The sequence below is a fragment of the Erythrobacter sp. 'gip.4 top 5' genome, from assembly GCF_056495765.1.
This window is the reverse complement of the sequence record NZ_CP200270.1, coordinates 816,161-873,831: the sequence shown is the minus strand read 5'-3', so window position 1 is coordinate 873,831 and position 57,671 is coordinate 816,161. Positions and strand designations below refer to the sequence as shown.

Genomic DNA, 57,671 nt, shown 5'->3' with positions numbered 1-57,671 from the left:
TGCCAGCGGCACTTCAGCGCCCAGATTGACCCCGACGAAATCGAACGAGAGGTGATCACCTGCTTGGCGCCGGGTTTCCTCGGTACCGCCATTGATGTTCGCGGCGAAAAATTTGCCAACGAAACCCGCCCCCACCGAAAAGCGATCCGCATCGCGCAGCGGATCGCCGTTGAAATCGAGCCGGTTCCACTGGCCCGAAACCGTCAGGGCCTTTCCGCCCGCCAGCGGCTTGGTGTACTGCGTCGTGACCCCGTAGGACGTCCGGAAGCCCGTATCATCGAGCCAGAATTGCTGCACCAGTCCCGACAGCGAGATCACGTCATCATTGGCGAAACTGTGAGCGTACCCCGTCGTCCCGGTCAGCGCGGCCTGATCGAACATCGACGTATCGAGATTGTCGCGCCAATTGCCTAGCACCGAAGCGAACAGGCGATCCTGCCGCCCAATCGCTGTCACGCCGGAGATGCCGGCGGTAATGTCGTAGAATTCGTCGGACTGCGCCACCGCTGCGCCGCCAAGCTGGCCGGGCCCGAGGAAGCTGAACAGCGGAATGACAATTGCATCCAGCTCGGTCGCGGTGTTGATGTTGCTATCATACCCAATCCGCGCATCGGCAAAGCCGCTGACATCCGAACCACCGCCTGCGATCTGCCGGTCGAACTGGCGCACGAAGCCCGTAAACCGCTGTCGCACCGGATCGGGCAGGCTGGGATCGTCGACCACGGTGGCGAATTGTTTGCGCGCGGTATCGATATCGCCCGCCAGCGCAAAGGCCCGGGCCAACTCCGCCCGCGCGGCGGCGTTGTCCGGCTGAACAGCAAGCACGCGCTGGAAGGCGATGATCGCATCGCCAAATCTACCTGAATCCAGCGCCGCAATGCCCAGTGCAAAATCGAAATCCGGCTCGCCGGCACGTTGGGGCACCTGGACGGAAAGCCTGCGGAAGTCCGCATCGGCCGCAGCCCTGGCGGCTGCGCTGTCCGGCTGAACCTCGCTCTGAGCGAGCACAGGCGTCGCTATGGCAGTTGCCGCGAGCACCAATGATGCCCCCAGCATCGCTGCACGCAGGCAGTATGCAGATGTCCGTTTCACTGTATGCCAGCCCCCAAGTCCGTTCCCATCAGACTTGCGGCATGGCGCAGAGTGTCAGGCGGGCACACTGACAAGCATTGTCAGCGCCATGACAAATGCCGTTATGTGTCTCGGACGCCGCCCATACCGCGGCGCGAACAGGGTCAGGCCCGGCGCTTGAGGATCAGATAGAGCGCGCCTTCGCCCCCATGCCGATTATGGGCGCGGCGCACGGCCGTGATTGTATCGGAATGGCGGCTGGCTGCGAGCCAATCGAGCAGTTTGGCCCGGATTGCGCCGCGTTTGACCATGCGGTCCGCCGGATCGACGGGCCGCTCGCGCCCTGCGACCACCAGCACAACCCGCGCGCCCATCATCCGCGCCTGATCGAGCCCGGCCATGATCCGGTCGTAGGCGGTGTCGAGCGTGTGGCCGTGAAGATCGAGCGTCAGATCAGGATCGAGCCGCCCCGCCTTGACCCGCCGATCCCAATGGGAATCAAGGCCCGGCGCTGGTGGAGGAGCTGGTGGCGGCGTCGGGACGGGCTTGTGTGGCCGGGCAACAGGGGCGGGTTTGAGGATTGGCGCCTTGCGCACGGCCGCCAGTTGGGCTGGCACCGCAATCACGGGAAGCGCAGGCGATTTGGGCCGGGTCTTTCCCGGCAGCGGCTTCACGCTTGAAGCCAGATGTGCCCAGGCCGCCTGTTCTCCGGTCGACAGCCCGCGCGGCGTTCTCATCGCACGCCTGCGCCCAACCGCGCGGCGGCGGCGCGGGGCAGCAGGACATAGGCGCGCCCGCGCCCGCTCATCCCGCCTGCGATCAGCCGGGCCTCGTCGCCCGCACCCCAAAAGGTGTCAAAGCGGTTGGCGCCCTTGATCGCGCCGCCAGTGTCCTGCGCGATCCACAGGCCATTGGCTTCGGGCCGATCAAGCTCCAGCCAGACCGGCGCGCCCAGCGGTACATAGGCTGGGTCCGCCGCCACCGAAGCCTCACGCCGCACCGGCACGCCTAGAGCGCCCAGTGGGCCATCGCCGTTCAATTCATTGAAGAAAATCCAGCTCTTGTTGAGCCGCATCAGATCGCGACCCTCACGCGGGTTTTGCCGAATATAGGCCATGATCCCCTGCATCGAGCCCGAATATTTGCCCGGCCCATCGCCCAGCAAACCGCGCTCCCGCATCACGCTGCCGATACCAATATATTCACGCCCGTTCTGCCCAGCATAGCCGATGCGAATCACGTCGCCTTCGGGCGAACGCAGGCGCCCTGACCCCTGAATTTGAAGGAAGAAGAACTCAACCGGATCGGCAGCCCAGGCAATGATTGAGGCCTTGCCGTTCAATGCGCCCTCCTCGATCGCGGCGCGATCATGATAGAGCACAAAGCGGCCAGCCTCGTCGTAGCGGCCCAGCGGGGGCCGGCCTGTGCGTTCGGACGCAGGAACATCATCGGGCCAGGCGCGGATTAGATCGGGCGGCATGGCATAGACCGGCACGTCAAAGCCGGGGCGACGGGTGCGGCTTCCGGCGATCTCGGGCTCGAAATATCCGGTTGCAAAAGCGCGACCGTCGCCGATCTGTACGGGAGTGAATTGCTCGGCGAAGAACGCACGGGCACGGGTTTGCGGGTAGCTGCGTGCGGCATCACAGACACTGCGCCAATCTTCACGACGGGTCAGCCCACTCGCATCATCGCGCGCCAACAGCCGCGGACAGGACTCGATGAAGCTAGCCAAAGCGCCGCGTGCATCTTCATCAATGACCGATAGCGCGGCAAAGGCCGGGCCCAGCGCCACGCCGGCAAGCACCGCATTGGCAGCGACTGGGGTTGAGATACCGGAATTAGAGATTGGTGGCGTGGTCGCGACGGGTTGCGGGATGCTGGTCTGGGGGACAACTCGCCCACAGGCACTCAACGTCAAAAGGATCGCAAGGCCAACCAGCAGCCGCATCATAGGTTCCTTGGCTAGAATCACGCGGGCAGCGGGGACGCGGCCCCGTACATCAGCCTTCGTCGGTCTCGTCGAGCAGCCAGTTGGGATCGCGCGCTGCCGTGTTGCGCGAGAATGTCCACACGTCGCGGCTTTCAATCGCATCATCAAGCGATCCAGCAATCAGCGTGCCATCCTTATCGCGGGTCACAGCAGCAACATCGGCAACGAACAAAAGCGCAATGCGCGCTGTACGCCCATCAAGCGAGGCCGAGTGGATGCGGGTTTCTTCGATCCGGATCAGTTTGTTTTCGACCATTTCGCCAGCTGCCTCGCGGGCGTCGATGGCCGATTCAAACCCGGCGTAAACATCATCGTCGCACAATTCGCGTAAAGTCTCGCGGTCGCCCTTCCAGAAGGCTTCGAGGATCATGCGGTAAGCGCCGCGTGCACCGTCGAGGAATTGGCCAAGATTAAAGCTGCTGTCCGCTGACGTGATTTCTTTAAGTCCGCGCTCAACCGCGGGCATCATGTTTTCAAATTCGGCCGGGCGCGCCTGGGCGGCCGGGGCCGACATCACTGCCGGACGAACGCCAGCGGGCTTATCCTCCGAATCGAAGCGCTGCGGCACAGATTCTTCCTCCTGCTCCGCACGGCGTCCCAGCACCGAATAGAGGCGCAGGCCGAGAAATGCGGCCACCATGGCAAGGAGAACAATTTCTAGCACAGCAAAAATTCCGATCTTCAAACAGGGACTGACGCCCAGTTACGGCGTAACATCACCCACAGACGCTCATCCTGCCTTAAGTGGGCATCAATTACAATTCGCCAACGGCCAATAGGTTGCTGTGCGGGTCGAAACTTTGCAACATTTGCGACTAGGCCGTGTTGACAGAAGGCATTCCCAAATCCGCTTTGTTCTGATTGTGCTTTGCACAGCTTCGCTTCCAAGACTGCTTTTTGAGGAGCAGTCATGGGTCGCGGAGACTTGTCGGATGCGGAGTGGGAACTGATCGGGCCGCTGCTGCCGCCTGAGCGGGGACGCTGGGCGCGTCCCGCCGGGGATAATCGGCGCTTTCTCAATGGTATGCTCCACGTGCTGCGGGTCGGCTGCCCTTGGCGCGACATGCACGAGCGCTACCGCAAGTGGAACTCGGTCTATGTCCGGTTTCGGCGCTGGGCCGAACAAGGCGTCTGGGATGCGCTGCTGCAAACGCTGGTTGATCTTGGTCTGACCGACGACTGGCAGCACATGATCGACAGCACCAGCGTTCGCGGCCACGTCTCGGCAGCGGGCGGAAAAGGGGGGCTTGTGCGAATGCACTTGGTCGATCACGCGGCGGCTTTACAAACAAAATCCACGCCCGCTGCGGAGCCGTAGGCGTGCGAAGCACACTATCAGGGATTGCCTCTCGGCTTCATCCTGACCGGCGGCGAGGCCTCCGATCACACCGCAGCCGAACCGCTGATGGAGATCCCGGTCGCTGCACCCAAAGCGCTGCTGGCGGACAAGGGATACGACGGTGATCGCTTCCGGGAGACCTTGCTGGTCCGGGGCATCCTGCCGATCATCCCGCCCCGTTCGAACCGCAAGGTGCCCGAGCATCCCGACTATCGACGCTACCGGGACCGCAACCGCGTCGAGCGCATGTTCGGAAAGCTCAAGCAGCAGCGCCGGATCGCCACCCGCTACGACAAGACCGTCCTATCGTTCGCAAGCTTCCTCAACATTGCCGCCATTCCCCTATGCTGAAGTCTTTTGTCAACACGGCCTAGGTGAGACTAATGAAATCACTAAGAAACAGCTTCCCCCTGAGATTTATTTAATCTCTCAGCCGTCATTTTCGCTTTGATTCGTCGGCATGCCTCGACAGTATCGGTTTGCTTCAAATTTACTGTGGTTGGTCTGATCGGGTAGGGAGATTTTTTCGGTTGGCCCAGCAAAGACGGCTAAAAGTCTACTTCGACGGCGGTTGTCGACCCAACCCCGGTGTTATGGAGGCGGCGGTTGTGGCGGGCGGCGCCACGCATTTTTTCGACAACCTGGGATCTGGCACAAACAGCGATGCCGAGTGGATCGCTCTTCGGCTAGCACTCCGGCTTGCGCAATCTTTAGGCGAGCCTGATTTTGATTTGATCGGTGATTCGTTGGAAGTGATTCAGCAAGCCAGTGGATCATCCCGCTGCCGTTCGAGTTCGGCTGCGGATCACCGCGCCAAATACGAGGAATGCGCGGCTTCAGGACGACCTAGGCGTCTGATTTGGACGCCTCGACAGCAAAATCTGGCGGGGATTGCCCTTGCCAGACGCAACGCCTGTCGATGAACCAATACGTCACATAAACCAGTTGCCGACAAGGCAGTGGCCGAGCGTGTGGATGGCGGATCGTGTCTCGCGTATCTCCGGCCGGCCGGGTGCGATTATGCGAAAGTGTATTATGTCGGAAAGCCAATGCCTGACAGCGAACTTGCAGACGCTGGTGCGCAAAAGCCCGCACGCACGAGATAGAGAACAGGGTTATATTACGGGTTCCGGCAGATGATCCTTTCGGTCTGCAAGGCCGACTCCTACTGTTGATCGCGCAGGAATGCCAGATCGTCAGCTTCAAGGATCAATCTCACCCCGAGTGTACCGGTACCGTCCAGAACAGGGCTTTTTCTGAGGCAAATCTCCACGGCAAGGATCGCGTTATATGCCGCGCAAGCCTGCGTGATCAGCGTCATCAGGTACTCTTGCGTTTCGAACGTCTGGCTGCGGGCGATCACCGCAATCTGCGCAACCAACGGATCGTAATCGAACACATGAGCCATGCCGTCGGACGCGACCTGTACCAGATCAGGAGCGATGGTGAGATCAAGGTCAAGAACATGGGCATCGGGGACGACGTCGTCCGGCCCGTAAGTCCCGATTGAAGCCGGAATACAAAGATCGCGCAATTCGATCCGGGCTTGGCGTGTCATGTGTCTTTCTTTCGATGTGAGCCGGCCCGCAACTTGCCGCGCCATGCGAGCGATTGCTGGTTCAGTTCTGCAAGATTGGCACGGCCCGCTATGATATCCTCGCACAGTTGCACCGCCTGCAGCGCCTGCGTAACGGTCAGATGCCTGTAAGCTGGCTTTGCAATATGCTGATACCAGACACCATTGCAGATGGCATCCAGGATAATCCTTTGGAAACAGTGATCATTGCGCACCGGCCATGCGGTTTTATTGGACTTTGCCAGCGCTGGCATGATCGTTCCGGTCAAATACTGGTAGCGCCGGACCGCGTCTGTCAACGTAGCATTCTGCATGGGACGGCCCTTTTGCAGGGGTTAGCGCCGAAATCCATCGGGAAGTCGCCGGCAAAGAGACAAAGATCCTGCATGCCAGTGCACGGCTTTTGCATTGCACAGATCGTGGGCCAACGGGGGTCGATCCGAGCACGGCGAACGGCGCGGCACCACGCTCGCCACCTGCGCAATTGGCGGTCAATTTCGATTGTCCTTCGCCTGTTCTCAAGTTTCGCCAGTGCGATGATCCGATCGTAACCAAATCTTTGCATCATCGCCAACAGCGCATCAAATCTGAGCGATAACGCGAGGAAACTCTTGCCGCCTATGTCCAAACGGTTTGACCCTGATGCGGTCTGTCGGCATTAACCTGTCGCTTCAAAACGCAAATGCCAGGAAGCTTCCCTTTTTCCAAGACGGAGCGATCGGGCGTATTGGGGAGTTCTCACGTGGAAAGACGCGATTTTCTGGCGCTCAGCACCTTCTTCACAGGTGTCGCGCTGACCCCAGCGCTTTTCGGCAAGGCGATTGCGGCTGACCAGCTGCAAAATGGCATCGAACTCGCGGTCAAAAAGCGTCTTGCCGATGCCGCGCTGGCCGCGGCGACAGCGGCGGGCGCAAGTTATTGCGATGTGCGCGTGGGCCGCTATCTGCGCCAGTTCGTCATTACCCGCGAACGTAATGTTGAGAACATCGTCAACACCGAAAGCACCGGTACCGGAGTGCGGGTCATCGCCGATGGGTCGTGGGGCTTTGCTGCGACCAACGAGATGACCGAGGACGCGGTCGCTGCGGCAGCACGGCAGGCAACTGCGATTGCCAAAGCCAATGCCCGCATCCAGACCGCGCCCGTCCAACTGGCGCCGACGCCGGGTGTCGGCGAGGTCAGCTGGCGCACTCCGATCAAGAAGAACGCGATGGACGTGCCGATCGCAGACAAGGTCGATCTGCTGATGTCGGTCAACGATGCGGCGTTGAACGCAGGTGCCAGTTTCGTGAATTCGCTGCTGTTCCTCGTCAACGAACAGAAATATTTCGCCTCGACCGACGGCTCCTACATCGATCAGGACGTGCACCGCATCTGGGCCCCGCTGACCGTGACCGCGGTGGACCAATCGACGGGCAAGTTCCGGTCGCGCGAAGGGCTGTCTGCGCCCATGGGATTGGGCTGGGAATACATGGACGGCGCGGCCCAAGACAAGTTCGTGCTGTCAAACGGACTGACCACCTACGGCAAGTCCTACGACATGAAGGAAGACGCAATCGCGGCGGCGAAGGATGCGCAGGCCAAACTGAAGGCACCCTCGGTCAAACCGGGCAAATACGACCTTGTGCTCGATCCCAACCACCTTGGCCTAACCATCCATGAATCGGTTGGCCACCCGCTCGAACTTGACCGTGTTCTCGGGTACGAGGCCAATTACGCCGGCACCAGCTTCGCCACGCTCGACAAGCGCGACGCGAACTTCAAATACGGCAGCGAGATCGTGAACCTGTTCGCGGACAAGACCCAAACCGGATCGCTCGGCGCGGTCGGCTATGACGATGAAGGCGTGAAGACCAAGCGCTGGGATCTGGTCAAGGATGGCACGCTGGTCGATTACCAGACAATCCGCGATCAGGCGCATATCGTCGGCAAGGATGCGTCAGACGGTTGCTGCTATGCTGACAGTTGGTCCAGCGTGCAGTTCCAGCGCATGGCGAACGTCAGCCTTGCGCCGGGCAAGACCACGATGAGCCCGACCGACATGATCGCAGGAGTCGAAAATGGCATTTATATCGCCGGCCGCGGCTCCTTCTCGATCGACCAGCAGCGTTACAACGCACAGTTCGGCGGGACGGTGTTCTACGAGATCAAGAACGGCAAGCTGGGCCCGATGATCGAGGATGTCGCCTACCAGATGCGCACGCCCGAGTTCTGGGGAGCGTGCTCGGCCATCTGCGACGAAAGCGATTATCGCATGTTCGGCTCGTTCTTCGATGGCAAGGGCCAGCCGAGCCAGGTTTCAGCCGTGAGCCACGGTTCGTCGACCACCCGCTTCGACGGGATCAACGTTATCAACACCGCCCGGTCGCTGGGCTAAGCGGCGCGCAGGAGAAGCAATAATGAGCATTCTTTCAGAAGCGCAGGCCAAGGCGATTCTCGACAAGGTGATCGCCTTATCGACGGCGGACGAGACCATCGCGCAATTGGGCGGCGGGCTCACCGGCAACGTCCGATTCGCACGCAATGACATCTCAACTTCGGGGATTGTCGATGACATCGAATTGGGCGTGCAGGTAGCCTTTGGCAAACGGGTCGGCACGGCCACCATCAACCAGTTTGACGATGCCTCGCTGGAACGGGTCGTGCGACGGGCAGAGGATCTGGCTAAGCTGGCGCCGGAAAACCCGGAATTCACGCCGGCCGTTGGCAAGCAGACCTACCGGCCGACCGACACCTTCAGCGAAGCGACAGCCGCACTGACCGCAGAAGCCCGCGCCAAGATTGCCGAAGCTTCGATCCTGCCATGCCGCGAACGCAAACTGATTGCGGCGGGCTTTCTCGAAGATGGGCAGACCTTCTTTGCCCACGCCAATTCCAACGGCAATTTCGGCTATCAGCGTTCGACCGTTGCAGATTACACCTGCACTGTCCGGACAGAGGATGGGCGCGGTTCGGGTTGGGTTGCCAGCAACGTCAAGGACGTGGCGCAGTTTGACGCGCAAACTGATATCCAGATAGCGATGCGAAAGGCCGCCGCATCGGCCGATGCTAGAGCGCTCGAACCTGGAAAATACACTGTCATTCTGGAGCCTGCGGCTGCGTCCGGCCTCATCAGCTTCATGATGAACTTCTTCGATGCGCGTTCGGCCGACGAAGGCCGCAGCTTCCTCAGCAAGCAAGGCGGTGGCAACAAGATCGGCGAGCAGATCATGGATCCGCGCGTCAACATCTACACCGATCCCTGGGATCCGACCGTGCCGACCCTACCATGGGACGGCGACGGCCTACCGCGTGAGCGGACCAAAATCATCGATGCAGGTAAAGTCGCCAACCTTCAGTACTCGCGTTATTGGGCAAACAAGCAAGGCAAGCCCGAAACGGCAGGCTGGGGCAACACCATCATGGAGGGCGGCACCAAGTCGACCGCCGAGCTGATTGCCGGGACCGAACGCGGCATCCTGGTGACCCGCACCTGGTACATTCGCATGGTTGATCCGCAGACCGTGTTGCTGACGGGCCTTACCCGCGACGGGACGTTCTATATCGAGAACGGGCAGCTGATGTATCCGATCAAGAACTTTCGCTTCAACGAAAGCCCCGTCATCATGCTCAACAACATTGAAGAGTTGGGCCGCTCCGTTCGGGTCGAGGATGGCTCGATCATGGTGCCACCGATGAAGGTGCGCGATTTCACCTTCACCTCGCTATCGGACGCGGTCTGACGCATCACCACAGCAGGAGCGGGTTCAGGGACAGATGATGGCCATGACCCGCGCCGAGTTTTTGCGATTATTGGGCGTCGGCCTTGCCGGAGCGATGGCGCCCGGTGGACTGTCCGCCGCGCAGCGAGCTGGCCACGCAGCGGGTGGCTACGACTTCTGGTTCACCCGGCTCAAATACAATTCAGGTGATTGGGATGTTGACCAACGGATGCCGGCAAACCTGCTCACATCCCTGATCGATTACACCACCTTGCGGGTCGATCCCGAGGAACGGATCGTGGACCTCGGCGACCCAAAGATGCTTTCCGCACCATTCTGCTACCTTGCGGGACACAAGGCGGTAGAATTTTCGGACGCTGAACGGCGCAACTTTGAACGCTATGTCCGCAATGGCGGTTTTGTGTTCGTCGATGATTGTAACCACGACATCGATGGGCTGTTTGCCAAATCTTTCGAAGCGCAGATGACGCGCATCTTCGGGGCCGACGCGCTTCGCAAACTGCCCAATAGCCACGCGCTCTACACCAGCTTTTTCAAGTTTGACGGCCCTCCCGCCACCAGTTTCGAGCTTAACGGCTGGGGCGACGACATTGTGCACGATTATCTGAAGGGCATCACCATCAACGACCGCCTCGGCCTGTTGTACAGCAACAAGGATTACGGGTGCGAATGGGACTACGACTGGCGCAACAAACGCTTCCTTGCGGAGGACAACACCCGGTTCGGGGTCAACATCGTGATGTACGCGCTCACCAATTGAGAGGTTCAACTTCGTGTCACAACAGGCTCCCCTAAGCGCAGATGGCGTTGAGCAGCAAACGGCCAGGCTCGGTGATCTGAAGCGCGCGATTGCGACCGCAATCGTGGGCCAGACCGAGGTCGTCGATCAATTGCTGATCGGGCTGCTGGCCGGCGGTCATTGCCTGCTTGAGGGCGTGCCGGGCCTTGGCAAGACATTGCTGGTCCGCACGCTGGGCGAAGCACTGGCGCTCGACTTCCGGCGGGTGCAGTTCACGCCTGACCTCATGCCAAGCGATATTCTCGGCACGGAATTGCTGGAGGAAGACCACGGCACTGGCCACCGGTCCTTCCGTTTCCAGAAGGGACCGGTGTTCACCAACCTGCTGCTGGCTGACGAACTCAACCGCACGCCGCCCAAGACGCAGGCCGCCCTGCTTGAAGCCATGCAGGAAAAGACGGTCAGCTATGGCGGCCAAACCTACCAGCTGCCCAAGCCGTTCTTCGTTCTGGCAACACAGAACCCGCTGGAACAGGCGGGCACCTATCCCCTGCCCGAGGCGCAGCTTGACCGCTTCTTGCTGCTGGTGCGGGTCGGCTATCCGACTGCAAGCGAGGAACGCGACATTCTTTCGCTCACCACCGGCAGCGCCGCGGGCGTGGTGCCACGCGTGATGGGAGCCGAGGACGTCCTCGCCCTGCAGCGCCATGTGCGCGAGGTCTATCTCAGCGACGATCTGCTCGGCTGGATTACAACGCTGGTGCGCGCTACCCGTCCCGGCGACGCTGCTGCCCCGTCCGAGGTCGAGTCCTATGTGCGCTGGGGCGCTGGGCCGCGCGCTGGTCAGGCACTGGTTCTTTGCGCCAAGGCCCGCGCCTTGCTCCACGGACGCTTCGCCGCGACGCGCGACGATATTTCCGCGCTGGCTGCGCCGGTGATGCGTCACCGCCTGCTGCTGTCCTTCGCGGCCGAAGCCGAAGGCAAAAGCGCGGATGACGTGGTCGCCGCGCTGCTCGCCCACATCCCTCCCCCGACTGCCTGATCGCCTGATGCGCGCGCCGCTAAGCATCCCGCCCGAAATCAGGGGCCGGTTGAAGCGGCTTTCGCTCACCCCCCGGCGCCGATCGGGCACCAGCGGCTTTGGAATGCACGCCAGCCGCAGCAAGGGCGCGGGCCTCGAATTCGCGCAGTACCGCGCCTACGAGCCCGGTGACGAACTGCGCCGTATCGACTGGAAGCTGTTCGCCCGTTCTGACAAATTCTTTGTGCGAGAGGCCGAGGAAGACAGCCCGGTCGCGGTGTGGATGTTGCTGGATGCCAGCGCCTCGATGGCGCAGGCCGACCGTGCAACGCCCAATTGGTCGCGCTTCGATGCTGCGAGACTGCTCTGCCTGTGCATGGCTGAACTTGCGATGGCACAAGGCGACCGGTTCGGCTGGATGGTGCTGCAAGAAACCGCGCTCGGCTTGGCCGACCCACACGCAGGCCGGGCGCAGGCTGGCCGGATGCAAGTTGAACTCAGCCGTCTGGAGGCGGTGGGCACCTTTCCGGACGATGCCACCCTTGCTCCGCTGTGGGAGCGGATCGGGCGGCATGATCTTGTGCTGTTTGTCAGCGATGGCTTCGACGAAGGCGGCATTGCGCTGATAGAGCGGCTGGCGAAGGCAGGGCGCGAAGTTCTGGCGATCCAGCTATTGACCGTCGAAGAGCGCGATTTCCCGTTCAATGGCGGCTTCCGGTTTCGCGATCAGGAAAGCGGCGCTGAACTGGTCAGCGACGGCGCGGCCTTGCGCGCGACCTTCCTCAGCCGGTTTGCCGCAGCGCGGGCTGCGCTTGACGAGCGGCTGGACAAGGCGGGCATCCGTCATGCAGCTTATGTCCTCGACGAACCGATCGACCGCCCACTGCACGCCTTGTTCGGGCGCGGGGCAGAGCCCACGTGACACCCTTGCTGTTAGCCCCGCTCGGACTTGCCGCACTTGCTGCGTTGATCGTTCCGCTGCTGATCCACCTTCGGAGGCGCACAGAAGAAGTCCCCGTCGATTTTGCCGCGCTGCGCTGGCTCGATGCCTTGCCCCGGCCACGCAGCAAGCTGCGCTGGGACGAGCTGTTGTTGCTCGCACTCAGGCTGCTGCTGATCGCACTGCTGGCGCTGCTGCTGGCGCAGCCGGCCGTTCTGGGGTGGCATGACGAGGACGCTGTTGTGCTAGTGGCCCCCGATGTCGATCCCGCCGCCGCCCGCGCCGCCACAGAGCCGGACGCCGATCTGCGCTGGATCGCCCTGGGTTTCCCTACGCTAGAAACGCCGCCGCCCCAGCCCACGCAATTGTCTAGCCTGATCCGCCAGTTCGACGCCGAGCTCGCGCCAGATGCGCCACTGACAATCCTTGTTCCGCCGGTCCTGGTCGGCATTGATGCCGAACCGCTGCGGCTGACCCGCGAGGTCACATGGCGGATCGTCGATGGGATTGAGCGCAAGGATGATCCCGTCGCTACCGAAGGCCCGTCTTTGGCGGTGCGCTATGCCGCAGCCAGCGACGGGGCGGTGCGATACTTTCGGGCAGCGGCAGGCGCGTGGCGCGATCCGCCACGATTTGACGCAAGCACGCGCCGCGAATTGCCGCTGCGCGACCACGTCCTCATCTGGCTTGCGCCAGGCCGGGTGCCCGAGGCGGTTGTCGACTGGGTCCTGGCTGGAGGAACCGCCCTGCTTGCCAATGACGCCGGAATTGCCATGCCCGCGACGACAGCAGCGGTTTGGCGCAGCCAGTCGGGCGACACACTGGTAGAAGGCGGGCCAATGGGTGCAGGACGCTTGTTGCGGTTCAATCGGGCGCTTGTTCCCGCCGAGATGCCGGAACTGCTCGACGCTGAGTTTGCCGAACGCCTGCGGGACGTCGTCATGCCGCCACCGCCGCCACCTGTGCGCGTCGCCTCGGCTGCCTTTGCGCCGACGACCGGCATGGCGCCTTTCCCGCTTCCCCCGCGCAGCCTTTCGCCATGGCTCGGCGTTGTGATTGCCCTCGTTTTCCTCGCAGAGCGCCTGCTGGCGACCAGGCGGCGGAGATTTGCCGCGTGAGTCAGGAATTCAACCCGGCCGTGTGGCTGGCTCCGGCGCGCAGGCGTGCCGGCATCAATGCCGCCCTGGTGTGGAGCCCAGCTATCCTCGTGCTCACGGCGCTGGGCTGGCGGCTCGTCGGCCTCACCGTGGCCGGGGCGGTGCTGCTGATCGGCGGGGTCGCAATGGCCGTGGCCGTGCGGCATATCGCAGACCGGTATGACCGGAGCTGGCTAGTCCGCCGATTGAACGCGCGCGAGGCGCAATTGGAAGACAGCGCAGATCTGGTATTTGCCGATAGCGAACTCGCCCCGGTTGCGCGCCTGCAGGCTGGCCGGATCGCATCACGCATCGCGGAGATTGACCCCTCTACGCTTGCCGATGGCTGGACGCCGCGCAGTATTGCTGCTGCCTGGGGGCTTGGCGCAGTCGCGCTCGCTGCCGTCGCCTTGTGGCCCGCACAAGCCTCCGCGCCGCCGCTTGCGCCGCCCACGCAAACAGACGCCGCCGCGCCCGGTCAGCCGCAGCTTGCCGGTCAGCGCGTCAGGATCGTGCCACCCGCCTATACCGGTCTGCCGGCGCGCTATGTCCAGAGCCTTGATGTCCGGGCCCCAATGGGTTCGCGGATCGAGTGGACCCTCGCTTTTGAGCCGCAAGCCCGGTCCGCCGCGCTGCAACTTGTCGGCGGGCAGACGCTTCCGCTGACCCTGAGCGACGAGGGGTGGAGCGGTGCGATCAGGCTCGACATTCCGTCCTTGTACCACATCACCGCGCAAGGCGTGCGAACCACGCAGACATCCCACCGTCTCGAGCCCATCACGGACGAACCGCCGCAGGTTCAGGTGATCGAGCCCGCATCCGGGCTTGTGACAATGCAGACCGGACAGCGTCGTTGGCGCGTCGTATTCGAGGCGCGTGACGATTACGTCGTCGATCCCATGGCCCGCCTCACGCTCACCACCGCAATCGGTCAAGGCGAGAATGTCAGCTTCACCGAGCGCACCCGGACAGTGACCGGGACAGGTGATCCCAAGCGCAAACGGTTTGTGGTCGATCTCGATCTCGCTGGCTTCGGACTTCAACCCGGGAGCGATCTGGTGGCGCAACTGACGGTGGCGGACACACGGTCGCCCGGCCCCCAAGTCATGCGTGGACCGGGTGTTATCCTGCGCGTGCCCGCGCCCGTGCCGCAGACAGCCGATGGGATGGAATTGTTGGCGAAGCAGACCATGCCCGCCTATTTCCGCAGCCAGCGCCAGGTCATCATCGACACCGAAGCCCTGATCCGTGGACGGGCCAGCCTGAGCACCGACGAATTTATGGTGCGGTCCGACACCATCGGGGTCGACCAGCGGTTGCTGCGCCTGCGCTATGGGCAATTCGTGGGGATGGAGGCGGAAGAAGGCCCGCGGCGGCCGCCGATGCCGGTGTCCGACAAAGACTCGTCCAACGCGCCGCCTGAAGACGAACATTATGATGGCGATGGCCACGATCACGGGGCCGCTCCGGAATCACCGGTCTTTGGAAGCCTCGGCAATATCACGGCAGAATACGGCCATGTGCATGACGAAAGCGAGGCGGCGACTCTGCTCGATCCGGACACGCGCGCGCTGCTCAAAAGCGCGCTCGATGCCATGTGGGAAGCGGAACTCAACCTGCGCTCGGGCAGGCCAGAAGCGGCGCTACCGTTTGAAGTGACGGCGCTCGAATTCATCAAGAAAGTGCAGCAAGCCAGCCGCATCTATCTCCCCCGGATCGGCTCCACCCAACCCCCGATCGACATGGCGCGGCGGATGGCGGGCAAGCGCGAAGGGATTGTCGGGGGCGGCGCGACCTTGACGCCCTTTGCCATTGAAGACGCTGTCCCGGCCACAGCTTGGCGGACACTCTCGACCCCGCAAACCATTGATCTGGGCGGACTTGAACAATGGGTGCGCGCCAATAGTGGCCGTATCCACGACCCGCTGGCTGTGCTTGCGGCGATTGACGCGCTGCGCAGCCAACCCGCTTCCCGCACCTTGCGCAGCGCGCTTCGCAGCCAGCTCTGGACTGTGCTGACCCGGCCCCCGGTACAGGTGAAACGGCGCCCAGATGGCGGCGCGCTGGGCCGCCGCTACGTGCAGGGGCTTCGCTAAATGATTGCGCCTGAAACCCTGGCCACAGTGCTGATTGCGATGGGCGCGCTTGTGGCAGCCGTCCGGATAGTGTGGCGGCAACGGGACTGGCGCGCAGGCCTGCTGGCGGCTTTGACGCTGGCGAGCGGCCTGCTGCTTTATCTCACGCTGTTCCCGTTGCGCCTGCCGGTCGGCGGGGAGACGCTTGTGGTTTTGACCGCCGAAGCCCCGGCTAATGTTCAAGCCAGAACCGGTGAAAGACTGGTCGCCCTGCCCGAAGCACCGTCCTCCGTCGGCGCCGAGCGGATGCCCGATCTGGCCACGGCAATACGCCGCCACGACAGGATCCAGCGCATCCGTATTCTGGGGCGCGGCCTTACCGATCGCGACCGTGATGCAGCCGCAGGCCTGCCAGTCGACTTCTCCGTTATGCCCGACCCGACGGGTCTGGTCCGAATGGACCCGCCAGCAGATACGCCGGCGGGGTCGTTCTTTACCGTGGCAGGCGAAGTCAAAGGACTGCTAGGCGGATCTGCCGAACTGCTCGATCCGGCCGGACGTCAGGTGGACCGCCGCGTTATCGGGGCGGACGGTACCTTTGCGATGGGTGGAACGGCGCGCGCACCGGGCTTGGCCACATTTACCTTGCGGCTGCGTGGGCAAAATCGCGCCATCATTTCGGACACGCCGGTGCCGCTACGAACGCTTGCGCAACGTCCCTTGCGCGCCCTGCTGATTGGCGCGCCCTCGCCCGAATTGAAGTATCTGCGCCGTTGGGCCGAAGATTCGGAAATCGCGCTGCAAAGCCAGCTCGATGCAGGCGACGGCATCAATCTGGGAAGCGACGCTGTGAGCCTTGATGCGGGCACACTGCGCGAGACCGATGTGGTGATTATTGACGACCGCTCGCTTGCGATGCTGGGGAGCGGCTCGCGCGCCGCACTGGCCGATGCCGTCTCCGGAGGCCTAGGGGTCGTCATCAGGATGACCGCACCGGCCGATGCGGGCGGGCGTGGCACGTGGCGCTCGCTGGGCATGACCGTCACCGGCGGAACCGATATCGAACCGGTCGCACTTCCCCCGCTCGCCCTCGATGCCGACGCGCTTGCGTCGCTGCGAGGGCCCGGATCGCCAGATGCGCCCGCCGCGATCAATACTATTGACGATCCCGCGCCCGAACTGGAACGATGGATTGTGCGAACCGGCCCTGCCTTTGTTCCTGTCATCACCGATGCGGACGGCGCTATGCTGTCCGGCTGGCAGCAACGCGGGCAAGGACGGACAGCGTTGTGGACAGTGGCGAACAGTTTCGCCCTCGTTCTGAATGGTCAGGCCGAACGTTACTATCAATGGTGGAGCGACACGGTGAGCGCGGTATCACGACCGGACGACACGTTCCGCCCCGCTGTGCCGGCACTTCCCATAGCTGGCGAACGGATGGCGATTTGCGGTATCAACCAATCGGCCCGGGTTGTCGGCCCGGATGCCGCAGAGGTTGCCCTCATCCTCGATCCCCTGACCGGCACACGCGGATGCGCGGCCTATTGGCCTTCAGGCCCAGGCGTTTACCGGATCGTGCAGCCCGGCCGTGATGGTCCGCAACAGTTCGCCTTTATCGTTCTGCCCGAAGGCGCGCTGGCCGTATCGCGCGCTAGCGCCGTGAGCGAGGCGACAGTTCGCTGGGCGGCTGAGCAAAGCGCCTCAAGCGTGCGGGAAATGTCGGACCGGCGCGGCACCGCGTGGCCCTATTTTGTCGGATGGCTGCTGTTGACCGGCCTGCTGTGGCTGGGTGAACGCCGGTGGCTGACGCGCGCTCCAATCACCATTTGAAGGCAATTAGCCGGCATCTGCGCGAAGCCGCGTTAAGCCGCCGCCCGTGACAACCTCGCGCGGGTCTCGCTCTCACCGATTAACGGCAAAAGTTCGCTCATGTCAGGGCCGTGATCCATGCCTGTCAGCCCTTGGCGCAGGGGCAGGAACAGGCCCTTGCCCTTTCGGCCCGTCGCCTCCTTCAGCGCGTCGGTGAGCGTGCGCCACGGATTTTCGCCCCACACCAGCACGCTCGCCGCCTGGGCAAGGAACGCCTTGTCGTCATCGCTGAACTCTGGCTGCGTAATCGGTCCGGTGACGAGCTGCCACCAATCGCCTGCTTCGCCGATGTGCACGAGGTTGGGGCGGATTGCGTGCCAGCCGGCTTCATCCATGCCCTGCGGCAAGCGGGGTGCGACAGCATCAAATGGAAGTTGATGCACGATCCCTGCGTTGAGCCTTTCGAGATCCTCTTCATCAAATTTTGCCGGCGCCCGCCCAAAGGTGGATAGATCAAAGCTGGCGATCAGCGCATCGCGGTCTGCGATCGGTTCGACGGGCTGCGAGGTGCCGAGCCGCGCAAGCAAAGCGACAATCGCTTCGGGCTCAATCCCGCGCTCGCGAAACGCATCGCAACCCAGCGAGCCGAGCCGCTTTGAAAGCTTGCCCTCGCGGCCCACCAGAAGGGCCTCATGCGCAAAAGCGGGGAGTGCCTTTGCTGCGCCTTCTGCTGCAGCGAAGCCCGCAGCAAAAAGCGCGGTAAATATCTGAATCTGAACGGCGGTGTTGGAAACATGATCCTCGCCGCGCAGCACTTGTGTCACGCCCATATCGATGTCGTCAACGGCACTAGGCATCATATAAAGCCACGATCCGTCCGCACGCCGGATCACCGGGTCTGAAAGCTGGGCAGCATCGAACTTCTGTGCGCCGCGAATACCATCGTCCCATTGAATCGGCTCGGCATGGTCAAGCATAAAGCGCCAATGCGCAGGGGTGCCTTCGGCTTCCTTCGCCGCCCGCTCGGCATCGGTCAGCTTGAGCGCGCCGCGGTCATAGATGGGCGGCAGACCGCGGCCCAAGGCGATCTTGCGCTTGATCTCTAATTCCTGCGCGCTTTCGTAACAGGGATAAATCCGGCCTACGTCCTGAAGGGCCTTGAATGCTGCCTCATAACGATCAAGCCGCGCGCACTGTCGCTCCTCGGCATCCCAGGCAAGGCCAAGCCATGTCAGATCGGCACGGATCGCGTCGACATATTCCTCCCGGCTTCTTTCCGCATCGGTGTCGTCAATCCGCAGGATGAAGCGCCCGCCACTTTTCCGGGCAAGCATCCAGTTATGCAGTGCGGTGCGGATGTTGCCGACATGAAGTCGGCCTGTGGGTGAGGGAGCGAAACGCGTGATCATCATGCCGCGACCGGTAGAACGCGCGCGGCTTGCCCGCAAGCACTCACACAGCGCGCAATTCCGCTGCCGCCAGAGCCAAAGCCCCTTCCCATAGGCGATGCATCCGGTCGGAGCGGATGAGGCCGCTCAGCGCGTCTTCGAACGCTGCACGTTCGCCATGTGCTGCGGCATCAACAAAGTCGCCGATCGTCGCCTCGTCATGGCTGAGCAAGCGGCAGCAGAACCGCGACACATGGATATTCTCGGGCCAGCTTACCGAGATGGTCTGGGCAAGAAACAGCGCCTTGGCAGCAATCTCGACGCTGCCCAGCCGCACGGCCAATTCCGGCACCGGATCGCGGCCCATCCGTTCGTGCAGCGCAATCAACCGAAGAGCATGAATGAAGCGGCCGGCAATCGGCCCAAGCGCTTCAATCCGAGGCGAGGCTGCCAATGCTGCAATAGTGTTCAGGGTTGTGGAGGAAGGAGCGTGTTGCCGGGACATGAGACCTCGCTTTTAAATGCCGTTGGGTACGATCCACGATGTGCCCTAGATGCGAGTGACTTGCAATAGCGGATTGGTACAATGCATGTGCCAAATGAAAAGCCCCGCCAGAGCAGATGCTCGGGCGGGGCCATTCGTGCTGAGATAGCGATTATGCAGCGAAAACTATTCCTCGCCAGCATCGTCCACATCGGATGCGGGGGCTGCGGACGCCATCGCGGCCATTGCGGCCTTCATCTTCTCTTCCGATCCGACGGCATCGGCCGCCGGTTCGGCTTCGCGCTTGCCGGTCGCCACAAGCGCGTCCTGCTGCTTCTTCCAGGCGGCTTTCAGCGCCGCATCGCGGCTGTTGGCCGTAACACGCAGACGGTTCATGCCTGCACCCGTACCGGCAGGAATGAGGCGGCCCACGATCACGTTTTCCTTCAGACCGATCAGCGTATCCTTCTTCCCTTCAACCGCCGCCTGCGTCAGCACGCGGGTGGTCTCCTGGAACGAGGCTGCCGAAATGAAGCTGCGCGTCTGGAGCGAAGCCTTGGTGATGCCGAGCAGCACCGGATTGCCCGACGCGCCCTGCTTGCCCTTGCCCAGCTTGCCATTGATCTCCAGCATTTCTGCCAGATCAATCTGTTCGCCCGGCAGCAGGGTGGTGTCCCCGCCATCGGTGATCTCGACCTTCTGCAGCATCTGGCGAACGATCACCTCGATGTGCTTGTCGTTGATCTTCACGCCCTGCAAGCGATAGACTTCCTGGATCTCGTCAACGAGATACTCGGCCAGCGCTTCGACGCCCATGACTTCCAGAATGTCGTGCGGGTTGGGCGATCCGGAAACAAGGGTGTCACCCTTCTTCACGAAATCGCCTTCCTGAACGTCGATCACCTTGGTTTTGGCGATCAGGTATTCCACCGGATCCCCTTCCTCAGGAATAATCGCGATCTTGCGCTTCGCCTTGTATTCGCGGACAAATTCTATCCGGCCGGAAATCTTGGCGATCACCGATACATCCTTGGGCATACGCGCTTCGAACAGTTCGGCAACACGTGGCAGACCGCCGGTGATGTCGCGGGTCTTGGCAGCTTCGCGGCTGGCACGCGCGAGAATGTCGCCCGCCTGCACCGTGTCACCATCCGTCACCGACAACGTCGTGCCCGGAGCAAGCATATACCGCGCTGCTTCGATTTCACCGCTGCCTTCCGCCAGAAGGGTCATGCGTGGACGCAGGTCTTCCTTCTTCTTGCGGCCCGTTGCACGGTTTTCCGTGACAACGCGCTGGGCAATGCCGGTGGCATCATCGACCTGTTCTTCGAGCGTGATGCCCTCAATCAGATCCTGATACTTCACTACACCCGATTGTTCGGTGATGATCGGCAGCGTGAACGGATCCCACTCGGCGATACGATCGCCGATCTTCACGTGATCGCCATCCTTGAACTTGATGACAGTCCCGTAGGGAACCTTGTGCATTTCGCGCTCGCGGCCTTCGGCATCGATCACAGCAATTTCACCGTTACGGGCAAGGCTAAGGATTCGGCCCTGCTTGTCCGAGATGGTGGGCATGTCGCGAAGCTCGATGCGGCCTTCCGAAATCGCTTCGAGGTGCGAGGTCTCGTTAAGCTGCGCCGCGCCGCCGATGTGGAAGGTCCGCATCGTTAGCTGAGTGCCGGGCTCACCGATCGACTGCGCAGCGATAACGCCGACAGCTTCACCAATGTTCACCGGCGTACCACGAGCTAGATCGCGCCCGTAGCAGGTGCCGCACACGCCCTGTTCCGCTTCACAGATCAGCGGCGAACGGATCCGCGCTGACTGCACTTCTGCCGCTTCGATGTCCTTGACCATCGCTTCATCAAGCAAAGTGCCCGAGGGAACGATGACTTCGCCGGTTGCCGCGTTGAGAATGTCCTCGGCCACGGTGCGGCCCAGAATACGCTCACCGAGCGAGGCGATCACGGAACCGCCCTGAACGATCGCACGCATTTCGAGGGCGTTTTCGGTCTTGCAGTCTTCTTCAACGATGACGCAATCCTGCGACACGTCGACCAGACGGCGAGTGAGGTAGCCCGAGTTCGCCGTCTTCAACGCGGTATCGGCCAGACCCTTACGGGCGCCGTGGGTCGAGTTGAAGTATTCAAGAACGGTCAAACCTTCCTTGAAGTTCGAGATGATCGGCGTCTCGATGATCTCGCCCGAAGGCTTGGCCATAAGACCGCGCATCCCGCCGAGCTGCTTCATCTGCGCTGGGCTACCACGGGCACCGGAGTGGCTCATCATGTAGATCGAGTTGATCTGGGCTTCGCGACCCGTTTCAGGATCGATCGGGGTCGCCTTGATGCGCTCCATCATGGCGTCGGCCACAAGGTCACCACACTTCGACCACGCATCGACCACGCGGTTGTACTTTTCCTGCTGCGTGATCAGACCGTCCTGATACTGCTGCTCGTACTCAGCAACCAGCCCCTTGGTGCTTTCGACCAGTTCGATCTTGGCCTCAGGGATGATCATATCGTCCTTGCCGAAGCTGATCCCGGCCTTGAACGCGTAACGGAAGCCGAGCGACATGATGGCATCGGCAAACAGCACGGTGTCCTTCTGGCCGGTGTGACGATACACCTGATCGATTACGTCACCGATCTCGCGCTTGGTCAGCAGACGGTTGATGATGTCGAAGGGGACCTTGTGGTTCTTCGGCAGACATTCACCGATCAGCATCCGGCCCGGCGTGGTTTCAAACCGCTTCATGGCCACCTTGCCGTCTTCATCGGCCTGCGGAACGCGGGCGAGAATACGGGTGTGGAGCGTCACGGCCTTGGCTTCGAGCGCCTGGTGCACTTCGGCCATATCCGAGAATCGCGCGAGACGTTCGACCTTGGTGCCATCGGCATTGTCGAGATATTCCGGGAACTTCTCCTGCCGCTCCATCGAGAGGTAGTAGATGCCCAGAACCATGTCCTGCGAAGGCACGATGATCGGCTTGCCGTTGGCGGGCGAGAGGATGTTGTTGGTCGACATCATCAGCACGCGCGCTTCAAGCTGGGCTTCCAGCGAAAGCGGCACGTGGACCGCCATCTGGTCACCATCAAAGTCAGCGTTGAAGGCCGAACACACCAGAGGGTGCAACTGGATCGCCTTGCCTTCGATCAACACTGGCTCAAACGCCTGAATGCCCAAGCGGTGCAGCGTCGGCGCGCGGTTGAGCAGCACCGGGTGCTCGCGGATCACTTCGTCCAGGATGTCCCAGACTTCCTTGCGCTCCTTCTCGACCCACTTCTTGGCCTGCTTCAAGGTCATCGAAAGGCCCTTGGCATCCAGACGCGCGTAGATGAACGGCTTGAACAGCTCGAGCGCCATCTTCTTGGGCAGGCCGCACTGGTGCAGCTTCAATTCCGGCCCGGTGACGATCACCGAACGGCCCGAATAGTCGACGCGCTTGCCGAGAAGGTTCTGCCGGAAGCGGCCCTGCTTGCCCTTGAGCATGTCGGACAGCGACTTGAGCGGACGCTTGTTGGCGCCCGTGATCACGCGGCCGCGGCGGCCGTTGTCGAACAGCGCGTCAACAGCTTCCTGCAACATCCGCTTTTCGTTGCGCACGATGATGTCCGGCGCACGCAGTTCGATCAGGCGCTTCAGACGGTTGTTGCGGTTAATCACACGGCGATACAGATCGTTGAGATCCGAGGTCGCAAAACGGCCACCATCCAGCGGCACCAGCGGGCGCAGCTCGGGCGGGATCACGGGGATCACTTCGAGGATCATCCATTCCGGACGGTTACCGGAATCGATGAAGCTTTCGACGACCTTCAGCCGCTTGATAATCTTCTTGGGCTTGAGCAGCGACTTGGTGGTCGCCAGCTCTTCCATCAGGACATCACGCTCGTTTTCGAGGTCAAGCGACATCAGCATGGTGCGCACGGCTTCCGCGCCGATATCGGCGGTGAAGGCGTCTTCGCCGTATTCGTCCTGCGCTTCGAGCAGTTCGTCTTCAGTCATCAGCTGGAACTTCTCCAGCGGGGTGAGGCCCGGTTCGGTGACGATATAGCTTTCGAAGTAGAGCACGCGCTCAAGCTGCTTGAGCTGCATGTCGAGCAGCAGGCCGATGCGCGACGGCAGCGACTTCAAGAACCAGATGTGCGCAACCGGCGCCGCTAGTTCGATATGGCCCATGCGCTCACGGCGCACCTTGGTCACGGTGACTTCGACGCCGCACTTTTCGCAAACGACGCCCTTGTACTTCATGCGCTTGTACTTGCCGCACAGGCACTCGTAGTCCTTCACGGGACCAAAGATACGCGCGCAAAACAGGCCATCACGTTCAGGCTTGAACGTGCGGTAGTTGATGGTTTCGGGCTTCTTGATCTCGCCAAAGGACCACGAACGAATACGCTCGGGGCTGGCGATGCCGATCTGGATCTGGTCGAAGGTTTCGGGCTTCGCCAGCTGGTTGGTGAATTTGGTCAGGTCGTTCATGACTGTGTTCCCTTGAGGGATGAAACTATCAGGCGGCGTGGCGGGGGCACATCCGGCCCCCGCGCCTTATTCCGCTGCAATCGCGCTGTAATCGGTCTGGTCTTCGTCCTCATCGAGGATCGAAGTCAGCTCGACGTTCAGGCCCAGAGAGCGCATTTCCTTGACGAGCACGTTGAAGCTCTCGGGAATGCCGGCTTCGAAAGTATCGTCACCCTTGACGATCGCTTCGTACACCTTGGTCCGGCCGACGACGTCATCGGACTTAACGGTAAGCATTTCCTGCAAGGTGTAGGCCGCGCCATAAGCCTGCAACGCCCAGCATTCCATTTCGCCGAACCGCTGTCCGCCGAACTGCGCCTTACCGCCCAGCGGCTGCTGGGTAACAAGGCTGTACGGCCCGATGGAACGCGCATGGATCTTGTCGTCGACCAAGTGGTGCAGCTTGAGCATGTAGATAATGCCCACGGTCACCTTACGGTCAAACGCATCGCCGGTGCGGCCATCATACAGCGTGGACTGACCCGACGAATCGATGCCCGCCTTGATCAGCATTTCGGTGACGTCAGGCTCACGTGCACCATCAAACACCGGGGTACCCATCGGCACGCCGGCCGATAGATTGCCGGCCAATTCGACGATATCGGCGGTTGCACGGCCGTTCAGATCCTCGAAGTACTGGTCGCCGTAGATGTCCTTCAGACGGTCAACCACCGCTTCGGGCGGCTTGATCCCGGCGAAATCTTCCGCGGCATCGGGGTGCTGTGCGCGCCAATCGGCGAGCATGTCCCTGATCTCATGACCCAGCGCCCGGGCAGCAAAGCCAAGGTGCGTTTCAAAGATCTGGCCCACGTTCATGCGCGATGGCACGCCCAGGGGATTGAGCACGATATCCACCGGCGTCCCATCAGCCAGGAACGGCATATCCTCGGCCGGCAGGATGCGACTGATCACACCCTTGTTGCCGTGACGACCCGCCATCTTGTCGCCCGGTTGCAGCTTGCGCTTCACCGCCACGAACACCTTGACCATCTTGAGCACGCCCGGAGCGAGTTCATCGCCGCGTTCCAGCTTTTCCTTACGGTCCTGGAACTTGGCATCGATGATCGCCACGGCTTCGTCATATTGCGACTTCACCGCTTCGATTTGAGTCTGACGGCCATCATCCGCCACAGCGAACTTGAACCATTCGAACCGTTCAAGCTCTTCGAGCATCTCGGCGGTGATCTCGACGCCCTTCTTCGCGCCCTTCGGCGCAGCCGAAGCGGTCTGACCGATCAGCATATCCCGCAAGCGGTTGTAGGTCGCCCGGTTGAGGATGGCGCGCTCGTCTGCCGCATCCTTGCGAAGACGTTCGATTTCCTCGTTCTGAATCGCACGGGTACGATCGTCGATTTCGATACCGTGACGGTTGAACACCCGGACTTCGACCACAGTGCCCGCCACGCCCGGCGACAGCCGCAGCGATGTGTCACGCACATCGCTCGCCTTTTCGCCGAAAATCGCGCGCAGCAGCTTTTCTTCCGGGGTCATCGGGGATTCGCCCTTGGGCGTGATCTTGCCGACCAGAATGTCACCGGGGTGAACTTCTGCACCAATGTAGACAATGCCCGCTTCGTCGAGGTTGCGCAGGGCTTCCTCGCCGACATTGGGAATGTCGCGGGTGATGTCTTCCGGTCCGAGCTTCGTGTCACGCGCCATGACTTCGAACTCCTCGATATGGATCGAGGTGAAGACATCGTCCTTCACGATACGTTCGCTGATCAGGATGGAGTCTTCGTAATTGTAGCCATTCCACGGCATGAACGCGACGAGGCTGTTCTTGCCCAGCGCCAGTTCGCCCAGATCGGTCGATGGTCCATCGGCAATGATGTCGCCCTGTTCGATCACGTCACCCACCTTCACCAGCGGACGCTGGTTGATGCAGGTGTTCTGATTAGAACGCTGGAACTTCTGCAGCGTGTAGATGTCCACGCCCGACTGGCCGGCTTCGACATCACCGATGGCGCGGATCACGATACGGGTGGCGTCCACCTGATCGACGATCCCGCCGCGCTTGGCCGCAATCGCCGCGCCGCTATCACGCGCCACGGTTTCTTCCATGCCGGTACCCACCCAAGGCGCTTCGGCCTTGACCAGCGGTACAGCCTGACGCTGCATGTTCGAGCCCATCAGTGCGCGGTTGGCGTCATCGTTTTCCAGGAACGGGATCAGCGATGCGGCAACCGAAACCAGCTGCTTCGGGCTGACATCCATCAGCGTCACGTGTTCACGCGGCGCCATCAGGTTGTCGCTGTTGTGGCGGGCCGAAACCAGCTCTTCCACAAAGCTGCCGTCTTCATTGAGCCCGGCCGAAGCCTGCGCAACGGTGTGGCGCTGCTCTTCCATGGCGGAAAGATAGACCACATCAGCCGTCACCTTGCCGTCCACAACCTTGCGGTACGGAGTTTCGATGAAACCGTACTTGTTGACGCGGCTGAACGACGCGAGGCTGTTGATCAGACCGATGTTCGGGCCTTCCGGCGTTTCGATCGGGCAGATGCGGCCATAGTGCGTGGGGTGAACGTCGCGGACTTCAAAGCCTGCGCGCTCACGGGTGAGACCACCCGGGCCCAAGGCCGAAACGCGGCGCTTGTGGGTGACTTCCGACAGTGGGTTGGTCTGGTCCATGAACTGCGACAGCTGCGAGGAGCCGAAAAATTCACGCACGGCGGCCACGGCGGGCTTGGCGTTGATCAGATCGTTCGGCATCACGGTCGACACATCAACCGACGACATGCGCTCCTTCACGGCGCGCTCCATGCGCAGCAGGCCAACGCGGTACTGGTTTTCCAGCAATTCGCCCACCGAACGAACCCGGCGGTTGCCGAGGTTGTCGATGTCGTCAACTTCGCCCTTGCCGTCCTTGAGACCGACAAGCTCCTTCACCACGGCCAGAATATCTTCCTTGCGCAGTGTGGTGACAGTGTCTTCGCACTCAAGCGCCAGACGCATGTTGAGCTTCACACGGCCCACAGCCGAAAGGTCATAGCGTTCGGCATCGAAGAACAGGCCTTCGAACAGCGCCTCGGCGGTTTCCTTCGTCGGCGGTTCGCCCGGACGCATGACCTTGTAGATCGCTTCCAGACCTTCATCACGGTTCTCGGCCTTGTCGGCCTTGAGCGTGTTGCGGATCCACGGACCGGTGTTGATTTCGTCGATATCGAGCAACGGCAGGCTATCGATCCCGGCTTTGTCAAAGGCCTCGATGTGCTCAAGCGTCAATTCGTCACCGGCTTCGATGTGAATGCGGCCCGTCGCCTCGTCGATCATGTCGACCGCAGCGTAGCGGCTGACGACTTCTTCGGTGGGCAGCAGCAGTTCGGTCAGACCATCCTTGGCGGCCTTGTTGGCAGCGCGCGGACTGATCTTCGTGCCGGCGGGGAAGACTTCCTCGCCCGTGACGCCATCGATCAGCGGGAAGGTCGGCTTCACACCGCGCCAGGCTTCGGCGAGGAACGGAATCTTCCAGCCGTCCTTCGCGCGCTCCCACACGACCGTGTTGTAAAACTGTTGCAGGATTTCTTCAGCATCCAGTCCGAGCGAATACAGCAGCGCCGTGACCGGCAGCTTGCGCTTGCGGTCGATACGGACGTTGACGATGTCCTTGGCGTCGAATTCGAAATCGAGCCACGAGCCACGGTAGGGAATGACGCGGGCTGCAAACAGCAGCTTGCCCGACGAGTGCGTCTTGCCGCGATCGTGATCGAACAGCACGCCCGGCGAACGGTGCATCTGCGACACGATCACACGCTCGGTGCCGTTGATGATGAAGGTGCCGTTGTCCGTCATCAAGGGCATGTCGCCCATGTACACGTCCTGCTCTTTGATATCGAGGACCGAGCGGGTTTCGGTTTCGCTATCAACCTCGAACACGATCAGGCGCAGCGTCACCTTCATCGGCGCTGCGTAGGTGATGCCGCGCTGACGGCACTCGGTGGTGTCGTACTTGGGATCTTCGAGTTCGTAATGCACGAAATCAAGCTCGGCGGTGCCGGCGAAATCGCGGATCGGGAACACCGAACGCAAGGTCTTTTCCAAGCCCGAGACGTAGCCAGTGGCCTTGTCGGAGCGCAGGAACTGCTCGTAGCTTTCACGCTGAACTTCGATCAGATTCGGCATCTGCACCACTTCGTGGATGTCGCCGAAGATCTTGCGGATGCGCTTTTTCGCGGTCCCTTGCGCCTTACGGCTGCGGGTTGCGTGCGGCTTCGCCTTGGTTGCCATGGAGGGTAGGGCCTCTTTGATTGGGCCGCGCGGGGGTGCCGCGCGGACAGGAAAACTGTGTCAAACCGCGCGGAGAGATCAGCCCTTCATCAACGCACAAAAGCCGCTTGGCCAAACCTTCCGTTTAAAACGGAAAGCGGCAGCAGCATTGAATATGTACGTCGCGAAGCGGGCGGCGAGGCTTCCTTCCCGGATTGATCCACCGCGAATGAATCAACCTTGCTCGAAGCGGTCGCGAAGCCAAGCATGTAGGATTGCCCCGCCGCGGTGTCAACGCCAGCGTCTCGCTCACATCGTCTGTGGCCCGAGCGAAATCGTGAAATTAGCGAAGAACGACGTCAGAAATATCGAAAAGCAATATTATTGATTGACGATATGCCAAATCGCTCTTAAAGAAAGTTTATCGAACAACAATACGCTCAATCAAGGAGATCGATATGAATCACTTTCTGAACCAAGCCTTCGCCGCTGTCGCTGCCATCACCCTCACACTTAGCACGGTCGCCGCCATTACCACGGTGCCGCCTGCGCCAACCAACGCCGCTGCGCCGCTGGTCGTATCTGAGGTTGCCTAAACCCAACAACCTGTAGGAGATACCAATGTCCGATACCCAAACAACTCCGCTGATGAATGGCACCCGGCTGTTTCTCACAGCGCTGCTAGTGGTTTTCTACGCTGTTGCCGCCATGCTTGCGATCGGGGTGGTCATGGTCCCGTTTGTTATCATGCAAACTCCGTCCCCTAATGGTTTGACACCTTTCGATGGACTGATGTTGCTAGGGCTTCTGGTGTTTATGGTTGTGCAAATCGCGTTTATCCGGCTCCTGCGCGCAATAGTTGCGAGCGTAGCTTTGGGCGACCCGTTCGACACAAAAAATTCGCGGCGGTTGCGATTGATGGGCGGGCTTGCATTATTAATGTGGGCAACCGAAGCTGCTTTCCTGTTTTATGCCGCCACGACTGGCGCAACAACGGAATCAATATCGCCGGGCAGTGAATTGTTAGCCGACGCCATCGAGTTGGTCATCACCCTGATCGCCCCTCTCACGCTATTCATCCTCGCCCGCGTGTTCCGTCACGGCGGCGCGTTGCGTGAAGACCTCGAAGGGACCGTGTGATGCCACCCACCAACGACGACATCGAAGGCACCCGCATCATGGTCAAACTCGACGACCTGCTTTACGCCCGCCGCATGACGCTGACCGAGTTGGCCGAACGGGTGGGCCTCACCCTCGCCAACCTGTCGATCCTCAAGACCGGCAAGGCCAAGGCGATCCGCTTTTCCACCCTCGCTGCGATCTGCCGCGAACTCGAATGCCAACCGGGCGATCTGCTGGCTTACGACGTGGAATAGCAAACCGACTGGATTGACATTGCCCTGCCCCGCCAAAGCCCGTTAGTCGGAGCGCAGACGCCCCATCACAAGCGCCGCAAACGCCAGCAACAAGATGGCGCCCGATTCATAAACGACGTTCTGTGCATCCATGTCCTTGCCTTGCAGCACGATCAGCCGGGCGATCGCGGTGATCGCGATGAAGATCGGGAAGACGAAGGACGATCCCTTGCCGGTGTAGAACACCGCGATCATCGCGATCACCTCAGTGTAAAGAAACATCAGCAGGATGTCGGCCAGCACAATCGACCCGCGCTGATAGACCGACCAGACCTCGGTTCCTGCGGCGACCAGCGTCATGATTGCGGCAACCATCAGCAGGCCCTGTTCGATCCACTTGAACAGCTTTCCTGCCGCGATGTCCGGCACGTCCGGCCGGGAGTCGGGGTCGATGGGCTCTGCGGGGGTCATGATACGATGACATAACGCAAAGCCGCAGGCTTTACCAAGGGTTTGCCGCGTTCAAACAACCGCGGGCTCAGGCTGGAAGGGTTCCTGCGTTCGGACAAACGGCTTGACTCGCAACCCCGCAAGAGTAAGTGCGGCGCCGACCAATCAAAAGGTCATCCGTCCGAGACAGTTGGTGAAGGCAATCGAGCCTTCTTAATGTCCAGCCTAGACGGGGAAACGAGATTCCGGCGGCCTGCGCAAGCAACCGCCCGCGTGCCAGCCTTGATGGTGGCACACACCCTCCTTCCCTTTCGAACGGACTCGCCCGTGCTTTGGTGCCTTCGTGGTGCTGTGCGCGGACAAACGTAGCCGGTCGTTCGGGCAGCCGCCCGTTCGGCCATTAGTGAAGGAGTATGGCATGGATCGTTCGCAGAAAGCCGACGCGGTTGCCCAGCTCAATGCGGTCTTCAACGAGGTTGCCGTGGTGGTTGTCACCCGTAACCTTGGCATGACGGTGGCTCAGTCCACCGCCCTGCGTCTGAAGATGCGCGATGCTGGTGCCACCTACAAGGTTGCGAAGAACCGTCTCGCCAATCTCGCCCTGGAAAACACCGACTATGTCGGGCTTGGTGACATGCTCACCGGCCCGGTCGGGCTGGCCTGGTCGACAGACCCGGTCGCGGCTGCAAAGGCCGCTGTCGAATTCGCCAAGACGAACGACAAGCTTGAAATCGTCGGCGGTTCGATGGGTTCGGTCGTTCTCGACGAAGCCGGAATCAAGGCACTTGCCTCGATGCCCAGCCTCGACGAGCTGCGCGCCAAGCTCATCGGTCTGGTCAACGCACCTGCGACGAAGATCGCCCAGGTCGTTACCGCACCCGCCGCGAAGGTCGCCCGTGTTTTCGCCGCTTACGCGGACAAGGCAGCCTAAGAGACGCTTTTTCGTCAGACGACACAATCTTTGGGCTTTGGACACGGTGTCCGGCCCCGCCACAAATTGGAGTGAACCATCATGGCTGATATTGCCAAGCTTGTTGAAGAACTTTCGAAGCTGACCGTCCTTGAGGCAGCCGACCTCGCCAAGGCCCTCGAAGAAGCATGGGGCGTTTCCGCCGCTGCTGCTGTCGCGGTTGCCGCTGGCCCCGCTGCTGCTGCTGAAGCCGTGGAAGAGCAGACTGAATTCGATGTCATCCTGACCGGCGACGGCGGGAAGAAGATCCAGGTCATCAAGGAAGTCCGCGCGATCACCGGCCTCGGCCTGACGGAAGCCAAGACCCTCGTTGAATCGGCTCCCAAGGCCATCAAGGAAGGCGTCAACAAGGCTGAAGCCGAAGAAATCAAGGGCAAGATCGAAGCAGCCGGCGGCACCGTCGAGCTCAAGTAATCTTGACGAAAAGTTTTGCGAGCGTCTTGAAGCGTTCGCAGATGGGAGGGCGGCATCAGCGATGGTGTCGCCCTTTTCGTTGCCTTCCGACCGGAGCCGCGCCGCACCGGCAGGGTGTGGCGCGAGCGAAGCTGTACCGAGACTGCACCGATTCCAAGCAGCGACCACAGCGCCCGGACCATGGGGTTTGCGTTATCACGCGCCAAACTGGGCTTTCCTGACGATCAGCATTTTGGCGCATAATCGGCACGACCGATCGCTCCGCTCGGTCGGCTTTACAAGCGACCCGATCGCACGGCGAGCACGGCATATCGTGTGACACGGTGACGCGTGATACGCGGATTCACGCAAACTTTTAACGCCTTCGAGTAATGTCGCAGTCTTTGCCCCTCGCATCAATTTGGCAATAAATGCAGCTTTTGCAACTGTCTAGCATGTGGACGATTTGAAAGGCCCAGCCAAAGTTACTTTACACCTTGTTAATAAGGCCTAACATGCAGCCACCGAGTCGCGGAGCCGAAACAGGCTCAGAACGGAAAGCAATGGGGAAAATACCCCATGCGGCTGTTCCTTGGTAAGTTTGGGGGATTTCATGCGCATCTACAAATCATGCCTTCTGGCGTGCGTCCTGTTGGCAAGTGGCCCGTTGGTAGCGCAAGATCTGGTTCATCAACCAATAAGTCCTACGTTCGGCGGCAATCCGTTCAATTCCCAGCACGTCCTCGGCGTTGCCAACGCCAATAATGATTTTCGCGATCCGCGTGCATCAACCAGCAATTCGCAGGCCGACATTTTTTCACGCCAGCTACAATCGCGGCTGCTTTCGGCGCTGTCCTCGCAAATCGTCGATGCGATCTTTGGCGACAACCCGCAAGAGTCGGGCACGATCAGCTTTGGCGGCCAAACCATCGAATTCTTCCGTTCGCTCGAAGAAGTTACACTGATCATTCGCAACGACACCACAGGTGAAGAAACCCGCATTGTCGTGCCGCTGTTCATCGAAGTGAACTGAGCCGGCCATGCGTAACCTTTTGCCCTTTGTTTTGGCTTCGCTGTCGATAACCGCTCTGAGCGGCTGCATGAACATGCCGCAAGACGGCCGGAATGCGCTGCCGACCACCACCAGCCTCGCCTATTTTCCAAAGAAAACGCAGACCCAAACACTGCTCAATCAGCTGCCGGCACCGCAGCGGCCCGTGGCGATTGCGGTTTACGGGTTCACTGATCAGACCGGACAGTTCAAGCCGAGTTCCCAAGGCCAAACTCTGTCGCGCGCCGTCACACAGGGCGCCAGCTCAATGCTGGTCAAGGCACTTCAGGACGCAGGCAATCGTGGCTGGTTTACCGTGGTTGAACGTGAGCGCCTGGATAACCTGTTGAAGGAACGCCAGATCATTGGCGAAATGCGCAAGCGTTATCTTGGTGAACAGGAGGTCGATCCCAGCGCTCTGCCCGCTTTGTTGTTTGCCGGCGTGCTGCTGGAAGGCGGCATTGTCGGTTACGATACCAACACCGTAACCGGCGGCGCAGGCGCAGCATTCCTTGGCATTGGCGCGCGGACCGAATACCGGCAGGACACCGTTACGGTGTATTTGCGGGCGGTGTCGGTCCGCACTGGCGAAGTGCTCGCCAACGTCACAACATCCAAGACCATTGCCAGTCAGGCGCTGGGCGCCAGCGCATTCAAGTTTGTGGCTTTCCGCGAATTGCTGGAAGCCGAAGCCGGGATCACTTCGAACGAGCCTGATCAGATTGCGCTGCAGCAGGCGATCGAAAAAGCCGTTTACGGGCTTGTGCTCGAGGGTGTGGAACTGGATCTGTGGCGTTTCAACGACATGGCATCCGCCATGCCGCTGCTGGCCGCCTACCGCGCCGAGCGGGACGGAATTTATGATGCCAGCGATATCCAGAAAGCGGTCAAGCGCGCAGGGTCATTGACCGCGCTGACCGTGGTTGATGGTGACAAGCTGGATGAGCGACGCGACGGTTCGTGACGCTGCAACGAGTTTTCCGAAGGACTTCATCGTCGGACGGGACAAATCCAGAGAGCGCGTGAAGCGCCGACTGGGCCGCAAAAAATAAAGCACGCAAAGGAGCGGCAACTCCAATGCGCGCGAGGTGTAGGCTAGCGATAACCTGAAACGGCCCGACGTCTTACCGCGTCGCGGCCAATGCTTGGTATCGCCTAACGTAAAGGCGGATGCAACCATGAATGCCGAGCGACCCGTGCCCATGACGGCATGCCACCCCAGCGCGGCACAAGCTCCAGATTTGATGGTCGGCCACACAGCATGCGCACGCGTGATCGCAGCAGCGCGGCTGCTGTTCGTCTTCACCAATTACAAGGAATTCCCTCTTGGACCGCATTGGTCCGGGTGGGGCCATTGCACCAGGACATCATCGATTCTGGACTGAAAACACACTCGTTCTGTCGCATTGAACACTCCAAAATGAAGGATGTACACATGAAAAAGACAATCTTTACCGGCGCTTCAATCCTGGCGCTCGCCATCGCCGCTCCGGCCTTTGGTCAGAGCATTTCGACCGTCGACCAGACGGGCACCAACGGCAGCGCCACAGTCACGCAGAACGGCTCCAGCCTCAATTCGGACATCGACCAAAGTGGTGACAACAACCAAGCCAACGTGACGCAGACCAACGCTTTTAACGAAGCCGACGTCGCGCAAGTGGGCACCAACGGCAAGGCGACCATCGGCCAGAGCGGTACAGGGACAGTCGCTGGACAGACTACTGGGCCGAACCAAGCGCGGATCGACCAGGCAGGTGACGGAGCCGAGGCCGAAATCACCCAAGCTGGGGCCGACCGCAATCAGGCGCAGGTCAACCAGAACGGCGACAGCTTTGCCCGGATCACGCAGACGGGCGTGTCTCAGGAAGCCGAAACCTACCAGACCGGCGACGGCAACCAGGCCTTCACCACGCAGAATGGCAATTCCAACCAGGTCGGCAATGCGCTGAACACATCAGTCGCAGGGATCGTGCAGACCGGTGACGACAACTTCGCCACCATTGACCAGGATCCCTCGTCGTTTTCGTCTGCGGGTGTGAACCAGCTTGGCAATTCCAATATGGCCAATGTTCGTCAGGAGCAGAACGGAGGCGCCGGCGGCAATCGCAGCAATGCCACCGTTGCGCAAACCGGTGATTTCAATGATGCAACCGTCAACCAGCTTTCAACCATTCGGCCCGCTCGCCAGGATGCCACGATCACGCAAACCGGCACCGGCAATGTCGCGTCGACTGAACAGACCGGACAAGATCTGGACTCGACCACTACGCAAGGCGGAAGCAGCAACTTCGCAAATGTTGCGCAGGCTGACACCGAGAGCAAAAGCGTGGTCAATCAGCAGGGTGCCGGCAACGAAGCGGCGGTAGACCAGTCGGGCCTGAAGAACGACAGCGACATCCAGCAGACCAGCACCAAGGCCGTTGCGTCAGTGACCCAAAGCGGCACCCTTAATGTGTCGGACGTTGTCCAGGCGGATGATGCGGGCGGCGTCGCAATGGTTAACCAGTCGGGTGACAACAACACCTCCGATATCGTTCAGACCGGGCTCGATTCGTCTGGTTCAGTGGTTCAGTCAGGCAACAACAACCTTGCCGAACTGACACAAGGACGTGAGGCCGGGAACAACTTCCAGACCAGTGGTCAGGAGGCGCTGATCGTGCAGACAGGTGACAATAACCGCACCACTGCAACCCAGACGGCAGCGCGTGGCGATATCAATGTCTTGCAGGGCGGCAACAACAACGAAGCCGACATTCTGCAGTCGGGCTTTGATAACAGCACCGGTAACAGCGACATCCCTGCTGAAGTCGGCGTGTCCCAGACCGGCGACAGCAATAATGCCATCATCAACCAGCGTGGGCAGCTTTCCAGTGCAATGATCGATCAGATTGGTAACAACAACACCAGCACGATCAATCAGAACGTCTTTCAAGACGGTCGTATTGCCAGCCGCGGCATGGATGCCTCATCGGTTCAGGCCGGCAACGACAACACCAGCCTGATCACGCAGATCAACGATCAGATCGCCGCGCCGCAGTCGCCGTCCAACAACTTCGCCAGCGCGAACCAGGGCGGGGATATGAACGAGTCCGAAATCAGCCAGAACGGCGCCCTCAACAGCGCCATGGTGACCCAGTCGGGCGATCTGAACGAATCGTTCATCATCCAGGCCGGCACCAACAACGCTGCAACGGTGAACCAACTGAGCGATCACAATATGTCGACCGTCAATCAGAACGGCACGGGCAACACCGCCATGGTCACTCAAGGCATGTAAATGCACAGGCCCCGGGCGGGAGCGTCGCTCTCGCCCGGGGCCCTTTTTTCCGTTAACAAGGACAGATCATGGCGACACATTCCCTCAACCTGATCCGCTCAGGCGCAGCGGCCATGATTTTGTCTGTCGGAATGATCACGGCGCCAGCCGCGCTCGCGCAGGACGCGCCCGATCGCGGCGTTTATGTCATGCAGATCGGTGACGGCAGCCGCGCAACGATTACGCAGACCAATTCCAATAGCTTGGCCAGAGTGATTCAGAACGGCGACGACAACCAAACCGTTCTCGCCCAAAATGGCACCGCCCCCCACCGCGCGCTCATCACGCAAAACGGCAATGGCAACAAAGCGACAGCCGAACAGGACGGCGATGGTACGGCCAGTCTTTCTTTGCTGCAGGATGGTAATCGCAACGTGGCCATCGTTTTGCAGCGTGAGGTCTTTAGTGCCGAACGGACCGGGGCCGAAATTCTCCAGAGCGGCAATGATAATCATATTACGCTCACTCAGGATGGCAGCGACAACGGCGCTCGGCTCAAGCAACAGGGCGATGGCAACCGCATGACCGCGACTCAACTTGACAGCGGCAACCGGCTTGAATGGACCCAAGACGGATACGGCCTGACCGATCTCAATATCACGCAAACCGGCGGCGCGACCATGCTGGTTACACAGAGCCAACCGGGCAGCGGGGGCTAGGGCAAGGCGATGCGCGACTGGCTGCCTTTCGCCGGCATCATGCTAAGCGTGATCAGTTCCCCTGTATTCGCGCGCGCGCAGCAGGACACGCAAAGCCCGCCTGCCAGCCGCACCGAAGCCCATCAAATCGAAATGCCTGCGTCCGATACACACACGGGACCGGGCCGGGGCTATCTGGACGCCACCGCCCGCCCCGCCCAGCCCCCGCCGCCGCGGACCAGCCTGATGCAAACCCCCGCCGACGCAGCCTTGCGCGCCGAGGGCCGCGCCCCGGACCGCCAGATCAGCGCGCGCGGACAAGGCGGCCTGGGGATGGCGCAACTTTCACAGAGCGATCTCAATGCGACGCTGGCACAGCTATCCCTGGCCGAACGGCGGGTGCTGATGCAGGCGATCGAAGGCACCGACATCTGCAATGAACCACCCGATGTTCCAGTGATCGCGGCATTGTGCCGGAATCGGATCGAGACTCGCGCAGCGGAGTTTGCGGCGCTGTCCGAACGTCCGCTCAGCGCCGAGGACCGGCTGCTGCGCGGCGATCTGGAAACCAGTGCGCTCCCCAGCGTCGATCAGGTAATCGAGCGGCTGGCGCGGGGCGGAGCGTCGAGCGCGGATCTCAGCAATCAGGCGATCGCCTCGATCGCACTGAGCACATCACAGCCCAGCGCCTCTCGTCGGCCTGAAGAGGGGCAACCCGATACCGCCAGCTTTGGGGAAGAAACCCAGGCGCTGATCAATGCGCTCATCAACCAGCTCGGAGGCCGCGCGCCATGACACTTGCCTTGCCCGCACGCGCACTCGCGCTTGCTCTCCTTTCTCATGCCACGGTGCCCGCCATGACCGATAACGCCCTGACCCTTAATGTGCGCGAGCATGACGGAATGCTTGAAGTTCAGCTGATCGGCCTGTCGCCGCGCGCGCAAAAGGTGAGCTACAGCCTTGATCTGACAGGGCGGTCGACGTCGCGGCACCGCGGGTCGACCACCTTGGCTGCCGATACGCGCGCCGTGCTCTCGACCATGACGACACAGGCGGGCGCAAACTGGTGCGTCAAGCTGGTGGCAGAGGAAGAGGGTCGTACGCCCTATGAAATCACGCAAGGGCCTTGCGCCAACGACTAGGGTCTAGCGCCGCATCTGATCCATGCGAGTGGCACCTGCCCCGCGCTCGGGCGCGGAGATCTGGTCCATGTGAACCTTGCGTGCAGCCTTGGGCCGAGTGTCGGTCAGGCCTATGTTGAACTCGTCATAGACCGGATCATAGCTGATCGGGATGCCCTTCGCCTGCAATTCTGCAAGCGACAGATAGGCATTTCCCGCCGCCGAGCCACGGATTCGGACCAGCTGCGCGTCATCGAAGCGATCGGACAGAACTTCGGCAATCGCGCCGAGCCGAACCTTGAGCCCGGCGGGGGTCTGCTGGAACTCCACTGCACCTGCGGCCTTGCCGTCGACGCGAGTGACCAACCGGGCCGTGGCCAGAGGCGAGGCCACGCGGTCGGTGGCCGAGGGCGGCGCCGCAAAGGCCGGGCTGGACGTGCGCGCAAGTGGCACGGCGGCGGCAGGCTTTGGCGTGAGGAGCAGTGCGAGGTGCGGCGCACGTTTGGGTGGAGTCCGGACGGCGGCGATCCGCGCTAGGTCGGGTTGGGACGGGCTGGGCGCGGCAGCCGCAGACGACGCGACAGATACGGCCACCGCCGCAGACATGGCCGCGGCCGGCTCTGATGGCGGCGCGGCAGCAGGCGCCATTTGCGATAGGATCACAGGCGAGGGCCCATCCAGGGGCGTAGCCGCCACGGCAGCTTCCGCGATCATCTCCCCACGCGCAAACGATGATGCCTCCACACCGGGGGACAAAATGGCAGGCGCCCGATCCGCGTCGGCGCTCACGTCCGGCGAGGCAGCTGTGACGGACGGCATTGAGGCCAATTCCGGAACGGGTGCCACTGCAACATTGGCGGCCAGCTTGACCGGCAGCGAGGGCTGGTGTGATGCCTCGGGCATGCAACCGGGGACAGACGACGCCATCGGCGAAGGCAGCAAGGTATCGGGAACCGGCAGGCTGGCAGCAGGCTGGGTATCCGGCAACGCCCGCGCGCTGGCCGGGACAAGAGACCGAGTGTCGGGCAGCGGCAGCGCAGCGATTTGCGGCGGGACACTGTCCTGATTTATGATCGCGGCATAGCGTACCCCCGACAGCACCGGATGGGCCCGCGTCAGCCCCGGTTTGATGGACGTCGGCCGCTTCACAGGCGCCGGCGCGGGCGGGTCGACTATGGCATCGTTCCGCGCAAGATCACCGGCACCGAGGGACAATTCGGGAAATGTGAGCGCTGCGATCAACACCACGCTGCCGGGCAGCGCACGGCGCCGCCGACCCTTCGTACGGCCGCCCGGATCTGGATCTTCGGCGCAGCCTCCGGCGGGCCCCCCACCTATTGGTCCGTTGTCTTTCACATTCGCCCCCAAGCGCTTGGCCTATGTGCCGACGCAGCGATTCGGCAAAGCGCAATCGTACCAATCTTAAACCGGACAGGCGGGCGATACGCTGCTGCTATTCCAGCTATTGGGGATGCCTCAGGCAGTGCCAAGCTCTCCGTGCTCCGACTGTCGCGGCTTTTGCGCTTTCCCCGAATCATACACAGGCCTATCCGGCGCGGTCCGCCCTTGGCGGGTATCCGGAACGAACATGCAACAAGCAACCCTTCTCCAAACGCCCAGCTGGGGCCAGGAATTGCGTGCGACCATTGGGCTCGCAGGGCCGCTGGCGGCCGCCAATCTGTTGCAGATGCTGACCTATGCCGTCGATGTGATCTTCATCGCGCGGCTTGGCGAACAGGAACTGGCCGGATCGGCGCTGGCAGTGTCGCTGTTCGGGCTGGTGTTGTGGGCGCTGACCGGGCTGACCGGAGCGGTCGCGCCGCTGATTGCCGAAGCGGTCGGCGCCCGCGCGCCGGCGCTGCGCCCTGTGCGGCGGTCCGTCCGCATGGCGCTGTGGCTGGCGCTGTTGGCGGGTATCGGTGGCACAGGGCTATGCCTGCTGCTTGATCCGATCATGCGGATATCGGGCCAGCAAGCCGGGATCATCGCCTTTGCCAACCAGTACAACAACGTCATCGTCATTTCGATGGTACCGATGCTGCTGGCCGGGGTGCTGCGGAACTTCGTGTCAGCACTGGGCCGCCCGATCTTTGCGACCGCGATCACCGGCCTTGGCATCTTCGTCAATGCCGCGGCCAATTACGTCTTCATTTTCGGCAATTTCGGCGCCCCCGAACTGGGCCTTGCCGGCGCCGCCGTCGCCACGATCATCACCGCCCTCTTCACGCTGGGCGCCTATGTGCTGGCGATTCGGATGGACCGGCGGCTGCACCGCTATCACGTGTTCGGGCGGCTGTGGTCACCGGACTGGGCGCGGTTTCGGCAGATTGTCCAGATCGGCACACCGATCGCGCTGACGATCACCGCCGAGGCCGGCATCTTCGGGACAGCGGCGTTTCTGATGGGACGCTTCGGCGCGGCGGAACTGGCGGGCCACACGGTCGCCTTGCAATTGGCGGCACTCGCCTTTCAGGTGCCCTTCGGTGTGGGACAGGCTGCCGCCATCCGGGTCGGCTACCACTATGGCGCACGCGATGCCGTGGGGGCGGGCCGCGCCGGCTGGGTGGCGATTGCCATTGGCACAGGCTTTATGGCGCTGACGGCGGGCGCGATGGTGCTGTTCCCGAACCTGCTCTTGCGCATTTATGTTGATCCGGACGCTGCCGCCAATGCCGCGCTGGTGGCGTTTGCGCTGCAATATTTGGCGCTCGCTGCAATTTTCCAGCTGGCCGATGGGGTGCAGGCCGTGGCGGCGGGCGCGCTGCGCGGGCTGCAGGATACGCGTGTGCCGATGTGGTTTGCGATCTTCAGTTACTGGGTGCCCGGTATCGGCATGTCGATCGGGCTGGGTTTCTTCACACCGCTCGAAGGCACGGGCGTATGGATCGGCCTTGCTACGGGGCTGTTCTTCGCGGCGGCCTTGCTTATTTGGCGCTGGCACCGCCGTGAGGCTTTGGGTCTGACACGGGGGCAGCCAGCGCCTTGGCCTTCTTCTTCGCCGGCTGCGTGATGTGATGAACCTCTTGCTGCGGGAAGGGAATCGAGATGCCCTTGTCGTCAAACCGGCGCTTTGACGCTTCAGTCAGCGCCCAGGTGAGGCCGAGGTAATCTTCGGTTTTGCACCACACCCGAAGCCCCATCGTCACCGCACTGTCGGCCAGCGCTGAAACGAACACCACCGGAGCCGGATCATCCAGCACCCGGATATCGGCATTTGCCAGATCAAGCAGTTCCTGGCGCGCCAGCCCGATATCGTCATCGTAGCCGATCCCGACCAGCAGTTCGAACCGCCGCGTGGGCATCCGTGAGAAATTGATGATCGGCTTATTCCATAGCTCGCTGTTGGGGGCCATGACGTACAGTCCGTCATATTGCAGAAACTCGGTGGTAAACAGGCCGATCGCCTGCACGATACCCGTCACCTGGCCTGCGTTGATCGCTTCACCCACGCGAAACGGCCGCTGAATCAGGATCATCACACCGGCGGCAACATTGCTGAGCGTGCCTTGCAAAGCGAGGCCGACCGCCAAGGCCAGGCCGCCCAGCGCAGCGATGATGCTGGTGGTCTGCACCCCGAACTGGGTCAGCACTGTTACGCCAACCACCACCCACAGCGCATATTTGATGAGATTGCCGAGGAATTTGGCCACCGTCGGTTCAATCCGGCCCGAACGGCTCAACGCCCGGTCCGCGCCCTTGGACAACAGCCGCGCCAGAATGACGCCGATGACCAGCACTGCAACCGCGCCCGCGATTTGCGGAATGCTGTCGCGCAGCCACTGCCAGGCTTGCGCCGCGAAATCGAATTCCTCGGACAGGCGGGCGTTGAGTTCGGCTAGCTTGGGGTTGGTCATCGGTTCGGGTCGCTTCATCAATTGCATCATGCCGAAGCTGCCGGCGAAAGCGGCAACGGCGTCCCGCGCCCGATAACCGACCGTACCGGCGCTGGCCACCCCGACAGCGCAAAGCGTGCCCTCGGCGAAATTTTTTGCCTGTCCGGGGGTTGATTCATTCGGCCATCACAACCAAATGCATCCTCGTTGGCACTCTCAAGCGGAGAGTGCCAAGCAACCCAAACTTATCAGGAAAGGTCATCATTATGGCATTTCGTCCGCTGCACGACCGCGTTGTGGTCCGTCGCATCGAAGCCGACCAGAAGACCGCTGGCGGCATCATTATTCCCGATAGCGCACAGGAAAAGCCAAGCGAAGGCGAAATCGTCGCCGTGGGCGAAGGCGCCCGTGACGATGCCGGCGCGCGCATCACGCTCGACGTCAAGATTGGCGATCGCGTCCTGTTCGGCAAGTGGTCGGGCACCGAAGTCAAGATCGGCGGCGAAGACCTGCTGATCATGAAGGAAAGCGACATCATGGGGATCATGGGCTGAACGCCTGATCCCTGACGCCTCTTTCAATCCGTAATTCATCTCAGGAGAAACAATCATGGCAGCCAAGGACGTTAAGTTCGGCCGCGAAGCCCGCGAAGGCATTCTGCGCGGCGTCGACATTCTCGCTAACGCCGTCAAGGTGACACTCGGCCCCAAGGGCCGCAACGTCGTCATCGACAAGAGCTTCGGTGCCCCGCGCATCACCAAGGACGGCGTTACCGTCGCCAAGGAAATCGAGCTCAAGGACAAGTTCGAAAACATGGGCGCGCAGATGCTGCGCGAAGTCGCCAGCAAGGCGAATGACTCAGCTGGCGATGGCACCACCACCGCCACCGTGCTCGCCCAGTCAATCGTGACTGAAGGCATGAAGTCGGTCGCCGCCGGCATGAACCCGATGGATCTCAAGCGCGGGATCGATCAGGCCGTGATCGCTGTGGTCGAAAACCTCAAGAGCCGTTCCAAGGACGTCTCGGGCTCGGAAGAAATCGCCCAGGTCGGGATCATCTCGGCCAATGGTGACCGTGAAGTCGGCGAAAAGATCGCCGAAGCCATGGACAAGGTCGGCAAGGAAGGCGTGATCACGGTTGAAGAAGCCAAGGGTCTCGAATTCGAACTCGACGTTGTCGAAGGGATGCAGTTTGATCGCGGCTATTTGTCGCCCTACTTCATCACCAATCCTGACAAAATGACCGTGGAACTGGATAACCCCTACATCCTGATCCACGAAAAGAAGCTGTCGAACCTGCAGGCGATGCTGCCGATCCTCGAAGCCGTGGTGCAGTCGGGCCGTCCGCTGCTGATCATTGCCGAAGACATCGAAGGCGAAGCGCTGGCCACCCTGGTGGTCAACAAGCTGCGCGGCGGCCTCAAGGTTGCTGCGGTCAAGGCCCCGGGCTTTGGCGATCGTCGCAAGGCGATGCTGCAGGACATCGCGATCCTGACCAAGGGCGAGATGATTTCCGAAGACCTCGGCATCAAGCTCGAAAACGTCACCGTGGGTATGCTCGGCCAGGCCAAGAAGGTCTCGATCGACAAGGACAACACCACGATCGTCGATGGCGAAGGCTCAGCCGACGACATCAAGGCGCGCGTGTCGGAAATCCGCACCCAGATCGACGCCACCAGCAGCGATTACGATCGTGAAAAGCTGCAGGAACGTCTGGCCAAGCTGGCTGGCGGTGTTGCCGTGATCAAGGTTGGCGGCGCGTCTGAAGTCGAAGTGAAGGAGCGCAAGGATCGCGTCGATGACGCGCTCCATGCCACCCGCGCCGCTGTTGAAGAAGGCATCGTCCCCGGCGGCGGCACGGCTCTGCTTTACGCCACCAAGGCTCTCGAAGGCCTCAAGGGTGCGAACGAAGACCAGACCCGCGGCATCGACATCATCCGCAAGGCGATCACCGCCCCGATCAAGCAGATCGCCCAGAACGCCGGCCATGATGGCGCGGTCGTTGCAGGCAACCTGCTGCGCGAAAATGACGAAACGCAGGGCTTCAACGCGGCGACCGACACCTACGAGAATCTGGTGAAGGCCGGCGTGATCGATCCGACCAAGGTGGTCCGCGTCGCTTTGCAGGACGCAGCTTCGGTTGCTGGCCTGCTGATCACCACCGAAGCGGCGATTGTGGAGCGTCCGGACGACAAGCCGGCTGCACCTGCAATGCCCGACATGGGCGGCATGGGCTTCTAAGCTCCACGCCAACCAAAGTCAGACACACGAAACCCCGGCGGAGCGATCTGCCGGGGTTTTTTGTGGTGCAACGCAGTGCTTCGAAGGCGGGCGAGACGTGCGGATTACATGACGTGGTGGCCTTTCCCGAGCCGGCCGCTCAATCAAGCCCCATCAAACAACAACGCCGCGCTTGGCATCATCTGGTTAACCCGATGGTGAAATTTCGGCGTTAGCCTGGTGTCAAGCTCCCGGCTGCGACAGGCAGGAATGGGTGCCAGACGAGCCGCACGCGGAGAGACAGTTTCATCAGGGCAAGGCAGATTGGCATGACCGAGCGCAAGGTTTCCAGCGACACATCCGCGTTTGAAGTGCCAGCTAAGCTGGACGGTGCAGGCCGGCTGACCGATGCCTGTGTCCGCCAGGCGCTGGCCATGATGGACACCCACGGGCTTGTCGTCCTGACCGGGTGCCTTTCAGACGAAGAGTCCGATGCTGGCCTTGATCTGATGCGCGCGACCATCGACGATCCGGATCGCGCCCGCAGCGCCTTCGCCAGCGAGACGGATAATCACTATCTGCGCCGCGATTTCTGCTCGCTTCCCTCAAGCCCACCCGTGACACGCTTTGCCGCCCGGTTGGCTCAACGTCTTGAAGGCGTTCTGTCCGAATATTGTGGCCGGTCCCGCCCCGTCCTCGAAATTGCGACCTTCACGAGCTACCTCGGCTCATCCCACCAATATATCCACCGCGACCCCAGCGGCGTCATCAGCCTGTTTGCCGCGGTCGAAGATGTCTCGGAAACGCAAGGCGGTACGGTGTTCGTTCCGGGTACACATATGTACGGCGGAGCCGGAAACAAGCATGGCGGCAGTGCCTATGATATGATGGAGCTGTTCCGGATCTCGGCCAATCATCACATCTTTTGGCATAATCTGAAAAAGCTTTGGCAGATGCGCACGGGCGCGGGCGCACCGCTCGCGCCCGGCGAATTTCGCGACCGGGTCTTTTCGACCAAGTGGGATCAGCATCAACCCAATCTGTTGCGCTTCGTGCTGGGTAAGAACGCGCAATTCAGCCTTGGCCTGCTGGGTCCGCGCACGCTGTGGAAGCTTTATCGCCAGCGCACAGCCATCAACGATCTGTTCCACCTCGTCCAGACCGCACCGAAAAAAGGCACGGTCATCGTCTATCGCAGCGATCTTCTTCACGCCGGCCCTGACAACCGGTCAAACAAGCCGCGGCGGTTCTTCGGCATGAGCATCGCGCGCGACATCATCGAGGCCAAGTACTGGCATGATGGCTATTCGCCGCATCCGACACTGACGGCGCAGCCGCTGTGCTTTGCGGACTTGCTGGATATGCCGCCGCCGGATGCCCCGGCCAGCCCGCTAAAGCATCAGGCGAACGCCATGGCGGATTGACGCCGGCAGGGGCAAGCCAGCCGGACTGTCACGATCAAGCGCCTGCGCTTCACCCGATCCGGTGTTCGCCCCGGATCCACCGGACAGTCCCCGATGACGCACGCATGACGACGCTTTGCGTGGTCATATAGACCTCGCCGTTGGGCGTGCGGCGGCGCTTTACGCCGTCGAGCAACGAACCATCGGTCACGCCGGTCGCGGCAAAGATGCAATCGCCTTTGGCGAGATCTTCCAGCTTGTAGATCCGGTTCAGATCCTCGATCCCCCACTTGCGCGCACGGGCTTTTTCGTCCTCGTTGCGGAACACCAGCCGCCCGTTGAACTGCCCGCCGACACAGCGCAAAGCTGCTGCTGCCAGCACGCCTTCGGGCGCGCCGCCTTGGCCCATGTACATATCGATGGTGGTGTCCTCGTCCGTCACCGCGATCACGCCGGCCACGTCACCATCACCGATCAGCACCACGCCGCAGCCCAGTGCGCGCAGTTCCGCGATCAATTCGGCATGGCGCGGGCGATCAAGCACGCAGACGTTGATTTCAGAGGGCTTCACGCCCTTGGCAGAGGCCACGGCGCGCACATTCTCGGTCGGCGATTTGGCAAGGTCGATGATGCCTTCCGGATAGCCTGGGCCAACGGCCAGCTTGTCCATGTAGACATCGGGCGCGTTCAGCAGGCAGCCTTCTTCTGCCGCCGCCAGCACCGCCAGCGAATCCGGCCCGGCTTTGGCCGTGATGGTGGTTCCTTCCAGCGGATCGAGCGCGATGTCGATCTTTGGCCCCTTGCCCATGCCGACCTTTTCACCGATGAACAGCATCGGGGCCTCGTCGCGCTCGCCCTCACCGATTACGACGGTGCCGTCCATGTACAGCGTGTCAAAGGCGCGCCGCATGGCTTCAACGGCAGCGGCATCGGCCGCTTTCTCGTCCCCGCGACCAATCCATTTCGCTGCGGCAATCGCCGCCGCTTCAGTGACGCGCACCATTTCGAGCACCAGCACGCGCTGCATGGCGTTGTCTGCCGTGGCTTGCTCGGTTGCCGAGAGGTCGGTATCGGGGAAGGAGTTCATGCGCAATTCAGCCCTTTGCTGCTCTGGTTGTCGCTGCTCTTTTGATGCTTCGGAGCTTTACGCGGATGGAGACAGGTTTGTCGAGCAATGCCACACCTGTCGGCCGAGGTTTTCGCAGGGGCTTCGTGACATTGGCTGCGTTGCTTGCTGCGCCCTTGGCCGCGCAGGATGACGCCTCTGCGACAGGTGGGCCTCCGACAAGTGAGCCTGCGGCGAATACGTCAGCGTCTCAACCAACGCAGCCGCGGGTCAACCTGATGGTCACGGTCCCGCGCGGAGAGGTCAATCAGGCACAGTTACAGCAATGCCGCGACGATGCCGACGCCGGCACCATCAGCGGGGAAATCGTGGTGTGCCGCGAAGTCGGGAGCGACAACAGCGCGCTGACCGGCAATCGCGAAGAGACGCAAAAGCGTTACGCGCAGGAAACTTTGCTCAAGGGCGCACCGCGCGCACCTGACGCTTTTGGCATTCCCGACAATGGCAAGGGCATCGGCTTCGGCAAACCGCCCCCTGTCGCGATCACTGTCGATTTTGACGCCTTGCCCACGGCGCCTGCCGGATCGGACGCGGACCGGATCGCGCGCGGGCTGGCGCCGCTGGGTGAAGACCGTGAGCTGACCGAAGAAGAAGAACGCGTCCGGCGCGAAGCCGCTGGCATCAAGACCAGCGTTCCACCCCGATCCAAGAAGAAGGGCAGCTGAGGGAAAGCGTGGTGTTCGCAACGGCCCTGGCCGCCGCTTGGATGCTGGCCGCCAGCACCCAAGCGCAACAGCCTCCTGAAGCGCCGCGGCTGCCCGCCCGGCCCTCGCCAACCGCGCCGGCGAACGCAGAGCCTGAACGCGTCCCGATCGACCTTGGCACCGATACATGGCCCAGCGAACCGCCGCAGCGCATCGATATTCTCGCCCCGCCATTCGAATCCGAATCCGCCAATGCCGCCGCGCTGAAAGAATGCGAAGACCAGCGCGATGTGGGGATCGTGGCAGGCGAGATTGTGGTGTGCCGCGAGCTGGAGGGGGATACCTCGCAGCTTTACAGCGGCAGCCGCGAAGCGTGGCTGAAAGACTATGCCGCACGTACGCAAAACGTCGGAACCCTGCCTCCGCCTGATGTGGCCGGTCCCGGCATCTTTCGCGGGCCTGCCACGATCGGCGGCTTGTGCCTGATCGGCCCCTGCCCGGACGAACTGGCACTGATCGTCGATGTCGAAGCGATTCCGCCGCCGCCTGAAGGATCGGATGCGGCGCGGGTGGCGGACGGGCTGGAGCCTCTGGAAGGCGATAACGCCCCCCTGTCGGACGCCGCGCGCAGCCGCGTCGAGGCGGAACTCGGCCTGCCGCAGGCCGCGCCGGGCGAATAACGCCTAAAGTGGCAGAATCGGCAGCACCAGCGGCTCGCCCGAAAGGCTGTCAGACCCTTCCAGCAGCGCGAGCGCCTTGGCGACGCACTTCTCCGGTCCTTCGTGCGTCACCATCGCCACCATCACTTCGCCTCCGCTTTTCGAGCGGCCCTGCTGGATCAGGCTTTCGATCGAGACATTACCGTCGCGCAAGGCCGCGGTAAGCTCGGCCAGCACGCCGGGGCGGTCCTTGACCATAAAGCGGATATAGGTGCGCTCGGTGCGGTCGCCCGGTTCGGCGGGCGGCATGGCAGCAAGCTGGGCGGACGGAATCGAGAAGGGCGCGCCCACTTCGTCGCGCGCGATGTCGATCAGGTCGGCGGCCACAGCGCTCGCTGTCGGCCCGTCACCTGCACCTGCGCCCTGGAACAGCAGGCGGCCCGAAAAATTGCCTTCCGCCACCACGGCGTTGGTGGGACCGTCCACCGCGCTCAGCGGGTGGCCCCGCGCCACCAGACAAGGGCGCACACGCTGGAGCAGGCGCGGGCCTTGCGCGGTGTCCTCGACATCGGCCTCCCCGATCAAGCGGATGACAAAGCCCAAGGCAGACGCCTGGGCGATATCGGCTGCGCGCACTTGCGTGATCCCGCATACCCGCACGCCTGCAAAATCGACCCGCGTGCCAAACCCGATCGCCGCGAGGATCGCCAGTTTGTGCGCCGCGTCCACGCCTTCGATGTCAAAGGCCGGATCGGCTTCGGCAAAACCCAGCTTTTGCGCGTCGGCCAACACAGCGTCGAAGTCGGCACCGGTCGCTTCCATTTCCGACAGGATATAATTGCAGGTGCCGTTGAGAATGCCGTAAACCTTGGTCAGTGCATTGGCGCTGGTGCCTTCGCGCAGGCCCTTGATGACAGGGATGCCCCCGCCCACGGCAGCTTCAAACTTCAAAGCAGCGTCGTGGCTCTCCGCGATTTCTGCCAGTTCCAGCCCATGATGCGCGATCATCGCCTTGTTGGCGGTAACGAGGCCCTTGCCTGCGCGCAGCGCGGCGCGCGACAGAGCCAGCGCCGGACCGTCCGTTCCACCGACCAGTTCCACCACCACATCCACATCATCGCGCCGGGCCAGCGCGGTCATATCGTCTTCCCAGGCAAAGCGGGAGATATCGATGCCGCGGTCCTTGCCGCGATCGCGCGCGCTGACCGCGACGACCTCGATCCCGCGCCCGGCCCGCGCAGCGATCAGCTTGGCGTTGGTATCGAGCAGCCGGATCACGCCTGCGCCCACCGTGCCGAGGCCGGCGATGGCAATACGCAAGCGTTGCGGGACGGTTTCGGCCATGGCTGTTCCTTTGATGAGTGCAGCCGGCGCTTACCTGCGTCACCTGCGTGGTCAAGCGTGCGGCACGCTACCCTTGCGTGATCCGCCGCGTGCACGGCCCGATCGCGTCGCGCACAAAGGCATAATCTGCCGTGGCCAGTCGCCGCGCTTCGGCGTCACGCGCAAGATTGGTGTTGCTCGGCAATTCAGCCGGCAGAGCGCACGCGAGCCGATACCAGCGCAAGGTTTCTGGCACGGGCGGACGCGCCGCGGAATCGATGATCTCACCCCATGACACGCCCCATTGCGGGCGCTGCCCCGGACGCCGCAGCACCGTGATCGACACCGGCGAGCGATTTTCGGTTGCCAGAAAAATCTGCGTCTCCGACTCGCCCGTCAAGGTGCCTTGCACTGCCAACGCGTCGCTGATCCCGGTGATGCGAGGCGGGATGTCATTGCCCCCATACAGTTCGGTCAGGACCGGGCGCAGGCGCGCTTCGAGCTCGGGCGTATACGGCAGATGCGCGCCGGGCCCGACCAGTTGCACCTCGCCCGCACGGCCCGGCACGCTGCGCGCAAACAGCAGGAATTCGCGTTTCTTGAGTTTGGGCACCTTGCCCTTGGCGTTTAGTGGCACGTCCACCAGGTACGCCAGGCTCTCGCCTACACCGCTTCGGCCCGCGATCAACGCAACCGTTTGACCTTCGATGTAAAGCCGCGCGAATCCCGGCGCCAGACCGGGTGCGCGTTCGGCCTTGACCACGATCTGATTGCGAATCCGGGCGCGTACCACGAGGCCCGCAGCATCCGAAAGCGTCGCCAGATCGGCATAAGTCGGTCCATCCGATGCGGTCGACGCAACTGTTGCAGCGGCTTGTGCACGGGCCGCAACCGGCCCCAAACATAGCCCGCCGGCCACCACGATTGAAACCATCAGGGGATTGAAAAACGACATTAATTTACCTTTAACCTGGGGCTACGGGACGGCCACTGTCAACGCAGCTCATATCCGCGCTTTAGCAAGGCCTATTGCACATGGCTCGCAGTGAATTGGCCATGAACCGCAAAAGGGTTTGATCGCCTAGGGGTTGCCCGTTAAAGCCATGGTGTCTGATCGCGCGGGACTGGGGACATTACCGCGGGAGCAGTTCAGGTTGCGTGAAGGATTTTTTATGTCCTTTGCGTGCCAGCCGGGGAAATTACGGGCCAGCAAACAGCGTTGCGCCTGCACTTTCATTCCCGGCGTGGGAGGACCGAAATTACCGAGATCCGCTCGCCTGCTGTCATGGCCGGGGGGTGGGGAGTGTGCCAATCTTCGTGATTGGCGAGTATTTGGAGAGAAAGCGCTGGATGTCCTACGCTAACCAACAACAAGGATTGACCGGCCCCAAGCTTGTCGCATTGATTATCGCACTTGCGATCGTCGGCAGCGTCGGACTTGGAATGGTTGTCTTTCTTGCCGTCGACGCCATCAAAGAGGCGGTCGAACGCGTTACCACAGTGGAAGTGAAGGAAGAGGAGCCACCGCCACCGCCGCCCGAGGAAGAACCGCCGCCACCCGAGGAAGTGACGCCAGAGCCCGTTTCACCGCCGCCGCCCAATGCGCCGCCGCCCCTGGTGGAAAATCTGGTTCGGGAAAGCCCGGTTCAGGTTGTTGATCGCCCATCGCCGCCGGAAGTGTTCCGCAAACCTGCCGTGACAAACGAGCCGGTCAGAGTCGCTGAACCCGTCGTCGTTCAGGCACCCTCCAGGGCTCGCGGCGTTCAGCCGGAAAACCAGCGCAGCTGGGCAGCCCGGATCCAGGACAACTACCCGCGCCGCGCCGCGCAGGAAGAGATCGAAGGCACCGTGGGCGTTCGCGTCACAGTGACCGGCGAAGGCAGGGCCACCGGCTGTTCGGTGACCGCATCCAGTGGCTCGGACATTCTTGATGCCGCAGCCTGCAAGGATCTCGAACGTTATGGCCGGTTCAAGCCGGCGCTTAACGATGCCGGTGACCCGATCAGCGCCGCCTGGTCCACGCGTATTACCTACAAGCTGAACTGACGGATCAATTCCGGGACGCGGCTGTGCCGTTTGCCCACGGACAACTTTTCAAAAGGACTACTCGCAATGAACCTTTACCTTCTCGCCGCCGCCGCTGCTGAAGAAGCGCCCGCAAGCAAATTCGGCTTCGTTGAAGCCATGAAGGAAGGCGGCCCGGTCGCCTGGTCGATCCTTGCCGTCATGATCATCATGTCGGTCGGCTCGTTCTACATCATGTTCACCAAGCTGTTCGAACAGAACAAGGTGATGAAGCAGTACGGTGCCGTGCAAAGCCAATTCTGGCGCGCGTCGAGCCTCAAGGAAGGCGCGACCAAGCTGGATAAGGACGGCCCGTGGCGCCAGCTGGCGGACGATGCGGTCCGCGCGCAGGACGAGCATGGCAAGATGACCGACGCATTGGAATCGCACGATTACATGCACGGCTCGCTTCAGCGTTCGGAAGATTCGATCAATGCGGTTCTCGCAGGCGGTCTGCCGTTCCTCGCCACCGTGGGCGCAACGGCGCCGTTCGTTGGTCTGCTGGGCACCGTGATCGGGATCTACCGCGCGCTGATCAACATCGGCATCGCCGGGAACGCCTCGATCGACAAGGTCGCTGGCCCGGTGGGTGAAGCGCTGATCATGACCGCGATCGGACTGCTCGTCGCTGTGCCGGCGGTGTTCGCGTTCAACTGGCTGCAATCGCGCAACCGCAAGATCGCGTCGATGCTCAACACCTTCACCACCGATCTGCTGGCCTACATCAACTCGAACGGCGCCGTGAAGCCGACGACGACGGGTGCAGCGCCGGCCGCAAAGCCCGCTGCCAAGCCCGTGGCCACGCCCCCGGCAAAGCCGATTGCCAACCCGACGCTCAACAAGTCCTGATCGTCCCTTGCCGACAGTCGGCGGGAGCGTACCATGCGGTCGCTCCCGCCACTGTCCGGCCTTCGGCCCGCCAAGGCCGCGGAACCGGACAGGCATCTTACGTCAATGTTTTGACAGGCTAGGAATTCACAATGGCAATTTCTACGGGAGGCGGGGTCGATACCCCCATGTCCGACATCAACACCACGCCGTTGGTGGACGTGATGCTGGTGCTCCTGATCATCTTCCTCATCGCGGTTCCGGTCGCGATCCAGACGATCGAGCGGCTGGAGATTCCGGTGTTTGAATCGGTTGAATCGAAGGACAAGGCCGAAAATCTGCTGGTGACCGTCAGCGCAACCGACGATGCCGGGCGCAGCGCCGGGGATCCGGGCTATGCCGGTGCCTCGCGCAATGGTCAGTGCCGGATTTACATCAACAACATCACGCCAGTTAATTCGACCGAATTGCAGGAACAGGCGTTCAAGAAGCTCGATGCCATCGTCAAGCGGGCCGGCGGTGCCGAAGCGCTGATGTCGAACCCGGAAGAAATTCCCCAGGTCCACATCCGCGGCGACGTCAACGCACCCTGGAGCTGCGTGGCGGGCACGATCTACAACATCCAGCGGGCCGGCTATCCGATCGTCGGGTTCATCTCGAACCCTGTCGATCCGGGCTGACGTGCCAGCGCATTTGAGGAGTAACTGACATGGGTATGGCTGGAGGCAAGCTCGACGGCGAGCCGATGATGGACATGAACATGACGCCGCTGATCGACGTCTTGCTCGTTCTGCTGATCATGTTCATCATCACCATCCCGGTGGCGACCCACTCGGTCGACATCGATCTGCCGACACCGAATCCGCCGCAAAACCCACCGCCGATCGATCCGGTCAAGAATAAGGTGGTGCTGACGGCTGACGATCAGATCCTGTGGAATGGCGAGCCGCTGACCGAGAACGAGCTGGTCTACACGCTGCAACAGACCACGCAGATGGCAGAAGAGCCCGAATTGCAGTTCGAGCCCGAGCCGCTGGCCAGCTACGACCTCTCGGTTCACGTGTTGAACGACATCAAGGCATCGGGCGTCACCAAGTTCGGCTTCGTCGGCAACGACAAGTACCGCGACTTCGGCAAATAAGGCCGCGCGGGACTGGCCGGCTCTAGATCGCGCCAGACCCCGTCCAGCCTCAGCCAGACCACGGTTTGAAGGGGCGCTGCGAGCGATCGCAGCGCCCCTTTTTCGTTAAATCTCTCCGCACCGCGGCAATGTTTCACGTGAAACATTTGGTGAACAAGCCGGGAATCAGTCGCCTTCGAGCGGCGGGTCAGGCCGCATGGCGGCAGCAATCAAGCCTTCAGCCTCCAGCAGCAATTCATCATCGACCGCGCCTTGCGGCACCGCCTCGCGCCCGATCATGGTCATCACCGGAACCGCCAGTGGCGACACCCGCTCCAGCGTCACGTGCACCAACTCGCGCTCGGACCGCTCCAGCAGATCGGCCAGCCGCCCCACATCGGTCATCCGCGCCCGCGCGTCAGCCCAGGCTGCCTCGATCAGCACGTGATCGGGCTCGTATTTGCGTAGCACGTCATAGATCAGATCGGTGGAGAAGGTGACCTGCTTGCCGGTCTTCTTCTGGCCGGGATGCTGGCGTTCCACCAGCCCGCTGATCACCGCCACCTCGCGAAACGCCCGGCGCAAAAGGTGGCTTTCGGTGACCCAATCGACGAATTCGTCGGTGAGAATATCAGGCGACAACAACGGCAAGGGATCGGTGACAGGCTTGAGCCCCCACACCGCCAGGCAATAGTCATTCGCCACAAACCCGGCCGGCAGCAGCCCGCGATCCTCCATCCGCCGGGTGATAAGCATCCCGAGGCTCTGGTTCGCGTTCCAGCCTTCAAACGTATAGTAGGTGGTGTAATGCTTGCCACCGTGGGGAAAGCTTTCGACCAGCAATTCGCCCGGCGCGGGCAGGCGGCTGCGGTAATCCTGCATCTCCAGCCACTCACGCACATCATCGGGGAATTGGCCCCACCCCGCCCGGTCGGCCAGCAGCGCCTGCACCCGGTGGGAAAGATGCGCGGTGATCGGCAGGCGCAGGCCTCCGTAGCTCGGGATCGTGGCACTTTTTTTGGCGGCGCGCACCACCACGTCCATGTCCTTCACGCTTTCGACCTCAAGGCTCATGCCAGCGAAAAAGAAGGTGTCGCCGGGGGAAAGCTGCGCGGCGAACCGCTCTTCCACCTTCCCTAGGCTGCGGCCATTCTTGAAGCGCACCACCAGCATTTCGGAATCGACGATGATCCCGGCGTTCATGCGGTGGCGCTGTGCCTGGCCGGGATGCGACAACCGCCAGGTCCCGTCACGCGCCCGCACGATACGCTGGAACCGGTCATAGGCCTTCAATGCATAGCCGCCGTTGGAGACAAAGCTCAGCACCCGGGCGAACGTCTCCTGATCGACCCAGCTATAGGCCAGCGCGCTCCTGATCTCGGCAAGCAGCGCGTCTTCGTGAAACGGCCCAGCGCAGGCGCAGGCCATGACGTGCTGCGCCAACACATCAAGGCTGCCGGGTCGGAACGCCTCGCCATCGCGCTGGCCTTCGTCGACCGCCTGCTTGGCTGCTGTCGCCTCCAGAAACTCGAAACGATTGCCCGGCACCAGCACCGCCCGGCTGGGCGTATCGAGCCGATGCCCCGCCCGCCCGATCCGTTGCAGCAGGCGCGATGAACCCTTTGGCGCGCCCATCTGGACCACCAGATCAATGTCCCCCCAGTCGATCCCCAGATCGAGGCTTGCGGTGCACACAAGCGCCCGCAATTCGCCGCGCGCCATGGCCTCTTCCACCTTGCGCCGGGCTTCCACCGAAAGGCTGCCGTGGTGAATGCCGATGGGCAGGTGGTCCGCGTTTTCCTCCCACAGGCACTGGAAGATGAATTCGGCAAGGAAGCGCGTGTTGGTGAAGACCAGCGTGGTGCGATTGGCCTTGATCGCCTCGTACAGCTGCGGCACCGCCCAGCGCCCGGCGTGCCCACCCCACGGAATGCGTTCCTCGTTGGGAAGCAGGATTTCAACCTCGGGATCAGCCCCTGCCTCGCCCAGCACAAGCGCGGCGGCCGCGATTTCGCCGGTCTCGCCAGAATGCTGCGGGGCAAGCCATTCCTGAAAGTCGCGCGGATTGGCAAGCGTAGCCGACAGCGCCACCCGCTGCGCCTGGGGCGCCAGCGCGTTGAGGCGCGCAAGGCTCAGCGCAAGCAGATCACCGCGCTTGTCGGTAGCAAAGGCGTGGACTTCATCGATCACGATCCGGCGCAGCCCTGCAAACAGGTCCGCGCTTTCAGGATAGGACAGCAGCAGCGAAAGGCTTTCGGGCGTGGTCAGCAACACGTGCGGCGGGCGTTCGCGCTGGCGCTTCTTGCGATCAGACGGGGTATCGCCGCTGCGGGTTTCAACCCGGATCGGCAGGTCGATCTCCTCAATGGGCGCGAGCAGGTTGCGCTTCACATCCTGCGCCAGTGCCTTCAACGGCGAGACATAGAGCGTGTGCAGGCCATCGGGCGGCGGAGCGCCCACAGATGGGGCGAAGTCGCACAGGGTGGGCAGAAAGCCCGCCAGCGTCTTGCCCGCCCCTGTGTCGGCCACCAGCAGAGCGTGGGCGCCGCTGCCAGCAGCAGCCAGCATCTCCCACTGATGCCGCCGCACCCGCCAGTCGCGCGCAGCGAACCACGCGGCAATTTCAGGCGGGAGAGCGGGCAATGGGGGGGCGATCACGCCTGCGATGTGGCGCTTCGCCCTCAATAGAGCAAGCGGAGCGTCAGAAACCTTGCGTCTGGCGCGGAGCCGGATCGCGCACGCTGGCACCCAGTTCGGTCTGGTCCACGTCCAGCACGGCCGCCATCCGGGCGCGTTCGGCTGCGGTGAGATCATCCCATGCCTTTTCGGCAGGCAATGCGGCCATCTTCGTTTCGAGATCGGCCATAATGTCGCCCATGCCGCCCATCATGGCCGGAAGCGCCTGCATGGTGGCTCCCATAACCTGAGGGTCGGCCATCAGCTTCATGCTTTCATTGGCATAAACCCGGCCCGTTGGCGTCGCGAAAAAGGCGCCAATATCAGCAAGCTGCGCCGCGTCGAAACGCGCGGCATAGGCCTTGGACAACCCCTCGCGGTAGAGTGGTTCGATCACCACCGCGGCTTCGGCCATAACGCCGCGCATCAGATCGCCCATCACCTGCCCGCGCTGAGCGAAACCCGGGTCGAGCAGCGCGGCAAGTTCAATCCGTTCTTCGGCCGTCAACACCTCAAGCGTTTCAGGAGCAACTTCGAGCCGTGATTGCAGCAGCAGTGACGCCCCGCTTTCCCCGCTGAACATGCTCGTCATCGGGCCGAACATGCCGTCCATCATCTCGGCGTAGAAGCCTTCGGGCATCATCACGGAAACCAGCGCCAGGGCGGCGGGAAGGCGCGCTTCCTGTTCCGGAGTGAGCGGTTCGGCCTGGAACATGCCAGCCATCGCCTGCATCAGATCGTCCATCTGCGCAGCGTCGGCAGCAGCCGGGTCTTGCGCGGCGAGCGGCTGCGGGGTTAGCGCCAATGCGCTGAAACCGGCTGCGGCGGCAAAAATACGGCGACGAATCATGGTCATGCTTCCCCTATTGTTGAAAGGGCTTAATGCCTCACGCTGTCCCCGCGTTCCAGCCCTGACAATGTGCGCCGTTCACCGATCTGCCCGGACAGGCAGACGAAGCCTTCAGACGTTTTGGAAATTGCTACGGATGCTCGTCATCGCGCAGAACGGCAGGTGCGTTCGGCAGTTCGCCCAGCAACAGATCGCGCGCGGCATTGGCCTCCTGCATCGCAGCCGTCGTGCCGCCTCTGTCGGGGTGCACGGCTGCGATCAGATTGCGGTGTGCGCTGATGATCTGGGAGCGACTGGCGCCGCGATCAACGCCGAGCACAAGCCGCGCTTGCTTGTGTGCATCGGTGCCAGCTGATGCTCCGCGCAGATAGTCCCACGGCCACTTGCCGGTGACCCAGCGACACACCAGGCTGAGCGCAAGGATCGCGATGATCGCCTTCACCATCAGGCGATTTCCAGCGCGTCATGCTCGCGATCAAAGGCGGGCAGGCTGAGGGCCTTGACCAGCGCGCGCAATTCCTGCCGCGCAACGAGATGGCTTGTGCCCAGTTCCCCAAGCTGCCCTTTGTCGAGCAGCGTTAGGCCGGATGGAAACAATTCACGATAGATCACGCGCTCGGAAAGACCTTGCGTCACCCGGAAACCGACCCGTTTTGACATTTCACCCAGCGCCCTGTGAAGGCGCGCCTGGTTGCGCGCTTCGACGTGGCCGGTGCGGTTCCTGACCACGATCCAGTCCATTTCGGGCCGCTGCTGTTCAATCGTCATGCGGCTGCGCTTCAATCGGGCTTCCCAGATCAGCTCAGCAAAAAAGGACAGCTTCTTGACCTTGAAGGTCTCGGCATCGACTTGCCCGATCAGATCGAAATCGACGAAGCTGTCGTTCATCGGCGTCACCAGCGTATCGGCGTGTTCCACCGCGATGCGGGCATAGGGATCATCGCGCCCCGGATTGTCGATAATGAGAAAATCACAGCTTGCCTCAAGCCGGCGGATCATGCCGAGCAGATCGCCCGTGGTGTTGCCGCGGAACACCTCGCAATCGGGCGTCGGAAGCGTCAGCCCGCGCTTTTCCAGCGTGGTCAGCCGGTTTTCGATATAGCGGTGCATCGTGCGCTGGCGCGGATCGAGGTCGATCGAGGACACCCGCGCACCCAGATAGCTAAGCGCCACGGCCACATGAACCGCGGTGGTCGATTTGCCAGTGCCGCCCTTCTCGTTGGCGAACACGATCCGGTGGGCCTGCCCTTTGCGCAGACTGCGTTCCGCCAGCACGGGTTCGGAAGGTTGATCGCTCGGGGCGGGCGGCATGGTCAGTCTCTTGAAGGGGCGCAAGGGCAGATGGGCTTGAAAGGGAACGGGCGGCGCCGCTAGGGCACCTGGCAGTCATGTAACCTTGGAGGCGCACTGGTGCAAACGGTCAAGTCGCTGCAAATGTTGAGAACCGCTTTGGCACAATTGCGCGCCGATGGCGGATCTGTCGCGCTCGTGCCTACCATGGGCGCGCTGCATGAAGGCCACCTCACACTGGTGCGCCGCGCGCAGGCCGAAGCGGATCATGTGGTTGCCTCGATCTTCGTCAATCCCAAGCAGTTTGGCGCAAACGAG

General features: G+C 61.9%; 51 protein-coding genes and 1 pseudogene (2 of these 52 running past the window's edge). 32 read left to right on the top strand and 20 right to left on the bottom strand.

Annotated elements, in window-relative coordinates; translation table 11 throughout:
• From ACRANW_RS04225 to ACRANW_RS04210, 4 genes are all read right to left on the bottom strand, one after another.
• Positions 1-1,092, bottom strand: partial view of a tetratricopeptide repeat protein gene (locus ACRANW_RS04225; RefSeq protein WP_479433290.1) — the 5' portion only. It extends 240 nt beyond the left edge of the window; the window shows 1,092 of its 1,332 coding nt (coding positions 1-1,092); the start codon lies at positions 1,090-1,092; its stop codon lies off the left edge, out of view.
• 143 nt (positions 1,093-1,235) lie between these two features.
• Positions 1,236-1,808 (bottom strand): Smr/MutS family protein, encoded by a 573-nt coding sequence (locus ACRANW_RS04220; RefSeq protein WP_479433289.1) that lies wholly within the window; start codon positions 1,806-1,808, stop codon positions 1,236-1,238.
• Positions 1,805-3,025 (bottom strand): murein transglycosylase A, encoded by a 1,221-nt coding sequence (gene mltA / locus ACRANW_RS04215; RefSeq protein ID WP_479433288.1) that lies wholly within the window; start codon positions 3,023-3,025, stop codon positions 1,805-1,807. The genes ACRANW_RS04220 and mltA overlap by 4 nt, the downstream gene beginning before the upstream one ends.
• Positions 3,026-3,074: 49 nt before the next feature.
• Positions 3,075-3,728: a Tim44/TimA family putative adaptor protein gene (locus ACRANW_RS04210; protein ID WP_479433865.1), complete on the bottom strand. Its 654-nt coding sequence runs from the start codon at positions 3,726-3,728 to the stop codon at positions 3,075-3,077.
• A gap of 246 nt (positions 3,729-3,974) precedes the next feature.
• On the opposite strand from ACRANW_RS04210, the pseudogene ACRANW_RS04205 reads away from it, so the two are divergent.
• Both ACRANW_RS04205 and ACRANW_RS04200 read left to right on the top strand, forming a co-directional pair.
• A pseudogene (locus tag ACRANW_RS04205) lies at positions 3,975-4,754 on the top strand (IS5 family transposase).
• A gap of 242 nt (positions 4,755-4,996) precedes the next feature.
• Positions 4,997-5,326, top strand: coding sequence for a reverse transcriptase-like protein (locus ACRANW_RS04200; RefSeq protein WP_479433864.1), 330 nt, complete (start codon positions 4,997-4,999; stop codon positions 5,324-5,326).
• A gap of 242 nt (positions 5,327-5,568) precedes the next feature.
• On the opposite strand, the gene ACRANW_RS04195 is transcribed toward ACRANW_RS04200, so the two are convergent.
• Together ACRANW_RS04195 and ACRANW_RS04190 are read right to left on the bottom strand one after the other, a co-directional pair.
• Positions 5,569-5,961 (bottom strand): dihydroneopterin aldolase, encoded by a 393-nt coding sequence (locus ACRANW_RS04195; RefSeq protein WP_479433287.1) that lies wholly within the window; start codon positions 5,959-5,961, stop codon positions 5,569-5,571.
• Positions 5,958-6,278, bottom strand: a complete 321-nt coding sequence (locus ACRANW_RS04190) for a GCN5-related N-acetyltransferase (RefSeq protein WP_479433286.1) — start codon at positions 6,276-6,278, stop codon at positions 5,958-5,960. The genes ACRANW_RS04195 and ACRANW_RS04190 overlap by 4 nt, the downstream gene beginning before the upstream one ends.
• Before the next feature lie 443 nt (positions 6,279-6,721).
• Between ACRANW_RS04190 and ACRANW_RS04185 the strand changes: the two genes are divergently transcribed.
• Genes ACRANW_RS04185 through ACRANW_RS04150 form a run of 8 tightly spaced genes read left to right on the top strand, consistent with a single transcriptional unit; the run spans position 6,722 to position 17,442 of the window.
• Positions 6,722-8,356: a TldD/PmbA family protein gene (locus ACRANW_RS04185; protein WP_479433285.1), complete on the top strand. Its 1,635-nt coding sequence runs from the start codon at positions 6,722-6,724 to the stop codon at positions 8,354-8,356.
• 22 nt (positions 8,357-8,378) lie between these two features.
• A complete protein-coding gene (locus tag ACRANW_RS04180; protein ID WP_479433284.1) occupies positions 8,379-9,701 on the top strand; it encodes a TldD/PmbA family protein in 1,323 nt (440 codons plus the stop codon).
• A gap of 34 nt (positions 9,702-9,735) precedes the next feature.
• On the top strand, positions 9,736-10,461 hold the full coding sequence (locus ACRANW_RS04175) for a DUF4159 domain-containing protein (RefSeq protein ID WP_479433283.1): 726 nt from the start codon (positions 9,736-9,738) through the stop codon (positions 10,459-10,461).
• Positions 10,462-10,474: 13 nt separating this feature from the next.
• Positions 10,475-11,482, top strand: coding sequence for an AAA family ATPase (locus tag ACRANW_RS04170; RefSeq protein WP_479433282.1), 1,008 nt, complete (start codon positions 10,475-10,477; stop codon positions 11,480-11,482).
• Between the two features lie 7 nt (positions 11,483-11,489).
• Complete coding sequence (locus ACRANW_RS04165; protein WP_479433281.1) at positions 11,490-12,383, top strand: DUF58 domain-containing protein; 894 nt, start codon at positions 11,490-11,492, stop codon at positions 12,381-12,383.
• Complete coding sequence (locus ACRANW_RS04160; protein WP_479433280.1) at positions 12,380-13,519, top strand: BatA domain-containing protein; 1,140 nt, start codon at positions 12,380-12,382, stop codon at positions 13,517-13,519. Before ACRANW_RS04165 ends, ACRANW_RS04160 begins: the two co-directional genes overlap by 4 nt.
• Entirely contained in the window at positions 13,516-15,633 is a 2,118-nt protein-coding gene (locus tag ACRANW_RS04155; protein ID WP_479433279.1) for a DUF4175 domain-containing protein, read from the top strand. Before ACRANW_RS04160 ends, ACRANW_RS04155 begins: the two co-directional genes overlap by 4 nt.
• Positions 15,634-17,442, top strand: coding sequence for a carboxypeptidase regulatory-like domain-containing protein (locus ACRANW_RS04150; RefSeq protein ID WP_479433278.1), 1,809 nt, complete (start codon positions 15,634-15,636; stop codon positions 17,440-17,442).
• A 32-nt stretch (positions 17,443-17,474) separates the two neighbouring features.
• Here ACRANW_RS04150 and gltX read toward each other — a convergent pair whose 3' ends face one another.
• From gltX to rpoB, 4 genes are all read right to left on the bottom strand, one after another.
• Positions 17,475-18,833 (bottom strand): glutamate--tRNA ligase, encoded by a 1,359-nt coding sequence (gltX, locus tag ACRANW_RS04145; RefSeq protein ID WP_479433277.1) that lies wholly within the window; start codon positions 18,831-18,833, stop codon positions 17,475-17,477.
• Positions 18,834-18,873: 40 nt separating this feature from the next.
• The gene (locus ACRANW_RS04140; protein WP_479433276.1) at positions 18,874-19,263 is read right to left on the bottom strand and encodes a DNA-directed RNA polymerase subunit beta'; all 390 of its coding nucleotides are present in this window, start codon (positions 19,261-19,263) and stop codon (positions 18,874-18,876) included.
• A 216-nt stretch (positions 19,264-19,479) separates the two neighbouring features.
• On the bottom strand, positions 19,480-23,781 hold the full coding sequence (gene rpoC, locus ACRANW_RS04135; protein ID WP_479433275.1) for a DNA-directed RNA polymerase subunit beta': 4,302 nt from the start codon (positions 23,779-23,781) through the stop codon (positions 19,480-19,482).
• Positions 23,782-23,847: 66 nt separating this feature from the next.
• Entirely contained in the window at positions 23,848-28,044 is a 4,197-nt protein-coding gene (gene rpoB / locus ACRANW_RS04130) for a DNA-directed RNA polymerase subunit beta (protein WP_479433274.1), read from the bottom strand.
• Between the two features lie 437 nt (positions 28,045-28,481).
• Here rpoB and ACRANW_RS04125 point away from each other — a divergent pair, with 437 nt between their 5' ends.
• From ACRANW_RS04125 to ACRANW_RS04115, 3 genes are read left to right on the top strand one after another with little or no spacing between them, the layout of a single operon-like run.
• A complete protein-coding gene (locus ACRANW_RS04125) occupies positions 28,482-28,619 on the top strand; it encodes a hypothetical protein (RefSeq protein WP_479433273.1) in 138 nt (45 codons plus the stop codon).
• Between the two features lie 25 nt (positions 28,620-28,644).
• Entirely contained in the window at positions 28,645-29,163 is a 519-nt protein-coding gene (locus ACRANW_RS04120) for a DUF2975 domain-containing protein (RefSeq protein WP_479433272.1), read from the top strand.
• Positions 29,163-29,399: a helix-turn-helix domain-containing protein gene (locus ACRANW_RS04115; RefSeq protein ID WP_479433271.1), complete on the top strand. Its 237-nt coding sequence runs from the start codon at positions 29,163-29,165 to the stop codon at positions 29,397-29,399. Before ACRANW_RS04120 ends, ACRANW_RS04115 begins: the two co-directional genes overlap by 1 nt.
• Positions 29,400-29,441: 42 nt before the next feature.
• On the opposite strand, the gene ACRANW_RS04110 is transcribed toward ACRANW_RS04115, so the two are convergent.
• The gene (locus tag ACRANW_RS04110) at positions 29,442-29,849 is read right to left on the bottom strand and encodes a phosphate-starvation-inducible protein PsiE (RefSeq protein ID WP_479433270.1); all 408 of its coding nucleotides are present in this window, start codon (positions 29,847-29,849) and stop codon (positions 29,442-29,444) included.
• A gap of 397 nt (positions 29,850-30,246) precedes the next feature.
• Here ACRANW_RS04110 and rplJ point away from each other — a divergent pair, with 397 nt between their 5' ends.
• The 8 genes from rplJ (at position 30,247) to csgH (ending at position 37,338) form a co-directional block, all read left to right on the top strand.
• The gene (rplJ, locus tag ACRANW_RS04105; protein WP_479433269.1) at positions 30,247-30,759 is read left to right on the top strand and encodes a 50S ribosomal protein L10; all 513 of its coding nucleotides are present in this window, start codon (positions 30,247-30,249) and stop codon (positions 30,757-30,759) included.
• Positions 30,760-30,840: 81 nt separating this feature from the next.
• Positions 30,841-31,212 (top strand): 50S ribosomal protein L7/L12, encoded by a 372-nt coding sequence (gene rplL, locus ACRANW_RS04100; RefSeq protein ID WP_479433268.1) that lies wholly within the window; start codon positions 30,841-30,843, stop codon positions 31,210-31,212.
• Positions 31,213-31,804: 592 nt separating this feature from the next.
• Complete coding sequence (locus ACRANW_RS04095; protein ID WP_479433267.1) at positions 31,805-32,224, top strand: curli assembly protein CsgF; 420 nt, start codon at positions 31,805-31,807, stop codon at positions 32,222-32,224.
• Positions 32,225-32,291: 67 nt separating this feature from the next.
• Entirely contained in the window at positions 32,292-33,206 is a 915-nt protein-coding gene (locus ACRANW_RS04090; protein ID WP_479433266.1) for a CsgG/HfaB family protein, read from the top strand.
• A gap of 297 nt (positions 33,207-33,503) precedes the next feature.
• Complete coding sequence (locus tag ACRANW_RS04085; protein WP_479433265.1) at positions 33,504-35,519, top strand: beta strand repeat-containing protein; 2,016 nt, start codon at positions 33,504-33,506, stop codon at positions 35,517-35,519.
• 68 nt (positions 35,520-35,587) lie between these two features.
• Positions 35,588-36,217, top strand: coding sequence for a hypothetical protein (locus tag ACRANW_RS04080; RefSeq protein WP_479433264.1), 630 nt, complete (start codon positions 35,588-35,590; stop codon positions 36,215-36,217).
• A gap of 9 nt (positions 36,218-36,226) precedes the next feature.
• The gene (locus tag ACRANW_RS04075; RefSeq protein WP_479433263.1) at positions 36,227-36,991 is read left to right on the top strand and encodes a hypothetical protein; all 765 of its coding nucleotides are present in this window, start codon (positions 36,227-36,229) and stop codon (positions 36,989-36,991) included.
• Positions 36,992-37,053: 62 nt separating this feature from the next.
• Complete coding sequence (gene csgH / locus ACRANW_RS04070) at positions 37,054-37,338, top strand: curli-like amyloid fiber formation chaperone CsgH (protein ID WP_479433262.1); 285 nt, start codon at positions 37,054-37,056, stop codon at positions 37,336-37,338.
• A 3-nt stretch (positions 37,339-37,341) separates the two neighbouring features.
• Here the strand turns inward: csgH and ACRANW_RS04065 are convergent, their stop codons facing one another.
• Positions 37,342-38,466: a hypothetical protein gene (locus ACRANW_RS04065; RefSeq protein WP_479433261.1), complete on the bottom strand. Its 1,125-nt coding sequence runs from the start codon at positions 38,464-38,466 to the stop codon at positions 37,342-37,344.
• Positions 38,467-38,905: 439 nt separating this feature from the next.
• On the opposite strand from ACRANW_RS04065, the gene ACRANW_RS04060 reads away from it, so the two are divergent.
• Positions 38,906-40,327 carry an MATE family efflux transporter gene (locus ACRANW_RS04060; RefSeq protein WP_479433260.1) on the top strand — a complete coding sequence of 474 codons (1,422 nt, stop codon included), beginning with the start codon at positions 38,906-38,908 and terminating at the stop codon, positions 40,325-40,327.
• Here the strand turns inward: ACRANW_RS04060 and ACRANW_RS04055 are convergent.
• Entirely contained in the window at positions 40,242-41,270 is a 1,029-nt protein-coding gene (locus ACRANW_RS04055; protein WP_479433259.1) for a mechanosensitive ion channel family protein, read from the bottom strand. The two genes, ACRANW_RS04060 and ACRANW_RS04055, sit on opposite strands and share 86 nt — an antisense overlap.
• 146 nt (positions 41,271-41,416) lie before the next feature.
• Here ACRANW_RS04055 and ACRANW_RS04050 point away from each other — a divergent pair, with 146 nt between their 5' ends.
• The 3 genes from ACRANW_RS04050 to ACRANW_RS04040 all read left to right on the top strand — a co-directional run bounded on the left by ACRANW_RS04050 (position 41,417) and on the right by ACRANW_RS04040 (position 44,794).
• Positions 41,417-41,704 (top strand): co-chaperone GroES, encoded by a 288-nt coding sequence (locus tag ACRANW_RS04050; protein ID WP_479433258.1) that lies wholly within the window; start codon positions 41,417-41,419, stop codon positions 41,702-41,704.
• A 55-nt stretch (positions 41,705-41,759) separates the two neighbouring features.
• Entirely contained in the window at positions 41,760-43,391 is a 1,632-nt protein-coding gene (gene groL, locus ACRANW_RS04045) for a chaperonin GroEL (RefSeq protein ID WP_479433257.1), read from the top strand.
• 308 nt (positions 43,392-43,699) lie between these two features.
• Positions 43,700-44,794 (top strand): phytanoyl-CoA dioxygenase family protein, encoded by a 1,095-nt coding sequence (locus ACRANW_RS04040; RefSeq protein ID WP_479433256.1) that lies wholly within the window; start codon positions 43,700-43,702, stop codon positions 44,792-44,794.
• A 49-nt stretch (positions 44,795-44,843) separates the two neighbouring features.
• Here ACRANW_RS04040 and glpX read toward each other — a convergent pair whose 3' ends face one another.
• Entirely contained in the window at positions 44,844-45,800 is a 957-nt protein-coding gene (glpX, locus tag ACRANW_RS04035) for a class II fructose-bisphosphatase (protein ID WP_479433863.1), read from the bottom strand.
• 185 nt (positions 45,801-45,985) lie between these two features.
• Here glpX and ACRANW_RS04030 point away from each other — a divergent pair, with 185 nt between their 5' ends.
• Entirely contained in the window at positions 45,986-46,564 is a 579-nt protein-coding gene (locus ACRANW_RS04030; RefSeq protein ID WP_479433255.1) for a hypothetical protein, read from the top strand.
• Between the two features lie 11 nt (positions 46,565-46,575).
• Complete coding sequence (locus ACRANW_RS04025) at positions 46,576-47,223, top strand: hypothetical protein (protein WP_479433254.1); 648 nt, start codon at positions 46,576-46,578, stop codon at positions 47,221-47,223.
• A gap of 3 nt (positions 47,224-47,226) precedes the next feature.
• On the opposite strand, the gene ACRANW_RS04020 is transcribed toward ACRANW_RS04025, so the two are convergent.
• Positions 47,227-48,546: a homoserine dehydrogenase gene (locus ACRANW_RS04020; protein ID WP_479433253.1), complete on the bottom strand. Its 1,320-nt coding sequence runs from the start codon at positions 48,544-48,546 to the stop codon at positions 47,227-47,229.
• A gap of 67 nt (positions 48,547-48,613) precedes the next feature.
• The gene (locus ACRANW_RS04015) at positions 48,614-49,480 is read right to left on the bottom strand and encodes a hypothetical protein (protein WP_479433252.1); all 867 of its coding nucleotides are present in this window, start codon (positions 49,478-49,480) and stop codon (positions 48,614-48,616) included.
• A 350-nt stretch (positions 49,481-49,830) separates the two neighbouring features.
• Between ACRANW_RS04015 and ACRANW_RS04010 the strand changes: the two genes are divergently transcribed.
• The 4 genes from ACRANW_RS04010 to ACRANW_RS03995 all read left to right on the top strand — a co-directional run bounded on the left by ACRANW_RS04010 (position 49,831) and on the right by ACRANW_RS03995 (position 52,558).
• Complete coding sequence (locus ACRANW_RS04010; RefSeq protein WP_479433251.1) at positions 49,831-50,571, top strand: energy transducer TonB; 741 nt, start codon at positions 49,831-49,833, stop codon at positions 50,569-50,571.
• Positions 50,572-50,637: 66 nt separating this feature from the next.
• Complete coding sequence (locus ACRANW_RS04005; protein ID WP_479433250.1) at positions 50,638-51,438, top strand: MotA/TolQ/ExbB proton channel family protein; 801 nt, start codon at positions 50,638-50,640, stop codon at positions 51,436-51,438.
• A 131-nt stretch (positions 51,439-51,569) separates the two neighbouring features.
• Positions 51,570-52,097 carry an ExbD/TolR family protein gene (locus ACRANW_RS04000; RefSeq protein WP_479433249.1) on the top strand — a complete coding sequence of 176 codons (528 nt, stop codon included), beginning with the start codon at positions 51,570-51,572 and terminating at the stop codon, positions 52,095-52,097.
• Positions 52,098-52,126: 29 nt separating this feature from the next.
• Positions 52,127-52,558, top strand: coding sequence for an ExbD/TolR family protein (locus tag ACRANW_RS03995; RefSeq protein WP_479433248.1), 432 nt, complete (start codon positions 52,127-52,129; stop codon positions 52,556-52,558).
• A gap of 165 nt (positions 52,559-52,723) precedes the next feature.
• Here the strand turns inward: ACRANW_RS03995 and ACRANW_RS03990 are convergent, their stop codons facing one another.
• The 4 genes from ACRANW_RS03990 to ACRANW_RS03975 all read right to left on the bottom strand — a co-directional run bounded on the left by ACRANW_RS03990 (position 52,724) and on the right by ACRANW_RS03975 (position 57,374).
• Positions 52,724-55,195 (bottom strand): ligase-associated DNA damage response DEXH box helicase, encoded by a 2,472-nt coding sequence (locus ACRANW_RS03990; protein ID WP_479433247.1) that lies wholly within the window; start codon positions 55,193-55,195, stop codon positions 52,724-52,726.
• Between the two features lie 43 nt (positions 55,196-55,238).
• Entirely contained in the window at positions 55,239-56,069 is an 831-nt protein-coding gene (locus tag ACRANW_RS03985; protein ID WP_479433246.1) for a DUF2059 domain-containing protein, read from the bottom strand.
• Between the two features lie 124 nt (positions 56,070-56,193).
• Positions 56,194-56,508 carry a J domain-containing protein gene (locus ACRANW_RS03980; protein ID WP_479433245.1) on the bottom strand — a complete coding sequence of 105 codons (315 nt, stop codon included), beginning with the start codon at positions 56,506-56,508 and terminating at the stop codon, positions 56,194-56,196.
• Positions 56,508-57,374: a division plane positioning ATPase MipZ gene (locus ACRANW_RS03975; protein WP_479433244.1), complete on the bottom strand. Its 867-nt coding sequence runs from the start codon at positions 57,372-57,374 to the stop codon at positions 56,508-56,510. Before ACRANW_RS03975 ends, ACRANW_RS03980 begins: the two co-directional genes overlap by 1 nt.
• A gap of 99 nt (positions 57,375-57,473) precedes the next feature.
• On the opposite strand from ACRANW_RS03975, the gene panC reads away from it, so the two are divergent.
• A protein-coding gene (gene panC / locus ACRANW_RS03970; protein WP_479433243.1) for a pantoate--beta-alanine ligase crosses the window boundary here: on the top strand, positions 57,474-57,671 show its 5' end (the start). The gene runs 666 nt beyond the window's last position; only the first 198 of its 864 coding nucleotides appear in the window; it begins with the start codon at positions 57,474-57,476; its stop codon lies off the right edge, out of view.

Coding starts and splice junctions, on each gene's coding strand:
- ACRANW_RS04220 (WP_479433289.1), bottom strand. CDS start 1,808: ATGAGAACGCCGCGCGGGCTGTCGACCGGAGAACAGGCGGCCTGGGCA.
- mltA (WP_479433288.1), bottom strand. CDS start 3,025: ATGATGCGGCTGCTGGTTGGCCTTGCGATCCTTTTGACGTTGAGTGCC.
- ACRANW_RS04200 (WP_479433864.1), top strand. CDS start 4,997: ATGGAGGCGGCGGTTGTGGCGGGCGGCGCCACGCATTTTTTCGACAAC.
- ACRANW_RS04195 (WP_479433287.1), bottom strand. CDS start 5,961: ATGACACGCCAAGCCCGGATCGAATTGCGCGATCTTTGTATTCCGGCT.
- ACRANW_RS04180 (WP_479433284.1), top strand. CDS start 8,379: ATGAGCATTCTTTCAGAAGCGCAGGCCAAGGCGATTCTCGACAAGGTG.
- ACRANW_RS04175 (WP_479433283.1), top strand. CDS start 9,736: ATGATGGCCATGACCCGCGCCGAGTTTTTGCGATTATTGGGCGTCGGC.
- ACRANW_RS04165 (WP_479433281.1), top strand. CDS start 11,490: ATGCGCGCGCCGCTAAGCATCCCGCCCGAAATCAGGGGCCGGTTGAAG.
- ACRANW_RS04150 (WP_479433278.1), top strand. CDS start 15,634: ATGATTGCGCCTGAAACCCTGGCCACAGTGCTGATTGCGATGGGCGCG.
- gltX (WP_479433277.1), bottom strand. CDS start 18,833: ATGATGATCACGCGTTTCGCTCCCTCACCCACAGGCCGACTTCATGTC.
- rpoC (WP_479433275.1), bottom strand. CDS start 23,781: ATGAACGACCTGACCAAATTCACCAACCAGCTGGCGAAGCCCGAAACC.
- rpoB (WP_479433274.1), bottom strand. CDS start 28,044: ATGGCAACCAAGGCGAAGCCGCACGCAACCCGCAGCCGTAAGGCGCAA.
- ACRANW_RS04125 (WP_479433273.1), top strand. CDS start 28,482: ATGAATCACTTTCTGAACCAAGCCTTCGCCGCTGTCGCTGCCATCACC.
- ACRANW_RS04120 (WP_479433272.1), top strand. CDS start 28,645: ATGTCCGATACCCAAACAACTCCGCTGATGAATGGCACCCGGCTGTTT.
- ACRANW_RS04115 (WP_479433271.1), top strand. CDS start 29,163: ATGCCACCCACCAACGACGACATCGAAGGCACCCGCATCATGGTCAAA.
- ACRANW_RS04110 (WP_479433270.1), bottom strand. CDS start 29,849: ATGACCCCCGCAGAGCCCATCGACCCCGACTCCCGGCCGGACGTGCCG.
- rplJ (WP_479433269.1), top strand. CDS start 30,247: ATGGATCGTTCGCAGAAAGCCGACGCGGTTGCCCAGCTCAATGCGGTC.
- rplL (WP_479433268.1), top strand. CDS start 30,841: ATGGCTGATATTGCCAAGCTTGTTGAAGAACTTTCGAAGCTGACCGTC.
- ACRANW_RS04095 (WP_479433267.1), top strand. CDS start 31,805: ATGCGCATCTACAAATCATGCCTTCTGGCGTGCGTCCTGTTGGCAAGT.
- ACRANW_RS04090 (WP_479433266.1), top strand. CDS start 32,292: ATGAACATGCCGCAAGACGGCCGGAATGCGCTGCCGACCACCACCAGC.
- ACRANW_RS04085 (WP_479433265.1), top strand. CDS start 33,504: ATGCGCACGCGTGATCGCAGCAGCGCGGCTGCTGTTCGTCTTCACCAA.
- ACRANW_RS04080 (WP_479433264.1), top strand. CDS start 35,588: ATGGCGACACATTCCCTCAACCTGATCCGCTCAGGCGCAGCGGCCATG.
- ACRANW_RS04075 (WP_479433263.1), top strand. CDS start 36,227: ATGCGCGACTGGCTGCCTTTCGCCGGCATCATGCTAAGCGTGATCAGT.
- csgH (WP_479433262.1), top strand. CDS start 37,054: ATGACCGATAACGCCCTGACCCTTAATGTGCGCGAGCATGACGGAATG.
- ACRANW_RS04060 (WP_479433260.1), top strand. CDS start 38,906: ATGCAACAAGCAACCCTTCTCCAAACGCCCAGCTGGGGCCAGGAATTG.
- ACRANW_RS04050 (WP_479433258.1), top strand. CDS start 41,417: ATGGCATTTCGTCCGCTGCACGACCGCGTTGTGGTCCGTCGCATCGAA.
- groL (WP_479433257.1), top strand. CDS start 41,760: ATGGCAGCCAAGGACGTTAAGTTCGGCCGCGAAGCCCGCGAAGGCATT.
- ACRANW_RS04040 (WP_479433256.1), top strand. CDS start 43,700: ATGACCGAGCGCAAGGTTTCCAGCGACACATCCGCGTTTGAAGTGCCA.
- glpX (WP_479433863.1), bottom strand. CDS start 45,800: ATGCAGCGCGTGCTGGTGCTCGAAATGGTGCGCGTCACTGAAGCGGCG.
- ACRANW_RS04020 (WP_479433253.1), bottom strand. CDS start 48,546: ATGGCCGAAACCGTCCCGCAACGCTTGCGTATTGCCATCGCCGGCCTC.
- ACRANW_RS04015 (WP_479433252.1), bottom strand. CDS start 49,480: ATGTCGTTTTTCAATCCCCTGATGGTTTCAATCGTGGTGGCCGGCGGG.
- ACRANW_RS04005 (WP_479433250.1), top strand. CDS start 50,638: ATGAACCTTTACCTTCTCGCCGCCGCCGCTGCTGAAGAAGCGCCCGCA.
- ACRANW_RS04000 (WP_479433249.1), top strand. CDS start 51,570: ATGGCAATTTCTACGGGAGGCGGGGTCGATACCCCCATGTCCGACATC.
- ACRANW_RS03995 (WP_479433248.1), top strand. CDS start 52,127: ATGGGTATGGCTGGAGGCAAGCTCGACGGCGAGCCGATGATGGACATG.
- ACRANW_RS03985 (WP_479433246.1), bottom strand. CDS start 56,069: ATGACCATGATTCGTCGCCGTATTTTTGCCGCCGCAGCCGGTTTCAGC.
- ACRANW_RS03980 (WP_479433245.1), bottom strand. CDS start 56,508: ATGGTGAAGGCGATCATCGCGATCCTTGCGCTCAGCCTGGTGTGTCGC.
- ACRANW_RS03975 (WP_479433244.1), bottom strand. CDS start 57,374: ATGCCGCCCGCCCCGAGCGATCAACCTTCCGAACCCGTGCTGGCGGAA.